The sequence below is a fragment of the Streptomyces lavendofoliae genome (genome assembly GCF_014649735.1).
Taxonomy (GTDB): Bacteria; Actinomycetota; Actinomycetes; order Streptomycetales; family Streptomycetaceae; genus Streptomyces; species Streptomyces lavendofoliae.
In genome coordinates this window covers 1-57,671 of record NZ_BMTP01000010.1, presented here as the reverse complement: position 1 = coordinate 57,671, position 57,671 = coordinate 1, and the positions used below count along the sequence as shown (strand labels likewise).

General features: G+C 74.2%; 46 protein-coding genes and 2 pseudogenes (1 of these 48 running past the window's edge). 30 read left to right on the top strand and 18 right to left on the bottom strand.

Translation table 11 applies throughout. The features are described from left to right. Together IE109_RS19555 and IE109_RS19550 are read left to right on the top strand one after the other, a co-directional pair. Window positions 1–1,191, top strand: the 3' portion of a protein-coding gene (locus tag IE109_RS19555) for a discoidin domain-containing protein (protein ID WP_189552387.1). It extends 867 nt beyond the left edge of the window; only the last 1,191 of its 2,058 coding nucleotides appear in the window; the start codon falls outside the window, past its left edge; its stop codon occupies window positions 1,189–1,191. 34 nt (window positions 1,192–1,225) lie between these two features. Further along, window positions 1,226–2,287, top strand: coding sequence for a lactonase family protein (locus tag IE109_RS19550; protein WP_229891262.1), 1,062 nt, complete (start codon window positions 1,226–1,228; stop codon window positions 2,285–2,287). Window position 2,288: 1 nt separating this feature from the next. On the opposite strand, the gene IE109_RS19545 is transcribed toward IE109_RS19550, so the two are convergent. Then, window positions 2,289–2,513 (bottom strand): hypothetical protein, encoded by a 225-nt coding sequence (locus IE109_RS19545; RefSeq protein WP_189552224.1) that lies wholly within the window; start codon window positions 2,511–2,513, stop codon window positions 2,289–2,291. A 107-nt stretch (window positions 2,514–2,620) separates the two neighbouring features. Further along, window positions 2,621–3,331, bottom strand: coding sequence for a hypothetical protein (locus IE109_RS19540; protein ID WP_189552223.1), 711 nt, complete (start codon window positions 3,329–3,331; stop codon window positions 2,621–2,623). A gap of 223 nt (window positions 3,332–3,554) precedes the next feature. Between IE109_RS19540 and IE109_RS19535 the strand changes: the two genes are divergently transcribed. Further along, a complete protein-coding gene (locus IE109_RS19535; RefSeq protein WP_189552222.1) occupies window positions 3,555–4,451 on the top strand; it encodes a GNAT family N-acetyltransferase in 897 nt (298 codons plus the stop codon). 126 nt (window positions 4,452–4,577) lie between these two features. Continuing rightward, a complete protein-coding gene (locus tag IE109_RS19530) occupies window positions 4,578–5,372 on the top strand; it encodes a hypothetical protein (RefSeq protein WP_189552221.1) in 795 nt (264 codons plus the stop codon). A 6-nt stretch (window positions 5,373–5,378) separates the two neighbouring features. Here the strand turns inward: IE109_RS19530 and IE109_RS19525 are convergent, their stop codons facing one another. Together IE109_RS19525 and IE109_RS19520 are read right to left on the bottom strand one after the other, a co-directional pair. Beyond that, window positions 5,379–6,260 carry a diacylglycerol/lipid kinase family protein gene (locus IE109_RS19525; protein WP_189552220.1) on the bottom strand — a complete coding sequence of 294 codons (882 nt, stop codon included), beginning with the start codon at window positions 6,258–6,260 and terminating at the stop codon, window positions 5,379–5,381. 36 nt (window positions 6,261–6,296) lie between these two features. Beyond that, on the bottom strand, window positions 6,297–7,892 hold the full coding sequence (locus tag IE109_RS19520; RefSeq protein ID WP_189552219.1) for an FAD-binding oxidoreductase: 1,596 nt from the start codon (window positions 7,890–7,892) through the stop codon (window positions 6,297–6,299). 74 nt (window positions 7,893–7,966) lie between these two features. Here IE109_RS19520 and IE109_RS19515 point away from each other — a divergent pair, with 74 nt between their 5' ends. Further along, entirely contained in the window at window positions 7,967–8,566 is a 600-nt protein-coding gene (locus tag IE109_RS19515; protein WP_189552218.1) for a TetR/AcrR family transcriptional regulator, read from the top strand. Next, entirely contained in the window at window positions 8,563–10,164 is a 1,602-nt protein-coding gene (locus IE109_RS19510; protein ID WP_189552217.1) for a glycerol-3-phosphate dehydrogenase/oxidase, read from the top strand. Before IE109_RS19515 ends, IE109_RS19510 begins: the two co-directional genes overlap by 4 nt. 684 nt (window positions 10,165–10,848) lie before the next feature. Here the strand turns inward: IE109_RS19510 and IE109_RS19505 are convergent. Continuing rightward, window positions 10,849–11,268 (bottom strand): arsenate reductase ArsC, encoded by a 420-nt coding sequence (locus IE109_RS19505; RefSeq protein ID WP_189552216.1) that lies wholly within the window; start codon window positions 11,266–11,268, stop codon window positions 10,849–10,851. 323 nt (window positions 11,269–11,591) lie between these two features. Here IE109_RS19505 and IE109_RS19500 point away from each other — a divergent pair, with 323 nt between their 5' ends. The 3 genes and pseudogenes from IE109_RS19500 to IE109_RS19490 form a co-directional block, all read left to right on the top strand. Then, complete coding sequence (locus tag IE109_RS19500; RefSeq protein ID WP_189552215.1) at window positions 11,592–11,900, top strand: ArsR/SmtB family transcription factor; 309 nt, start codon at window positions 11,592–11,594, stop codon at window positions 11,898–11,900. Next, a complete protein-coding gene (gene arsB, locus IE109_RS19495) occupies window positions 11,897–12,994 on the top strand; it encodes an ACR3 family arsenite efflux transporter (RefSeq protein ID WP_189552214.1) in 1,098 nt (365 codons plus the stop codon). Before IE109_RS19500 ends, arsB begins: the two co-directional genes overlap by 4 nt. After that, window positions 12,991–13,188: pseudogene (locus IE109_RS19490) on the top strand (NAD(P)-binding protein); the annotation flags it as partial. The gene arsB and the pseudogene IE109_RS19490, both read left to right, overlap by 4 nt. A gap of 136 nt (window positions 13,189–13,324) precedes the next feature. Here the strand turns inward: IE109_RS19490 and IE109_RS19485 are convergent. Continuing rightward, window positions 13,325–14,815, bottom strand: coding sequence for a SulP family inorganic anion transporter (locus IE109_RS19485; RefSeq protein ID WP_189552212.1), 1,491 nt, complete (start codon window positions 14,813–14,815; stop codon window positions 13,325–13,327). A gap of 404 nt (window positions 14,816–15,219) precedes the next feature. On the opposite strand from IE109_RS19485, the gene IE109_RS19480 reads away from it, so the two are divergent. Further along, on the top strand, window positions 15,220–15,630 hold the full coding sequence (locus IE109_RS19480; RefSeq protein ID WP_189552211.1) for a MerR family transcriptional regulator: 411 nt from the start codon (window positions 15,220–15,222) through the stop codon (window positions 15,628–15,630). Between the two features lie 244 nt (window positions 15,631–15,874). Here IE109_RS19480 and IE109_RS19475 read toward each other — a convergent pair whose 3' ends face one another. Together IE109_RS19475 and IE109_RS19470 are read right to left on the bottom strand one after the other, a co-directional pair. Then, a complete protein-coding gene (locus tag IE109_RS19475) occupies window positions 15,875–16,249 on the bottom strand; it encodes an ArsR/SmtB family transcription factor (protein ID WP_189552210.1) in 375 nt (124 codons plus the stop codon). A 36-nt stretch (window positions 16,250–16,285) separates the two neighbouring features. Continuing rightward, window positions 16,286–17,347: a flavin-containing monooxygenase gene (locus tag IE109_RS19470; RefSeq protein ID WP_189552209.1), complete on the bottom strand. Its 1,062-nt coding sequence runs from the start codon at window positions 17,345–17,347 to the stop codon at window positions 16,286–16,288. Between the two features lie 109 nt (window positions 17,348–17,456). On the opposite strand from IE109_RS19470, the gene IE109_RS19465 reads away from it, so the two are divergent. Together IE109_RS19465 and IE109_RS19460 are read left to right on the top strand one after the other, a co-directional pair. Continuing rightward, entirely contained in the window at window positions 17,457–18,860 is a 1,404-nt protein-coding gene (locus tag IE109_RS19465) for an NAD(P)-binding domain-containing protein (protein WP_189552208.1), read from the top strand. A gap of 140 nt (window positions 18,861–19,000) precedes the next feature. Then, window positions 19,001–20,083 (top strand): annotated as a pseudogene (locus tag IE109_RS19460) (MFS transporter); the annotation flags it as partial. A 143-nt stretch (window positions 20,084–20,226) separates the two neighbouring features. On the opposite strand, the gene IE109_RS19455 reads toward IE109_RS19460, so the two are convergent. The 3 genes from IE109_RS19455 to IE109_RS19445 all read right to left on the bottom strand — a co-directional run bounded on the left by IE109_RS19455 (window position 20,227) and on the right by IE109_RS19445 (window position 21,739). Beyond that, a complete protein-coding gene (locus IE109_RS19455; protein WP_189552206.1) occupies window positions 20,227–20,604 on the bottom strand; it encodes a phage holin family protein in 378 nt (125 codons plus the stop codon). 86 nt (window positions 20,605–20,690) lie between these two features. Continuing rightward, window positions 20,691–21,110: a VOC family protein gene (locus IE109_RS19450; RefSeq protein WP_189552205.1), complete on the bottom strand. Its 420-nt coding sequence runs from the start codon at window positions 21,108–21,110 to the stop codon at window positions 20,691–20,693. Between the two features lie 65 nt (window positions 21,111–21,175). After that, on the bottom strand, window positions 21,176–21,739 hold the full coding sequence (locus tag IE109_RS19445; protein ID WP_229891259.1) for an antibiotic biosynthesis monooxygenase: 564 nt from the start codon (window positions 21,737–21,739) through the stop codon (window positions 21,176–21,178). Between the two features lie 450 nt (window positions 21,740–22,189). On the opposite strand from IE109_RS19445, the gene IE109_RS19440 reads away from it, so the two are divergent. Next, a complete protein-coding gene (locus IE109_RS19440; protein ID WP_189552385.1) occupies window positions 22,190–23,965 on the top strand; it encodes a S8 family peptidase in 1,776 nt (591 codons plus the stop codon). Between the two features lie 81 nt (window positions 23,966–24,046). Here the strand turns inward: IE109_RS19440 and IE109_RS19435 are convergent, their stop codons facing one another. Continuing rightward, window positions 24,047–24,847 carry a DUF1206 domain-containing protein gene (locus IE109_RS19435; protein WP_189552203.1) on the bottom strand — a complete coding sequence of 267 codons (801 nt, stop codon included), beginning with the start codon at window positions 24,845–24,847 and terminating at the stop codon, window positions 24,047–24,049. A gap of 209 nt (window positions 24,848–25,056) precedes the next feature. Between IE109_RS19435 and IE109_RS19430 the strand changes: the two genes are divergently transcribed. From IE109_RS19430 to IE109_RS19375, 12 genes are all read left to right on the top strand, one after another. Next, window positions 25,057–26,790, top strand: a complete 1,734-nt coding sequence (locus IE109_RS19430; protein WP_189552202.1) for a sigma-70 family RNA polymerase sigma factor — start codon at window positions 25,057–25,059, stop codon at window positions 26,788–26,790. Between the two features lie 186 nt (window positions 26,791–26,976). Further along, a complete protein-coding gene (locus IE109_RS19425) occupies window positions 26,977–27,591 on the top strand; it encodes a methanogen output domain 1-containing protein (RefSeq protein WP_229891257.1) in 615 nt (204 codons plus the stop codon). A 1-nt stretch (window position 27,592) separates the two neighbouring features. After that, complete coding sequence (locus IE109_RS19420; protein WP_189552201.1) at window positions 27,593–29,173, top strand: PP2C family protein-serine/threonine phosphatase; 1,581 nt, start codon at window positions 27,593–27,595, stop codon at window positions 29,171–29,173. Between the two features lie 147 nt (window positions 29,174–29,320). After that, complete coding sequence (locus IE109_RS19415; RefSeq protein WP_189552200.1) at window positions 29,321–31,657, top strand: Orn/Lys/Arg family decarboxylase; 2,337 nt, start codon at window positions 29,321–29,323, stop codon at window positions 31,655–31,657. Window positions 31,658–31,827: 170 nt separating this feature from the next. Continuing rightward, window positions 31,828–33,024 carry a PP2C family protein-serine/threonine phosphatase gene (locus tag IE109_RS19410; RefSeq protein WP_189552199.1) on the top strand — a complete coding sequence of 399 codons (1,197 nt, stop codon included), beginning with the start codon at window positions 31,828–31,830 and terminating at the stop codon, window positions 33,022–33,024. Between the two features lie 559 nt (window positions 33,025–33,583). Next, on the top strand, window positions 33,584–35,725 hold the full coding sequence (locus IE109_RS19405; RefSeq protein WP_189552198.1) for a hypothetical protein: 2,142 nt from the start codon (window positions 33,584–33,586) through the stop codon (window positions 35,723–35,725). Between the two features lie 86 nt (window positions 35,726–35,811). Then, the gene (pelF, locus tag IE109_RS19400) at window positions 35,812–37,500 is read left to right on the top strand and encodes a GT4 family glycosyltransferase PelF (RefSeq protein WP_189552197.1); all 1,689 of its coding nucleotides are present in this window, start codon (window positions 35,812–35,814) and stop codon (window positions 37,498–37,500) included. Continuing rightward, window positions 37,497–38,816 carry a hypothetical protein gene (locus IE109_RS19395; protein ID WP_189552196.1) on the top strand — a complete coding sequence of 440 codons (1,320 nt, stop codon included), beginning with the start codon at window positions 37,497–37,499 and terminating at the stop codon, window positions 38,814–38,816. The genes pelF and IE109_RS19395 overlap by 4 nt, the downstream gene beginning before the upstream one ends. Window positions 38,817–38,879: 63 nt before the next feature. Next, a complete protein-coding gene (locus IE109_RS19390; RefSeq protein WP_189552195.1) occupies window positions 38,880–39,881 on the top strand; it encodes an SDR family NAD(P)-dependent oxidoreductase in 1,002 nt (333 codons plus the stop codon). A gap of 31 nt (window positions 39,882–39,912) precedes the next feature. After that, the gene (locus tag IE109_RS19385; RefSeq protein WP_189552194.1) at window positions 39,913–40,626 is read left to right on the top strand and encodes a nucleotidyltransferase family protein; all 714 of its coding nucleotides are present in this window, start codon (window positions 39,913–39,915) and stop codon (window positions 40,624–40,626) included. A gap of 7 nt (window positions 40,627–40,633) precedes the next feature. Further along, window positions 40,634–41,587 (top strand): NAD-dependent epimerase/dehydratase family protein, encoded by a 954-nt coding sequence (locus IE109_RS19380; RefSeq protein WP_189552193.1) that lies wholly within the window; start codon window positions 40,634–40,636, stop codon window positions 41,585–41,587. 26 nt (window positions 41,588–41,613) lie between these two features. Continuing rightward, window positions 41,614–42,405, top strand: coding sequence for an endo alpha-1,4 polygalactosaminidase (locus IE109_RS19375; RefSeq protein WP_189552192.1), 792 nt, complete (start codon window positions 41,614–41,616; stop codon window positions 42,403–42,405). A 102-nt stretch (window positions 42,406–42,507) separates the two neighbouring features. Here the strand turns inward: IE109_RS19375 and IE109_RS19370 are convergent, their stop codons facing one another. Continuing rightward, a complete protein-coding gene (locus IE109_RS19370; protein ID WP_373297734.1) occupies window positions 42,508–43,518 on the bottom strand; it encodes an isopenicillin N synthase family dioxygenase in 1,011 nt (336 codons plus the stop codon). Between the two features lie 600 nt (window positions 43,519–44,118). On the opposite strand from IE109_RS19370, the gene IE109_RS19365 reads away from it, so the two are divergent. Together IE109_RS19365 and IE109_RS19360 are read left to right on the top strand one after the other, a co-directional pair. Then, window positions 44,119–46,335 (top strand): acetoacetate decarboxylase family protein, encoded by a 2,217-nt coding sequence (locus tag IE109_RS19365; RefSeq protein WP_189552190.1) that lies wholly within the window; start codon window positions 44,119–44,121, stop codon window positions 46,333–46,335. Window positions 46,336–46,388: 53 nt separating this feature from the next. Beyond that, window positions 46,389–46,685, top strand: a complete 297-nt coding sequence (locus IE109_RS19360) for a hypothetical protein (protein WP_189552189.1) — start codon at window positions 46,389–46,391, stop codon at window positions 46,683–46,685. Between the two features lie 68 nt (window positions 46,686–46,753). On the opposite strand, the gene IE109_RS19355 is transcribed toward IE109_RS19360, so the two are convergent. Together IE109_RS19355 and IE109_RS19350 are read right to left on the bottom strand one after the other, a co-directional pair. Continuing rightward, on the bottom strand, window positions 46,754–47,983 hold the full coding sequence (locus IE109_RS19355; RefSeq protein WP_189552188.1) for a beta-ketoacyl-[acyl-carrier-protein] synthase family protein: 1,230 nt from the start codon (window positions 47,981–47,983) through the stop codon (window positions 46,754–46,756). Window positions 47,984–48,196: 213 nt separating this feature from the next. Beyond that, window positions 48,197–49,189, bottom strand: a complete 993-nt coding sequence (locus IE109_RS19350) for an acyl-CoA desaturase (protein WP_189552187.1) — start codon at window positions 49,187–49,189, stop codon at window positions 48,197–48,199. A gap of 216 nt (window positions 49,190–49,405) precedes the next feature. Between IE109_RS19350 and IE109_RS19345 the strand changes: the two genes are divergently transcribed. After that, window positions 49,406–50,776, top strand: coding sequence for a cytochrome P450 (locus tag IE109_RS19345; protein ID WP_189552186.1), 1,371 nt, complete (start codon window positions 49,406–49,408; stop codon window positions 50,774–50,776). Window positions 50,777–50,850: 74 nt separating this feature from the next. Next, complete coding sequence (locus IE109_RS19340; RefSeq protein WP_189552185.1) at window positions 50,851–52,443, top strand: peroxidase family protein; 1,593 nt, start codon at window positions 50,851–50,853, stop codon at window positions 52,441–52,443. 12 nt (window positions 52,444–52,455) lie between these two features. Here IE109_RS19340 and IE109_RS19335 read toward each other — a convergent pair whose 3' ends face one another. The 3 genes from IE109_RS19335 to IE109_RS19325 all read right to left on the bottom strand — a co-directional run bounded on the left by IE109_RS19335 (window position 52,456) and on the right by IE109_RS19325 (window position 56,878). Beyond that, on the bottom strand, window positions 52,456–54,105 hold the full coding sequence (locus IE109_RS19335) for an FAD-dependent oxidoreductase (protein WP_189552184.1): 1,650 nt from the start codon (window positions 54,103–54,105) through the stop codon (window positions 52,456–52,458). 28 nt (window positions 54,106–54,133) lie between these two features. Further along, the gene (locus tag IE109_RS19330) at window positions 54,134–55,048 is read right to left on the bottom strand and encodes an AurF N-oxygenase family protein (protein ID WP_189552183.1); all 915 of its coding nucleotides are present in this window, start codon (window positions 55,046–55,048) and stop codon (window positions 54,134–54,136) included. A gap of 246 nt (window positions 55,049–55,294) precedes the next feature. Next, the gene (locus IE109_RS19325; RefSeq protein WP_189552182.1) at window positions 55,295–56,878 is read right to left on the bottom strand and encodes a right-handed parallel beta-helix repeat-containing protein; all 1,584 of its coding nucleotides are present in this window, start codon (window positions 56,876–56,878) and stop codon (window positions 55,295–55,297) included. A 287-nt stretch (window positions 56,879–57,165) separates the two neighbouring features. Here IE109_RS19325 and IE109_RS19320 point away from each other — a divergent pair, with 287 nt between their 5' ends. Beyond that, window positions 57,166–57,321: a hypothetical protein gene (locus IE109_RS19320; protein ID WP_189552181.1), complete on the top strand. Its 156-nt coding sequence runs from the start codon at window positions 57,166–57,168 to the stop codon at window positions 57,319–57,321. Window positions 57,322–57,671 lie beyond the last annotated feature (350 nt).

Here is a 57,671-nt window from a genome sequence, read left to right as displayed (position 1 = left end):
GCCCTGTGCGGCGTCCGGTTCGACTCCGGCAGCCTGGGCACGGCCATCAACGTGGGCCAGTTCCTGTCGACGGGCACCTTCTGGAGGACCGAGAAGTGCGCCGGCCCGCAGGCCGACAACCCCATCGGTGGCGCGCCGGCCGCCGAGGCGGAGAAGAGGCTCCCGCCGGGTGTCTCGGTCCCGGCGTACGCCGCCGACGCGCGCTGCAACACCCGCGGTCTGACCGCGCTGGGCGAGTACGCCCTGCGCGGGATGATGCAGCGGAAGATGATGATCGAGATCGACCACATGAGCGTGAAGGCGACCAGCCGCGTGCTGGACGTGCTGGAGTCCGCGTCGTACCCCGGCGTCCTGTCCTCGCACAGCTGGATGGACATCGACTGGACGGAGCGGGTCTACCGCCTCGGCGGGTTCGTCGCCCAGTACATGCACGGTGCCGAGGCGTTCACCGCCGAGGCGCGGCGCACGGACGCTTTGCGCGAGAAGTACGGCGTGGGGTACGGCTACGGCACCGACATGAACGGTGTCGGCGGCTGGCCGGGACCGCGCGGCGCCGGCACGCCGAACCCCGTGCGGTACCCGTTCCGCAGCGCCGACGGCGGCTCGCTCGTCGAGCGGCAGACCACCGGTGAACGCACCTGGGACGTGAACACCGACGGCGCCGCCCACTACGGCCTGGTACCGGACTGGCTGGAGGACATCCGGGTCACCGGCGGCCAGGACGTCATCGACGACCTCTTCCGGGGCGCCGAGTCCTACCTCACCACCTGGGGCGGCTCCGAGCGGCACCGCGCCGAGAACCTCGCCGCCGGCTCGACGGCCTCGGCCAGTACGTCGGAGTGGCACCCGTTCACCAGCTACGCGCCCGGCCGCGCCGTGGACGGCGACCCCGGCACCCGCTGGGCGAGCGGCTGGAGCGACCCCCAGTGGCTCGGCGTCGACCTGGGCGCCACCCGCACCGTCGCGCGGGTCACGCTCGACTGGGAGCGGGCGTACGGCAAGGCGTACCGCGTCGAGGTGTCCACCGACGGAGAGGCGTGGCGGACCGTCTGGTCCACCACCGCCGGTGACGGCGGCCTCGACACCGCGCGGTTCACCGCCGTACCGGCGCGCTTCGTGCGCGTCACCGGGATCGAACGCGGGACCGAATGGGGTTACTCGCTGCGCGAGGTCGGCGTGTACGGCGCCTGACGGGACGGCCCGTGCCTACAGTGCCCAGCCAGTCGTGGAACGGCAGGAAGGGCATCGCGTGCACTGGGCGTACATCGGCTCGTTCACCTCGGGGGGTGGCCGCGGCATCACGGTCGCGGCCGTCGACCCGGACACCGGGGCGCTGACCCCCCGCACGAGTGTCGACACCGTCACCAACCCCTCCGGTCTGGCCCTCGACCCCGGCACCGGGGTCCTGTACGCGGCCGGCGACACCGATCCGGGTACGGTCGCGGCGTTCCGCACCGGGCCGGACGGCACCCTCGCCCCGCTCGGCCCGGCGGTCGGCGTGGCGGGCTCCGGCCCCGCGCACCTCTCCGTGGCCGGCGGACGGCTGTACACCGCCAACTACGGCTCGGGCAGCGTCAGCGCCTTCGCGGTACGGCCCGACGGAAGCCTGGCCGGGCCGCCCGCCGTGCTGGCCCACCACGGCTCGGGCCCCGACGCCGAGCGGCAGCGGGGGCCGCACGCCCACCAGGTGCTGACCGCCCCGGGCGGGCGGTGGGTGCTGAGTGTGGACCTGGGCACCGACTCGGTGCGGGTCTGCGCGGCCGACCCGGCCACCGGAGGGCTCCGGGTCCACGCGGAGACCGCGCTGCGGTCCGGCTCGGGGCCGCGTCACCTCGCCTTCCACCCCGCCGGCGAGGTGGTGTACGTCCTGCACGAGCTGGAGCCGCTGATGACGGTCTGCCGGTGGGACGCGGCGGCCGGGCGTCTGGAGCCGCTGACGGAGGTGGCCATCGATTCCGGGGGCGCCCCCGCCGGGGAGCGGGTGTACCCCTCGGTCGTCCACGTCGCGGCCGAGGGCCGGTTCGTCCGGGCCGCGGTGCGCGGCGCCGGCACCGTCCTGACGTTTTCGCTCGCGGACGGGGCGGAGAAGCCGCGGCTCACGAGCGCCGTGGACTGCGGCGGTGTGTGGCCGCGCGATCTGGTGGCGGGCCCGTCGGGACGAACGCTGTACGTCGCCAACGAGTGGTCCGGCGACGTGACCTGGTTCCACGCGGACCCGGAGAGCGGTGCGCTGCGGCGCGGCGGCCGGGTGGAGGTCCCGGCCGCCGCGTGCGTGGTCCTCTCCTGACTCAACGGCCGTCGCCGCCCGGCCGGATCGACGCCTTGGACTGCACGGTGTCGACCGTGCGTACGGCCTCGTCCACCACGTGGCCGCCGAGCCGGCCGTCGAGTCCGACGTGGACCTTGTCGATCAGTCCCCCGTTGAGGGACTCGGCGTGGGCGGTCGCGGGGACGGCCAGGGCGGCGCCGGTGAGGGCGAGCAGCGCGAGAGCGCGCGTGGCGGTACGTGGCATGCCCGGCCAACGACCGCCCGGCCGAGCCGGTCACGGACCCCGTCGCCCGTCCGGCGCAACCGGCGGGCCGGCCGGGGCGTCCCCGCCCGCAAACCACGCAGGAAAGATCAGCAGGAGTCCTCCATGTCCCCACGCCACACCCTGGCCGCGGCCCCCTCGGCAGGAATCACGCCGGCGCGGCGGGCCAGGTCCACCGCCGTCTCCAGCCGCTCGGCGGGCACGCCGTCCGGCCGGGCGGCGGCCAGGAGCGCCGCCACGGCGTCGAGGTCCGCGGTGCGGGCCTCCGCGCGTTCGCGGAACCGGGTGACGGCCTCGTCCAGGGCGCGCCGCCCGTCCCGCGTCAGCTCGTCGGCGCGGGCGAGCGCCGCCGTGAGCGCCTGGAACTCCGGTTCGGAGTCCACCCACGGCGCGGCGCCCTCGAGACCGTCCTCGGGGAGCTGCTCAGGGTAGGGGGCGCGGTGCCAGGCGCCGTCGTGCCACCAGTACACGAAGCCCAGCAGGTTGCCGTCGGCGTCGTCGCGCAACAGCTCCCACGGCAGCCAGTCGGGGCCGCCGGTGAGGAAGTCGACCTGCCGGCCGTCGATGTGGGTGTGGCTGCCGTCCGGGTCCTGGCCGGCGAGGACGGCACGCCCGTCGTCGACTCGGGTCAGCCGCCACCAGCCGCCCGCGCCGGTGCTGTGGCACCACAGTCCGTGCTCGTCCAGGTCGTGTTCGGGCCGGCCGTCGCGGCAGGCTCCCTCCACGAGCGCGAAGGTGACGGCCCGTGCCCAGAGGCGGGCCGGGTGGTCGAGGTCTTCGGGAAGGCTCGGCGCGTGCACGGTGGTGGTCCCCCTCTGAACGGTGTGCGGGGGCCAGCCTCACACAGAAACCGCTGGACACCGTCGCCGGGGGCCGCCTAGCGTGTGCACCGACGCCCACGACAGCGGAAGGGAGGCGAGCGCCGTGCACAACTCACGTTCCCCGCGCTCCCGTTGCCTTTCCCCGGCGTCTCTGGCCTGACCGGGAGCGCTTCACCGCACATTTTCCCGGAGGACGACTCCCATGGCCGACACGGTCATCCGCGCGCTCGACGCGAGCGACGCCCATCTCTTCGACACCCTGCCCGACCCCCTCGGCGCGCGTGCGGCGCACGCGCGCAACACGCACCGGCCCGAGTGGAAGCGGGTGGCGCTGCGCGACGGCGTCGTCGTCGCGCGCGGTGCCTGGTGGGGCGGTGCCGACGACGAGACCCCCGTCAACATCAATTGGTTCGACGTCGCCGAGGGCGAGGAGGAGGCGGGCGCCGAACTGCTGCGCACCGCCCCCTTCCAGGTCGAGCTGGAGATCAACCTGCCCGCCGGCTGGCGCGACGACCCCGTCGCGCGCGCCGCGTGGGAGACCCGGCTGCGGGCCGCGCGGGCGGCCGGCTACGAGGTGCTGGTCGAGCGGTACATGTACCGCTGGACAGCGGATCACGGTCTGCCCGAGCGGCCCGGGCGGCTGACGTTCGCGGCGGAGCCGGACGACGCCGTGTTCTTCGACACGCTGCGCCGTGTCCACTCGGCGACGCTGGACGCGCACGCGCTGCGCGCCATCGCCGAGGGCGGCCTCGACCAGGCGGCGCGGGAGGAGCTGGAGTTCTTCCACTGGTGCCCGTCGCCGCGTGAGTGGTGGCAGGTGGCGTACACGCCGGACGGCGACCTGGCCGGCCTCCACATCCCCGCGCACAACCCCTCGGGGCCGTGCGTCGGCTTCATCGGGGTGGTGCCCGAGCAGCGCGGGCGCGGGTACGCGTACGACCTGCTGGCGGAGTGCACGCACTTCCTGGTCGAACGGGGTGCCACGTTCGTCGCCGGTGCCACGGACCGGGGCAACGTGGCGATGGCCGCCGCCTTCGCGAAGGCGGGGTACCCGGTGGTCCGCGAGCGCGTCAACCTGGTCCCGGGCTCCGGGGGCTGACGGCCGGTCACCCGGGGGCGCGCGCCGGCGCGCGTCCCCGGGTGGTCACCCCGGGCCGTGTCCCCGTGGTGCCGTCACCCGCCCGATCGCCTGCGCCGTCGGGCCGGGAGCGGCTAGCGTCCCGCCATGTCAACCGAACGCACACGGCCCGCCGTGACGGGTCACTACGACGTCCGCCGGGGCGCCGCCGCGTACGCGCCGATCGTGGGCGCCTTCGGCGCCCTGTCCGTACCCGCGACCATCGTCCTGTTCACCACCGCCGGGACGGGCGACACCACACTCGTCAGCCTGGCGGCGGGGCTCCTGGTCGTCGCCATGATCGGGAGCCTGACCGGTTCGATCGCGCTGGCGGCGATAGGCGCCGAGGTGGACGAGACCGCGAACCTCCCCGCCGCCGTGATGTTCGTGGCGGTGCCGGTCGTGGTGTCCTTGGTGTCGGTGCTGTCGGCGTTCGCGGTGCTGGCCGCCATCCACCTGCCCACGCAGAAGACGCTGTTCGCCGTGATCGCCGGGGTCGGCGGGCTGGCCGGTACCTACTTCACGTCGTTCGCCGTCGGCGACAGCTGGCACCCCGGGCCCCAGGACCCCGGCGTCCGGGAGGAGTGGCGGAGGCGTCAGTGGATCGGTTCGCGGGACGACGCCTACCGGCAGTGCGCCATCCTCGCCGCCGTCAGCAGCGTCCCCCCGGTCACCGGGCTCGTGCTGCGCCTGCTGGGTCTCCATGCCCAGCCGACGGAGTCGAGTGTGTACGCCCTGGTCGGGGCGGGGCTGGCGCTCGCCATGGCCGGCACCTTCTGCGGTGTCCAGCGCACCATGCACCCGCTGAGCGGCGACCAGCGGGGAGTGCGCCGGTACGAGGCGTACGGCACGGCCTTCTCCGCCGGCCTCTACACCCTCGCCGTCCTGGTCCTGCTGCCCTGAGGTCCCTCAGGACAGCACGCGCAGCGCGCCCGGCAGCACCCGCACGGTGACCGGCAGGGCCGCGTCGACCTCGCCGTCCGCGCCGTAGGGCAGGTCGCGGTCGGCCTCGATGCGGATCTCCTCGCCGCGCAGGACCTCGACCTGCGGGCGCCGCAGGTGCGCGCCGGTCCGGAGCTCGTTCATCATCGTGAAGAACAGGCGTTTGGGGGCGTGCCGGATGACGACGACGTCGAGGAGGCCGTCGTCCACGCGCGCGTCCGGCGCGACGCGGCGGCCGAAGCCGTAGAAGCCGGAGTTCGCGGCGACGACCGTGTAGCCGCGCCGTTCGTAAGCCGTGCCGTCGACGGTGACGCGGTACGTCGCCGGCCGCCAGCCGGCCACCGCGCGGGCCCCGCCCATGTAGTAGGAGGCGGAACCGCGCAGCAGCCGGGACCGGTTGGCGTACCGGTTGGCGACCGCGTCGACGCCCGCGTACACGCTGCCGAGCACCGCCACGCCCGCGTGGACGGCGGAGTCGACGCGGAGGGTGTCGACGGCGCGCGGGGTGCCGCGCAGCAGGACGGCGGCCAGGGCCTGGGGGTCGGTGGGCAGGCCCAGGGCCCGGGCGAAGTCGTTGCCGCGTCCGGACGGTACGAGACCGAGGGCGGCGTCGGTGCCGCTGAGCGCCCCGCCGACGGCGCCGGCCATGCCGTCGCCGCCCACCGCGAGCACGGCGTGCCCCCGGGCCGCCGCCTGGCGGGCCAGTTCGCGGGCGTGGTCGAGGCTGCGGCTGTAGCGGGTCTCCAGCCCTGCCCCGGCCTCCCGCAGGAGCCGGGCGACGGGCAGCAGGGCCGCCGTGCCGGCGGCGCTGCCGGCGGCCGGGTTGACGACGGCGGTGAACTGTCGCATGTGCGCGCCTCCGTGGGCAGGGCGGTGGGTGGGGACTCAGGGGTGGTGGACGGGCACGAGAACGCCCGGATTGAGCACCGCGGCCGGATCGAGTGCGGCCTTGGCCGCCTGGAGGACGCGGATCCCGAGGGGTCCGGCCTCGCGTACGTACCAGTCCCGGTGGTCGGTGCCCACGCCGTGGTGGTGGCTGATGGTGCCGCCGGCGGCCAGGATCGCCTCGTTCGCGGCGTGTTTGGCTGGGGCCCAGTGGGCGACGGGGTCCTCGCCCTGGGCGGAGACCACCGTGAAGTAGAGCGAGGCGCCGTTCTCGTACACGTGCGAGATGTGGCACATGACGAGCGGGGGCGTGCCCGCGTCGGTGAGGGTGGTGGTGAGGGCCTGGCGGACGCTCCGGTACAACTCCGGGAGGGCGGACCAGAAGGCGGCGGTCTCCAGGGTCTCGGCGAAGGCGCCGGCGTCGAGGAGCGCGTCGCGCAGGTAGGGGGCGTCGTAGCGGCCGTGGGCCCAGCGGTCCCCCGGTTCGGTGCCGGCGCACTCGCCGCCCGCGGCCAGGAGCACCCGGTGGGCGCCCGCCCGGCAGCGTTCGGTGTCGGCCTCGGTGCCCTCGTACCCGACGATCGCCATGCAGCCGGCGGAGTCGGTGGCGGCGTCGCCGATGCGGTCGGGGTGGGCGAGGCCGACGAAGGTCTCGGTCTCGTCGGACAGGCGCAGCACCGTCGGGCGGGGGCCGTCCTGGGCCAGCGCGCGCAGCGCGGCGGCGCCCGCCTCGAAGGAGGCGAAGCGCCAGCCCTCGTAGAGCCGCCTCTGCGGCAGGGGACGGATCCGCACGGTGACCGAGGTGATCACGCCCAGTGCGCCCTCCGAACCGAGCACCAGCTGGCGCAGGTCGGGTCCGGCCGCGGAGCGGGGTGCCCGCCCGGCGTCCCAGGTGCCCTCCGGGGTGGCCACGGTGAGACCGAGGACCATCTCGTCGAACCGGCCGTAGCCCGCCGATGCCTGGCCGCTGGAGCGGGCCGCGGCGAAGCCGCCGATGGTGGCCCACTCGTACGACTGGGGGAAGTGGCCCAGGGTGAATCCGCGTTCGTTGAGCAGGGCCTCGGCGTGCGGCGCCCGCAGCCCGGGCTGGAGGGTCGCGGTGCGGGAGACCTCGTCCAGGCCGAACAGGGCGTCCATGCGGCGCAGGTCCAGGGCGACGAACGTGGTGCGTTCGGGGGCGAGGCCGCCGACGACCGAGGTGCCGCCGCCGAACGGCACGGCGGCCACCTGGTGTTCGGCGCACACCCGCAGGACGGCGAGGACCTCGTCGTGGGTACCGGGCAGCAGGACGGCGGCGGGTATGTCGTCGACCTCGCCGGCGCGGATGCGCAGCAGGTCGGGGGTGGACTTGCCGCGGGTGTGGCGGACGCGGGTCGCGGCGTCGGTGCGCAGGTGGGCGGGGTCGTCGAGGCAGGCGGCGAGGGCGCGGCGCGCCTCGTCGGTGAGCGGGGAGGCGGGTACGGCGATGTCCTCCAGGGCGGCGGGGCCGTGCTCGCGCGGGGTGACGCCGAGCAGGTCTCGCAGCAGGCCGGTCACGGTGCCGGGCAGGGGTGCCGCCTTGGCCGGGTCGCCCCAGCCGCTCCACAACATGTCCACGGGGTCGTGTTCCTCACCGTCGGTTCGGTCTCCGGGCGTGCTCTGCGGCCCGCACTGGCGGTACACTGTGACAGATGACGCCCATTCGTCACAACCATTCGGACGGGGAAGCCGTCCTGGACGCGGCCCGCGACTGCGTCCTCGCCGTCGGCGTACGCCGTACGACGCTGACCGACGTGGCCCGCCGCGCCGGGGTCTCCCGCATGACGCTCTACCGCCGGTGGCCGGACGTACGGACCCTGGTTGGGGACGTGATGACCCGTGAGTGGGTCGCCCTGGCCGTGTCGGCCATGCCGGAGCGCGAGCCCGGCGCCCCAGCCAGGAGTGCCCTCGTCGACGGGCTGGTGGCCGGCGTCGAGGCGTTCCGCGCGCACCCGCTCTTCCACAAGATCGTCGACGTGGACCCCGAACTGCTGCTGCCCTACGTGCTCGACCGGCGCGGCGCCAGCCAGGACGCGCTGCTCGGGCTCATCACCGGCGCACTGGAGGAGGGGCACGCCGACGGTTCCGTCCGGCGGGCGCACCCCGCCCTCCAGGCCCGGTCCGTGCTGCTGATCGTCCAGTCCTTCACGCTCTCGCTGCGCACCATGACCGACGACTCGGACACCGCGCTCGACGAGGCGGCCTTCCTCGGTGAGCTGCGGACCCTCCTGGAAAGGACCCTCGTCCCATGAGCCACCCGAGCCCCACGCCGCACGCCCGCCCTTCCCGTGACGCGTCGCTGGACGCGGCGCGCCGCCGCCGGGAACTGGCCGGACTCGCCGAGGGCGCCCAGGTGGACGTCCTGGTCGTCGGCCTCGGCGCGACCGGCGCCGGCATCGCCCTCGACGCCGCCTCCCGTGGCCTGGCGGTCGCGGCGGTCGACGCCCACGACCTGGCCTTCGGCACCTCGCGGTGGAGCTCCAAGCTCATCCACGGCGGCCTGCGCTACCTGGCCTCCGGGCAGCTGGACGTCGCCCACGAGAGCGCCGTGGAACGGGGCATCCTCATGGAGCGGACGGCGCCGCACCTCGTCGGCGCGCAGCCGTTCGTCCTGCCGCTGACGCCCCTGGTGTCCCGGTCGCAGGCGGCGCTGACGCGGGCCGGGCTACGCGCCGGCGACCTGCTGCGCGCCTCGGCCCGCACCTCGCGCTCCACCCTGCCCGCGCCCCGCGCCCTGTCCCCCGTGGAGACCCGGCACATGGCACCGGTGCTGCGGTCCGCCGGACTGCGCGGCGGGCTGCTCTCCTGGGACGGCCGGCTGAGCGACGACGCCCGCCTGGTCACGGCCGTGGCCCGCACCGCCGCGGCGCACGGCGCGCGGATCCTGACCCGCACGCGCGCGCTGGCGCTGGACGGCGGCGGGGCGCTGGTGCGGGACGAACTGACCGGCGAGGAGGCCCGGATCAGGGCCCGCGCGGTCGTCAACGCCACCGGCGTCTGGGCCGGGGGCCTGATCGACGACATCCGTCTGCGGCCCTCCCGCGGCACCCACCTGGTGCTGCGCTCCGAGGACCTCGGCTCGCTCACCGCGGGCCTGCACATCCCGATCCCCGGTGAGGCGAACCGCTTCGTCCTGGTGCTCCCGCAGGGCGACGGACGGGTGTACGTGGGGCTGACGGACGAGCCCGTGGAGGGCGCCGTCCCGGACGTGCCCGAGGTTCCGGAGACGGACATCGGCTTCCTGCTCGACGTGCTCGGCTCGGCCCTGGACGTGCCGCTGGGCCGTGAGGACGTGATCGGCGCCTTCGCCGGGCTGCGGCCGCTGCTCGACACGTCCACCGCCCCGGGCTCGTCCCGCACGGCCGACATCTCCCGCAAGCACGCGGTGCTGACGTCCCGGGAGGGCGTGGTGACCGTGGTGGGCGGCAAGCTCACGACGTACCGGCGCATGGCCCAGGACGCCCTGGACGCGGTCGTCTCCGCGCGCGGTCTCACGGCGGGGCCCTGCCGCACGGCCTGCCTGCCGCTGGTGGGGGCCGCCGCCCGGGGCAGGCTCGCCGCCCTGGACGCTCCCCTCCGGCTCGTCCGCCGCTACGGCACCGAGGCCCCGGCCGTGCACGCCCTGGCGCTCGCAAACCCGGACCTGGCGGCCCCCGTCGTACCGGGCCACCCGGTCACGATGGCCGAACTCGTGTGGGCGGTACGCCACGAGGGCGCCCTCGACGAGGGCGACCTGCTCGACCGGCGCACCCGGATCGGGGTGGTGCCGCGGGACCGGGAGGCGGCACTGGGCGCGGCCCGTGAGGCGCTGCGCCGGGAGGAGGGCCGGCTCGCTCCACACGCCCCGTGAGGGCGGCGGGGGTCAGTTGCTGTGCCTGGCCAGGCTGTAGATGAGGATCAGCACCGCCACGGCCATCACCGTCACATGCAGCCATGTGGGCGCGGCCGAGGCGTCCTGCGAAGCGGTCACGAGGGGGTTCACCGGTGCCTCCGTGTCAGGTCGCGGTCGGTGTCGTGGTGTTGTCGTGTCATGCCTCGCGCGTACCCGCCGCGCCGGGGCTGACGCGTCGGCGCGGACCGCTTCACGCTTCCCGGGGACCGTGTCGAGACGATTGTCAGTGGGAGCGCCCAGGCTTCCGGACGAATGGTCACACGACCGCTTCGGGGGACGTCGGCGCATGGGCTTCGAGCGGGTTTTCACCCACGCGTGGCAGGGGGACACGGCGGTGTCGGCTTCATCACCGGCGACCGAGACACCTACGGCGCGTCCACGTCGGCACCGACGGAAGCGGCCTCCGGTACCGCGACCCGTCCTGACCCCGGCGCCCGGGCGGACGCACATCCGACGTCCGGGCCGACGTGCCGTCCGCAAGGGAACGCCTCCCTCCCGACCGGTGCGACACCTGGTCGGAGGGCGGCCTTCCGTCGCAGCGGAACGACCCGTCGTCCACCGCGCACCCCCGGTGCGGGAACCGGAACCGGGGCGGGGACCATGTGATGACCTCGCGCGCCTGGTCGGGCTGCGTCACCGGTGTCACGCCTCCTGTTCGGCGTCGATCTCGGTGATGAGGGCCTCGATGCGGGTCTTGATCTCGTCGCGGATCGGGCGGACGGCGTCGACGCCCTTGCCGGCCGGGTCCTCCAGGGCCCAGTCGAGGTACTTCTTGCCGGGGAAGACCGGGCAGGCGTCGCCGCAGCCCATGGTGATGACGTAGTCGGACGCCTGGACGGCCTCGGTGGTGAGGATCTTCGGCCTGGCGGCGGAGATGTCGATGCCGACCTCGGCCATCGCCTCGACGGCCGCGGGGTTGACCCGGTCGCCGGGGATGGAGCCGGCGGAGCGGACCTCGAGGCGGTCGCCCGCGAGGTGCTGGAGGAATCCGGCGGCCATCTGCGAGCGGCCGGCGTTGTGGACGCACACGAACAGCACGGAGGCGAGCGGGGCGGAGGACATGTGTTCTTCCTTCACGAGGTGTGTGGCGAGCAGTGCGAGGGTTTCAGGTGCTCGGCGGGCCGGAGAGGAGGTCGGTGACGCGGCGGTCGATGCCGTCGCGGAGCCGGCGGACGACTGCGATCGGGGCGCCGTCGGGATCGGCTACGGGCCGGTCTCGGCCGAGAAGCGGCCGGCGTGCCGGGTGGTGAGCCGTGCGGCGCCGGGGGCCAGGCGCTCATCGGGCAGGACGGAGGTGGGAGCGGCGGACATGAAGAAACTTCTCCGACGGGCCATGGGTCAGCCCCGGCTGGCATCAGCACCGGGTGATGTGACAATATCAGCCCATGATGACGTCAGTCGACACTGATCTGATCCGGGTGCTGGCCGACCCGCTCAGGCTCCAGATCGTGACCCTGCTCGCCCGCGAGACGCTGTGCACCACCCACCTGGTGGAGGAGACCGGCGCCAAGCAGACCAACCTCTCCAACCACCTGAGAGTCCTGCGCGAGGCCGGGGTCGTCGAGACCGAGCCGTGCGGACGCTTCACCTACTACAAGCTGCGCCCCGACGTCATCGCCTCTCTCGCCGGGCAATTCGCCGACCTGGCCGAACAGGCCCGTACCGCCGCCGACAACAAGAGGGCCTGCCCGTGACCCGCACCGAAGTGCCCGCGACGAGTCGGGAAGCATCCGTCGTCGCCAAGCTCTCCACGCTGGACCGCTACCTCGCCGTGTGGATCCTCATCGCCATGGCCGTCGGCCTCGGGCTCGGACGGGTGATCCCGGGCCTGAATGACGCGCTGGCGAAGGTGGAGATCGGCGGGATCTCCCTGCCGATCGCGCTCGGCCTGCTGATCATGATGTACCCGGTCCTCGCGAAGGTCCGCTACGACAGGCTCGACGCTGTCACCGGCGACCGCAAGCTGATGATCTCCTCCTTGGTGATCAACTGGATCGTCGGCCCCGCGGTGATGTTCGCGCTGGCGTGGATCTTCCTGCCGGATCTGCCCGAGTACCGCACCGGCCTGATCATCGTCGGTCTGGCCCGCTGCATCGCCATGGTCATCATCTGGAACGACCTGGCCTGCGGCGACCGCGAGGCCGCAGCCGTCCTCGTGGCACTGAACTCCGTCTTCCAGGTCATCGCCTTCGGCCTGCTGGGCTGGTTCTACCTCGATCTGCTGCCCGGCTGGCTGGGCCTCGGTGACGGCGAGCACCTGGACATCCCGGTGTGGGAGATCGCCCTGAACGTGGTCGTCTTCCTCGGCGTCCCGCTACTGGCCGGCTTCCTCACCCGCCGCATCGGCGAGCGGAAGCTCGGCCGTACCGACTACGAGGCGAAGTTCCTGCCGAAGATCGGCCCGTGGGCGCTGTACGGGCTGCTGTTCACGATCGTCGTTCTCTTTGCCCTGCAGGGGAGGACGATCACCTCGCAGCCGCTGGACGTCGCCCGGATCGCGCTGCCGCTGCTGGTGTACTTCGCGGTCATGTTCTTCGGCACGTTCATGCTCGGCAAGGGCTTGGGCCTGGCCTACGACCGCACCACGACCCTCGCCTTCACCGCGGCGGGCAACAACTTCGAGCTGGCCATCGCGGTCGCCATCGCGACCTTCGGCGTCACGAGCGGCCAGGCTCTGTCCGGGGTCGTCGGCCCGCTCATCGAAGTGCCGGTCCTGATCGGCCTGGTCCACGTCGCGCTCGCCCGGCGCAGGAAGTTCGCCGCCGACGCGGTGACGACCGCTCCGTGACGCAGCAGACGGACGTGGTGGCCGGCGGCGGCCAAGCCGGGCTCGCCGCCGGCCACCGCCTGCGCCGGCGCGGCCTCGACTTCATCATCCTGGACGCCGCTCCGGCGCCGGGCGGGGCCTGGCAGCACCTGTGGGACCCGCTGCGCCTCCTCTCCCCTGCGGAACACTCCTCCCCGGCCCGGCGTCGGCCTTCTTGACCGGCGTCGGCCGCCCGGCCCGGGACGCTGCCGGCGAGATCGCACAGCCTCTGCGCAGCCAGCCGCCGCTCGAAACGACCGTCGGGTCGGTGCCCACCCTCGGGGCACCGACCCGACACGGTTCTCGGTCGCGTCAGTGGCCGGCCGCGAGCTCGCCGCTGAGCCTGCCGTGCAACTGGGCGCTGGGGTCGTTCAGGCCGGTGATCTCGACGCTCTTGCCCCGCTGGGCGTACTTCGTCTCGATCGCGTCCAGAGCCGCGACGGAGGAGGCGTCCCAGACGTGCGCTGCGGAGAGGTCGATCACGACCTTCCTAGGGTCGCCCGCGTAGTCGAACTGGCCGACGAGGTCGTTGGAGGAGGCGAAGAACAGCTCGCCGGTGACCCGGTAGACCACCGTGCTGCCGTCCGGGTCGCCCACGGGCGTGACCTGGGCGAGGTGCGCGACGCGCTTGGCGAAGATGACCATGGCGGTGATGGTGCCGACCACGACGCCGACGGCGAGGTTGTGGGTGGCCACCACACACGCGACGGTGATCACCATGACGGCGATCTCGCCTGCGGGCATCCGCTTCAGAGTCTTGGGGGCGACGGAGTGCCAGTCGAAGGTCGCGAAGGACACCATGATCATGACGGCGACCAGCGCGGCCATGGGGATCTCGGAGACGATGGGGCCGAAGGCGATGCAGAGCACCATCAGGAACGCGCCGGCCAGGAAGGTCGAGACGCGGGTACGGGCGCCGGAGACCCTCACGTTGATCATCGTCTGGCCGATCATGGCACAGCCGCCCATGCCGCCGAAGAAGCCGGTGACGACGTTGGCGATGCCCTGGCCGATGGACTCGCGGGTCTTGTCGGAGTGGGTGTCGGTGATGTCGTCGACCAGCTTCGCGGTCATCAGCGACTCCATGAGACCGACGAGCGCCATGGCGAACGCGTAGGGGGCGATCGTCGCCAGCGTGTCCATCGTGAACGGCACGTCGGGAAGGCCGGGCACCGGCAGCGAGGAGGGAAGCGCGCCCTTGTCCCCGACGGTCGGCACCGCGATGGCCGCGCCGACGGTGATGACGGTCAGGACGACGATGGAGACCAGCGGCGCCGGGATCACGGTGGTGACCTTCGGGAAGAACACCATCAGCGCCAGCCCGCCGATGATCAGCGGATACACCGCCCACGGCACGTCGGTCATCTCCGGCACCTGGGCCATGAAGATCAGGATGGCGAGGGCGTTGACGAAGCCGACCATCACCGAGCGGGGGATGAACCGCATCAGCTTCGCCACCCCGAGCGCGCCCAGGACGATCTGGAAGACGCCGGCGAGGATGACCGCGGCGACCAGGTGGCTCAGGCCGTGCTCGCGGTTGAGCGGGGCGATGACCAGAGCGACGGCGCCGGTCGCGGCGGAGATCATCGCCCTGCGGCCGCCGACGATCGAGATGACCACGGCCATGGTCACGGAGGCGAACAGGCCGACCGCCGGGTCCACCCCGGCGATGATCGAGAAGGAGATCGCCTCGGGGATCAGCGCCAGGGCGACGACCAGGCCCGCGAGGACCTCGGTGCGCCAGACCTTCGGGTTGTTCAGCCAGTCGGGCTTCAGGCCGCGCAGGCGCGAGGCTGGGGACACGGCGGTGGCGGAGGACAAGAGTTCAGGAACCTGTCGTGCTCGGGCGCACCCCCATGGCAGGCCGGGGATGTGCGGGAGGACGCGGAGGCGCCGGGCCGGCACCCCGCGGGACGGCCCCGTCAGCGCGGAGCCGGATGCGGACGGGACGGAGTGGCCGGGCGCGAGGGCGCCAGGGCTCACCAGGAGCGAAGCGTCACGGCGGGCAGGCGGCGGCGCCGGGCTTCTCGGGCTCGCGCACGCGTCTCTCCCGCAAGTATCGGATCTTCGCCGGGGGCGGCATCGGCCCCGGACGGCAGTAGCGGGAGTCGGGCCGCCCTGACCTTCTCAACTCTACCCTAACGTTACAGTAGACATCGGCGGGCCCGCTCAGGAGGCACCGCCGTGAGAAGGCCAGGAGCAGGGACGTGGACGGCAAGCACATGCAGATCGGCGAGGTCGCCGCGCGCACCGAGCTGTCCCTGCGCACCATCCGGCACTACGAGGAGACCGGCCTCGTCGTCCCCTCCGCCCGGTCCCAGGGCGGGTTCCGGCTCTACACCGACAACGACGTGGCCCGACTCATGGTCATCCGGCGGATGAAGCCGCTCGGCTTCACGCTGGATCAGATGCGCGACCTGCTGGACGCCACCGACCACCTCGACGCCGGGGACGACCTGGGCCCGGACGAGCGCGAGGTGCTCCTTCAGCGCGTGCGCGAGTACGAGCAGAGCGCGGCGGAGCAGGTGGAGAAGCTGCGTGTCCAGCTCGCCCGCGCCGAGGACTTCGCCGCCGCACTGCGGGCTCGGCTGCCCGAGCACGAGCCGGTGCGCCCCTGACCGCTCCCGGCTCCGGCATGCTCTGCCTCCCGTAGCGCATCAGGTGCCGGGCCGACTCCCGAGGCCGGCTCCGCGGCCTCGAACGCCTCCCACGACGGCGGGCCGGTCTCGAAGGTCGCGTTGCCTTGTCGACGCCCGCCGGGTGGATCGCCGGCACCTGCTCGGCACGCTCCACCGCCAGCGGCACCAACGTGGCGCCCAGCGCCCCGTTCACCGGCTCCCCCTCCGCCCGTCCGCTCGATCGTCAGGCCGCGGCCGGCAGGCTCAGCAGCTTGCCCATCGCGGCGAGCACCGACGGCTCGACCCGGTAGTAGACCCAGGTGCCGCGCCGCTCGGAGGTGAGGAGGCCCGCCTCCTTGAGCTTCTTCAGGTGGTGGGAGACGGTGGGCTGGGAGACGCCGACGTCGGAGATGTCGCAGACGCACGCCTCCCCGCCCTCGTGCGAGGCCACGGCGGAGAACAGCCGCAGCCGGACCGGGTCACCGAGGGCCTTGAACATGCGCGCGGCCGTCTCGGCCTCCTCGGCGGTCATCGGGCGCTCGGTCAGCGGCGGACAGCACGGCGCCACACCCTGGCCGTCGGCGGGTTCGAGCAGCGGCAGCACCTTCGCATTCGACATGCGTCTATGTTGACACACGTCGAACCAGCGTGTCCGTCACCGGCACGCGAGGCGGGCAGCCAGGCGCCGGGCGATCCGTTCCGCGTCCCGGCCGACGCCGCGCAGCGAGTTCGACGAGAGACCGCGCTGCCATTCCAGCCCGACGAACGCCAGGCCCGGTACACGGGTGGCGAGGCCCTCGCGGTGCCGGGAGTACCCGTCGTCGTCGAGAGCGCCGTCGAGGCCGGCGAGGTAGGGAAGGTCGGGGCGGTAGCCGGTGGCGAGAACGATCGCGTCGGCCTCCTCCCGCCGCCCGTCCGGCCAGACGAGCTCGGCCCCGTCGGCGGCGGTGAACAGCGGCCGCCGGTCGGGTCGGCCCGCGGCCAGGGCGGCCCGGTAGCGGCCGTCGTCGATGACCGGCTGCGCCGGCGGGCGCGACAGGAACCGGCCGAGGGGTGCGATGTCCAGGCCGGTACGGACCGTCCAGAAGTGCAGATCGCGGCCGAGGACGCGCCGGGCCGCGAACCTCACCGGCCCACGGGTGGCGAGCGTGACCCGTGCCGTCCCGGCGAGCTCGGCGGCGATCTGCACGGCGGAGTTCCCGGCCCCGACCACGACCACCCGGCGGCCGGCGAAGGGGGCCGGGCCGCGGTAGTCGGCGGCGTGCAGCACCTGCCCGGTGAACTCCCCCAGGCCCGGCAGCGCCGGCCGGTGCGGTCGGCCGAACGTCCCGGAGGCCGCCACGACGGCCCGCGCGGACAGCCGACCACCGCCCTCCAGCTCCACCGCGAAGACGTCGCCGGTGCGGCGGACCGCGCTGACGCGACAGCCCGTCCGGATCTCCGCGTCCAGGCGGTCGGCGTAGGCGGCGAGGTAGTCGACGACCTCGTCCCGGTGCGGGTAGCGGTCACGGTCGGCACCGGGAAACGGCATCCCGGGCAGGGAGCTGTACCGGACGGCCGAGAACAGCGTGAGGCTGTCGTAGTAGCGCGGCCACGACCCGACCGCACGATCGGACGCCTCCAGCACCACCGGCCGCAGCCCGCGCCTCAGCAGCGCGTGGGCGGTGGCGAGGCCGGACTGGCCGCCGCCGATCACGGCGACGTCGATGTGCTCCATGAGCGATCCCCCTGATTTCGATGACTGTCTATGTTGACGCTCATCAATACAGGTGTCATGCTGGGCCGCGCAAGCCATCGACAAATGTCGAAACACGCAAGGAGTCGCCGTGAACGCGCCCGCCACCACCGAGCTGCCCGTCGTCGTGATCGGGGCCGGCCCCGCCGGTCTGGCCGCCGCCGCCCACCTGCTCGACCAGGGCATCGAGCCCCTGGTCCTGGAGGCCGGGCCCACAGCCGGCGCCGCGGTGCGCGAGTGGTCGCACGTACGCCTGTTCTCCACCTGGGGCGAGGTCGTCGACCCCGCCGCCGAAAAGCTCCTCGCCCCCACCGGCTGGACACGCCCCGACCCGGCCACCTACCCCTCCGGCGGCGACTGGGCCGACCTCTACCTGCAACCGCTCGCCGACGTCCTCGGCGACCGCGTCCGCACCGGCGCCACCGTCACCGGTGTCTCCCGGGCGGGCCGGGACCGGATCGTGGACGCCGACCGCGAGCAGCAGCCGTTCGTCGTGCACGTCGCTTACGCCGATGGCCGTGAGAAGCGCCTCTTCGCCCGCGCGGTCGTCGACGCCTCCGGCACCTGGGGCACGCCCGGCCCGGCCGGCGGCAGCGGCCTCCCGGCCCTCGGCGAGAAGGCCGCCGCGGACCGGATCACCTACCGCGTCCCGGACCTGAAGGACCCCGCCGTCCGCGCCCGGTACGCGGGCAAGCGCACCGCCGTGATCGGCTCCGGCGCCTCCGCCTTCACCGCCCTCGCCCACCTCGCCGACCTCGCCGAGTCCGGCGGCGGCACCGGGACGAAGGGGGTGTGGATCTTGCGCCGCGGCCTCTCCGGCTCCACCTTCGGCGGCGGCGAAGCCGACCAGCTCCCGGCGCGCGGCGCCCTGGGTCTGGCGGCCAAAGCCGCCGTCGACGAGGGCCACGCAGACGCGGTCACCGGCTTCCGCACCGAGGCGATCGAGCGCGACGCCGACGGTCGCCCGGTCCTGCTCGGTGAGGACGGCCGCCGCCTGGACCCGGTCGACGAGGTGATCGTCCTGACCGGCTTCCGACCCGACCTGTCCTTCCTCGACGAACTGCGCCTAACCCTCGACGAGCGCCTCCAGGCCCCGGTCGGGCTCGCGCCGCTGATCGACCCCAACCAGCACTCCTGCGGCACCGTCTACCCGCACGGCCACCGCGAGCTCTCCCACCCCGAGCAGGGCGTGTACCTGGTCGGCATGAAGTCCTACGGCCGCGCCCCGACCTTCCTCGCGATGACCGGGTACGAGCAAGTGCGCTCCGTCGCCGCCGCGATCGCCGGCGACCTCGAGTCCGCCGACCGCGTGGAACTCACCCTCCCCGAGACCGGAGTCTGCGGCGGCGCGGGCCTGTTCGACGCGCCTGAGGCTCCGGAGGCTGACGGTGGCGGCTGCTGCGCGCCCGCACCGCGGCTCGTCCGGCCCGGCGCCCCCGCCGCGGTCGGGGCGGCTGCCGAGCAGGCCCCGGCGGGCGGCTGCTGCGCCCCGTGACCGACCTCGGCACCCGAGGCGGCGGGGCCGCGACCGGAACAGGGGACCGGTCGCGGCCCCGCGCCGCCCTGCCCGCCCTCTGCGCCACACAGATCGTGAGCTGGGGCATCGTCTACTACGCATTCCCCGTCCTCAACCCGGGGATCACCGCCGCGACCGGGTGGTCGGCCGGGGCGACCACCGCGGCGTTCTCCCTCGCTCTCGCCGTCTCCGCCCTCGCCGGGATCCGCGTCGGACGCGTCCTCGACCGAAGCGGCCCCCGCACCGTCATGACCGTCGGTTCCGTACTCGGCGTGGTCAGCATCCTGATCGTGGCCACAGCCCCGAACATCCCGGTGTTCTTCCTCGGTTGGGCGTCGGCCGGGCTCGCGATGGCCGCCACCTTCTACCAACCCGCGTTCGCCGCCCTCACTCGCTGGTGGGCCCCCGACCACGTGCGCGCCCTGACCATCGTCACCCTCGCCGGCGGGCTCGCCTCCACGGTCTTCGCGCCCCTGACCGCGGCCCTCGCCGACCACCTGTCCTGGCGCCACACCTACCTCGTGCTCGCCGCCGTCCTCGCCGCCGTCACCATCCCCGCCCACGCCCTGGCACTGCGCGCACCCTGGCCCGACGCCCCGACCAGCCCGGCCCGCACGCCCGAGGGCGCCGCCGAGGTGGGGCGCAGCCGACCCTTCCTCCTGCTCGCCGCCGCCTTCACCCTCTCGGGCTTCGCGATGTACGCCGTCGTCGTCGCCCTCGTCCCGCTCCTGCTGGAACGCGGGTACACCACCAGTCAGGCCGCCTGGGCCCTCGGCATCGGCGGCGCCGGACAGACCCTCGGCCGCACCCTGTACGCCGCCCTCGCCCGCCGCACCACCGCCACCGCCCGCACCACGATCCTCATCGCGCTCGGCGCACTGACCACCGCCGCCTTCGCCGCCGTCCCCGGGCCCTACGGCCTGCTCATCGCCGTGTCGGTCGCGGCCGGAATGGTACGTGGCAACCTCACCCTCCTCCAGGCCACCGCCGTCACCGACCGCTGGGGCACCACCCACTACGGCCGCCTCTCCGGCCTCCTGGCCGCGCCCGCCCACACAGCGGCGGCACTCGCGCCGTTCGCCGGGGCCGCCCTGGCCGTCCCCCTCGGCGGCTACGGACCGCTGTTCTTCCTCCTGGCCACCGTCTCCGTGGCCGCCGCGCTCATCACGCCGTGGACAGCGGCCGGCGCCGTACGCCGCTGATTCCTGTGGCTCCGACAGCTGCCGCGTCCTCTGCGGGCACAGACGAACCCGCGCGCTTCCGGGTGCGGGCCGGTCAAGCCGGAAGGGGGCGGTCACGGCGGCCCGGGCGGGGCCCCGGAGTGGTGGGGCGGGCGCTGGGGTGGTCAGGCGTCCTTCAGCTCGTCCACCACGTGGCGGACGACGTCCACGGAGGAGTGCAGCGCCTCACGGGACGCCGCGCGGGCCACCCGCATGCGCTTCGATCCGTAGTGGACGAGGACGGAGGCGCCCGACGCGTAGACGACGGTGAGCGCACCCGTGACCTTCTCGGGCGTCCACACCCGTTCCAGCCCCCGCACCAGCGTCGAGTGCGCCGACAGCAGGGCCAGCAGACCGCACGCCCCGCCGGCCGCCAGCGCCACGACGCCGTGGCGCGCCTCCGACAGACCGAGGGCCGCCTCGTCCCGCGCGGTGTCGATGTCCTCGCGGACCGTGGTGTCCTCCTGGACCATGGTGTGAACGTCCTCGACCGACTGCCTCATGCCGCGCTCGTACCCGGTGCGCGGCGGAGCACACCGCCGGGCCGTACCGCACCGGCCCGGTCGGTCGGCCCCGGCGGCCCGGCGGCTCAGCCCTGTGGCTGTCCGATGTTCACCATCCACGTGATGCCGAAGCGGTCCACGCACATCCCGAACTCGTCGCCCCACACCTGCGTCTCCAGGGGGACGGAGACGGCGCCGCTGTCGGAGAGCTTCTCCCAGTAGCCGCGCAGGACCGGCGCGTCCGCGCTGTCGCCGCTCAGGCTGACGGCCATGTTGTTGCCGGGCCGGTGCTCGGAGCCCGGCGGCTGGTCGGCCCCCATCAGGGTGAAGCCGCGGTCTGTCTCCAGCATGCCGTGCATGATCTTCCCGGCCCGGCCCTGGTCGTCGGTACCGAAGTCGCCATAGGTGTTGAGGCTGAGTTCGCCGCCGAAGACCTGCTGGTAGAACTCCAGGGCCTGGCGCGCGTCACCGTCGAAGCTGATGTACGGGTTGAGACGAGATGTCATGATTTACCCCTTTCTTCGCCCATCCTCGCGGATGACCGCCCCGCCGCAACGGCACGGGTGCCGCGCTACCGGCGGAGCCACCCGCGCAGCAGGCGGCTGACGGCCGGCATCGCCGCGTAGGTCATGAGGACGTTGAACACGCAGGCGATCACCGCGCTGCCGACGACCGGGTGCAGCCCCGCCAGGCGCGGGACCAGGAAGTAGCTGCCGAGCAGGGAGATCGGGTAGATCGCCAGGGTGGCGCTGATCGCCATCTTCCACCGCGGGGGCGCCGGCGTCACCGCGCCCGGCTTGGCGAACCAGGTCTCCATGCCCGTGAGCTCCCGCCGCGCCACCTCGGTGTGGTGGTGACCCTCGCAGTTGGCGAACCAGGCCGCCCGCTCCGGGGACTCCTGCCACTCGCGGCACGCCGCCGCGTCCTGGAAGCGGTGCACCAGGAACCAGGGGGCGCCCTCGGCGGACGGCCGGAACAGGCCGTGGCCCAGGTGCCCGGGGAACCGTGCCGCGTCGGCGAGAATGCCCCGCGCCCACCGCTCGAACGCCGCCTCGTGCCCCGGCTCGACCTGCCGGGCGATCAGCAGGGTCACTTCGCCGGTGTCGGCGGGCACGGTCCTGTGCTCAAGACTCACCGCGGTCACTCGCTCTCCCGATGCTCGTGCCGCGCCCACGGGGCACTGTACGGTGCGCGCCCCCGCCCGGCGGCGGCGCCCCGGCCGCCGGACCGGCGCGGACGACGGCCACCGCCCAACTCCCGTGCGCGGGGCCGGTCGTGGGGCGCCGGGCGTGGGGCGGCGGGGGGCGGGTCACCGGTGGGGCGCCGGCCGCCGATGGCCGAGGAAGCCTGGGGCCGGTGACGCAACAGGGTGAACCCGGGTGATCCGGGCGCCCCGCGGCCCCGTGGGCGAACCCTTGTGCCCGGTGGCGGGGGGCAGCAAGGGTTTCCCCTCCTTCTCAGCCATTCGGGCGTCTGACATCTTGCGTTCACCCCCTACTCATTCGGCCCGGCGGCCCGACCAGCGTGCCGGGACTCGGAGGACGCCTTGATACGTCACATATCCAGCCGGCTCGCGGCCAAGTCGATGACGGTCGCCGCGGCCGTCATCGGCACCACGCTCGCCGCCGCAGCCCCGGCCACGGCCGTCGGTCCCACGCCGCAGGCCACGGCCGCGGCTCCCGCCGCCGCCCCGGTCGCCGCTCCCGCGTCCGCCACCGCGTGGACCGCGGGCACCCGCGCCCACCTCGTGATCACCGCGCCCGGCGACACCTCCGCCGTGCGGACGGCCGTGGCGAACAACGGCGGGTCGGTGTTCGCGTCCTACGACGCCATCGGCGTGATCGTCGCCCACTCCGCCTCGGCCGGCTTCACCACCGCCATGCGCGGCGTGCCCGGCGTCCAGCAGGTGGGCGCGACGCGCACCTCGGACGTCCCGGCCGACGCGTACAACCCGGCGCTTCCGGCGAACCCGACCCAGTCGACGACCACGCTCGCCGAGAGCCTGACGCGCTGGGACATGACCCAGATCAAGGCCGACCAGGCCTGGGCCGTGAACACCGGCTCCGCCGCGGTCAAGGTCGGCGTGCTCGACACCGGCGTGGACGACAGGCACCAGGACATCGCCCCGAACTTCAACGCCGCGGACTCCGTCTCCTGCGCCTACGGCAAGGCCGACACCCGCGCCGGCGCGTGGCGCGACGTCGGTACGCACGGCACGCACGTCGCCGGCACGATCGCCGCCGCCAAGAACGGCAAGGGCGTCGTCGGGGTGGCCCCCGGGGTGAAGATCTCCTCGGTCCGTATCGCCGAACCGGGCACCAGCCTGTTCTTCGCGGAGAACACCGTCTGCGGGTTCATGTGGGCCGGTGACCACGGCTTCAAGGTCACCAACAACAGCTACTACACCGACCCCTGGCAGTTCAACTGCCCGGACAACGCCGACCAGGCCGCCATCATCGAGGGCGTCCGGCGGGCCCAGGAGTACGCCGAGCGGCGCGGCTCGCTCCAGATCGCCGCGGCGGGCAACTCCAACCTGGACCTGGCGAACAAGACGGTCGACACGGAGAGCCCCAACGACTCCACGCCCGTCCGGCGCACCATCACCAACGCCTGCCTGGACATCCCGACCGAGCTGCCCGGCGTGGTGACCGTCGCCGCGATGGGCAAGGGCAACGTCAAGGCGTCGTACTCCAACTTCGGCAACGGCGTCATCGACATCGCCGCACCGGGCGGCGACGGCACGTCCGGCGTCTACTCCACCCTGCCGGGCGGCAAGTACGGCAACATGAACGGCACGTCGATGGCGTCGCCGCACGTCGCCGGTGTCGCCGCGCTGCTGGCGAGCGCCGACCCGGCCGCCACCCCGGCCGACATCCGGTCCCGGCTCGGCGTCCAGGCCGTGGACGTGGCCTGCCCCTCGGACAGCCGCTGCACGGGCACCACCACCAAGAACGGCTTCTTCGGCGAGGGCCAGACCGACGCCCTCAAGGCCGTCGGCGCGACGACGCCTCCCACGGGCTCGTACTTCGAGAACACCACGGACGTCGCCATCGCGGACAACGCGACCGTCGAGAGCCCGCTCACCGTCTCGGGCGTCACCGGCAACGCGCCGGCCACTTTGAAGGTGGGCGTCGACATCGTGCACACCTACCGCGGTGACCTCGTCGTCTCCCTGGTCGCGCCCGACGGCACGGTGTACCCGCTGGAGGACTTCGCCGACAACGACGGTACGGACAACGTCGGCAAGACCTACACGGTCGACGCCTCCGCCGAGGTCGCCAACGGGACCTGGAAACTCCGGGTCCGTGACATCGCGACCCAGGACACCGGCCGGATCAACGCCTGGAACCTGACCTTCTAGGCACCGCCGGTCCACGGCCGGGCCGTCGCGCGTCCCTCCAGGGGTGGGACGCGCGACGGCCGGCGGCGTTCCGGCCCGGGATCACACCCGGCGCCACACCGCCATGGCGAAGGAGAAGAGTCCGTACAGCGCGAGACCCAGCGCCACCACGACGAGCAGCCACGGACCGGCCGGGGTGTCGGCGAAGGAGCGGATCGTGTCGTCGAGGCCCTTCGCCTCACTCGGCCGGTAGGTGATCGCCGCCCGGAGCGCGAACCCGCCCGCGACCATGAAGACCAGCCCGCGGGCCACTCCCCCGGCCACGCCCGCCACGTCCACGGCGGTGCGGACCTGCGGGCGCATCTCTCCCAGCCGCAGGTGCTTGCGGTAGCTGCGGCGGACCGCCTGCACGGCACCGACGACGCCGGTGATCGCGATGGCGGCACCGGCCGCCGCCACCAGCCACTGCCCGGCGGGCAGTTCCAGCGCCCGTGCCGTCATGTCGTGGGACTGACGGTCGCTCTCCCCGCCGCCGCGGCTGTGGTCACCCGAGGCGAAGACCAGGACCGACCAGGCCATGACGGCGTAGAAGACGGTCCGGCCGGCCGACAGCACCCGCTTCGTGGTCTTCTGCCCCCACAGGGCCTCGGTGAGCTGCCACAGCGCCATCCCCACGAGACCGACGCCCAGCAGCCACAGGAGCACGGAACCCATCGGTCGCGCGGCGACCTCCGTGAGGGCACCGCCCTTGTCCGCCTGCTCGCCGCGGTCACCGAAGGCGATCCGCAGGGCGAGGAACCCCACCAGCAGGAAGATCACACCCCGCGCGGCGAAGCCCCACCGCCCCGCGACCTCGACCACCGTTCTGCCGTTCTTGCCCCTTGCCTTGCCGCGTACGCTCACCTCGGCACCTCCCCTCCCCCCGTTGCCCCGGGAGGGGAACGGGAAACAGGGGGCGGCCCGGTGGCGGGGCCGGCGGGACCGGAGGGAACCGGCGGGACACCGGTTGCCGGGGTTCTCCTCGTTCCCCGCTGTTTTCGTTATCGCCGGCCCGCCGGCCGGTCTCCCAGGTGCCGGGCGGACCGCCGCCCGGGGGAGAAAGGAGCCGAAAGGTGAGCCAGACAGACGAGGTACGGCTGGTCGAGGCGGCGCGGGCCGGGGACCAGCGGGCGCAGGACCAGCTGGTCTCGGCGTACCTGCCGCTGGTCTACAACATCGTCGGGCGCGCCCTGAGCGGGCACGCGGACGTGGACGACGTCGTCCAGGAGACGATGATCCGGGCGCTCGCCGGCCTCGGCTCGCTGCGGGACCCGCACCGGTTCCGCTCCTGGCTGGTGGCGATCACCATGAACCGGATACGCGACCACCGGTTCGACCCGGCGCTCGCCGGCGCCCCGTCCGACGGGGCCGACCTGGCCGATCCGGGCGCCGACTTCGTGGACCTCACGATCCTGCGGCTGAGCCTCTCCGGCCAGCGGCGGGAGGTCGCCGAGGCCACCCGGTGGCTGGACGACGGCGACCGGGACCTGTTGTCGCTGTGGTGGCTGGAGGCCGCCGGCGAACTCAGCCGGGCCGAGGTGGCCGAGGCCCTCCAGCTCACGACCCAGCACACCGCCGTGCGGGTGCAGCGGGTGAAGGCGCAGTTGGAGACCGCGCGGATCGTCGTCCGGGCGCTCTCGGCGGTCCCCCGCTGCGTGTTGCTGGACGATGTGCTGGCCGGGTGGGACGGTCTGCCGTCGGCGCTGTGGCGCAAGCGGATCGCCCGGCACGCGCGCGAGTGCACGGTCTGCTCGGGCCACGGTGCCGGTCTGGTCCCGGCCGAGGGCCTGCTGGTGGGCCTGGGCCTCGTACCGGTGGGCGCCGCGCTCCTCGGAGCGGGGGCGGGATGGGCGCCCGCCGCCGGCGACGGGTTCGCCCTCGCCGGAGCCTCCGGCACGGACGGACCGGCGGTGGCCGGACCGGCGGTCGACGGGTACGGACCGGCGGTGGACGGGCACAGGGCGGGCGGTGCCGGAAGTGGCGGTTCCAGGGCCGGCCGCTCCCGGCCGGGCGCGCACACGGCCGGCGGGCCCGGAGCGGGTCGCCGGCGGGAGCGGCACGCCCGGCGCCGCAGGCAGCGCCGGGTGGCGGCCGCCGCGGCGGCGCTGTTGGTGGCCGGCGGCGGTGTGGCCACACTCCGGTTGCTGACGCCGGACGAGGGCGCCGGGAAGGTCCGTACCCGGACCGCCGCCGAGCCCTCCCGCGCGCCGCTCGCGTCCTCGCCCGTGCCCACCCGGCCGGCCACGACCCCGTCCGCCTCCGCGTCACCGTCCGCCTCCGCGAGCCCCACGCCCTCCGCCCCGGCGACGAGGAAGGCGTCGCCGACGCCGACGCCCACCCGTGCGAAGCCGAAGCCGCCGCCGGAGCCGGCCCCGACGCGGAAACGTTCCACCCCCCTTCCGGAGCGGCCCCAGGCGCCGGCCGGCTCGTTCGCCCAGCAGGTGACCGCGCTGGTCAACGAGGAGCGGGCGCGCAACGGGTGCGGTCCGGTGAGCCAGAACGGCACGCTGGACACGGCGGCGCTGCGCCACTCGGAGGACATGGCCGCCCGCGACTACTTCGACCACACCAGCCCCGACGGCAAGGGCCCGGGCGACAGGATCACCGCCGCGGGCTACCAGTGGTCGACGTACGGCGAGAACATAGCCCGGGGGCAGCAGAGCGCCGCAGCCGTCATGGACTCCTGGATGAACAGTCCGGGCCACCGCGCCAACATCCTCAACTGCTCGTTCAAGGAGATCGGCCTCGGGGCCCACGAGGGGCCCGGCGGACCGTGGTGGACCCAGGTGTTCGGGGCACGCGGCTGACGCGCGGCCGCCGGAAGGTGCCGTAACGCTGGTCCCTTCCCCGAAACGAGGGGTGCCGAACCAAGGGTTCAGCACCCGGGGCGCGGAGCCCTATGCTCGGAAGGGGACCGGTGGGGCGTCGCGCTCCGCCGTCGTCCCAGGCGCCGGCTGACCGCTCGGTGCTCCACCACGGGGAAGGGAGCGGCCGTGAAGCCGGCGAGGGAAGCCGACGTACCCCTGGACCGTGACGTGTTCATGCGCGGCCTCATCCGGGAACTGGCGACCTCGCTGGAGTCCGTGGTCGGGCTGGAGGAGGCGTCCGGCTACATCAGCCTGGTCGGCCAGTCGGTCGGCTCGCAGCTCAACGAGTCCTACACCGCGGCCCTCGGCCTGCCGCGCCTCGACCGGGAGCAGGTCGCGGACGTCCTGGTCGATCTGAAGCAGCGCATCAACGGCGACTTCTACCTGATCTCCCAGGACGACGAGCGGATCGTCCTGGGCAGCCGCAGCTGCCCGTTCGCCGAGAAGGTCCTGGGCCGCGACTCGATGTGCATGATGACGTCGAACGTCTTCGGCACCATCGCCGCCCAGAACCTCGGCTACGCCCGCGTCGAGCTGGAGGAGACCATCGCCCGCGGCAGCTCCGGCTGCCGGGTCGTCGTGCACCTCACCCCCGACCTCGACGTGGAGGACGAGCCGGGCCGCGAGTACTTCGGCGACGAACACGCGCCGGGCGGCGCCGTCACGGACGCCGACGCCGATGCGGACGCCGGCGACGGCACCCGGGCCGTCACCGCCCCATCCGCCCCATCAGGGGAGTGAGATGGAGCTGGCGGCGTTCCGCGCCATGGCGAAACTCCTGCCCTACGCCGTCGTGGTCTGCACCGCTTCCGGCAGGCTCCTGGCCGTCAACCCGGCGACGCGCCGGACGGTGGACACCCTCGTCCCCGGCGCGGACCTGCTCGACCTGGTGCTCGATGCCGACGAGGTGGCCGTGCGGCTGAAGCAGTGGCTGCGCAGCGGATCGCCCCTCCCCGGTGTGATGACCGTGCGCGACGGGGAGGGCCGGCCGGTGCGGCTGCGGTGCCACGGCGCCCGGGCCGCCTGGTGGCGGGGACCCGAGCCGGCCGTCCAGCTCCACCTGAACCGCCTGGACGTGAGCGACCGTTTCGTGGCGCTGAGCCAGCGGGTCAGCCTGATGAACCAGCAGATGGCCTACCGTCGGGCGATCGCCGAGCAGCGGGACAAACTGCTGCGCGCCGAGACCGAGGCCCGTGCCCGGATGCAGCGCCTGTACCGGCTCACGGCCGCGCTGGCGGCGAGCGCGGACCTCACCGACGTGTGCGAGGCGGTCCACAAGAGCGCGCCGCAGGCCCTGGACGCGATGGGCGTCACCCTGGAACTGCACCCCCGCCGGGTCGTGCCCTCGCTCTCCCCCACCGACACGCTCCCCGTCACGACCGCGTCCTGGACCGACCTGGACCTGCTGCACGGCGCCTCCCCGGCGGCCCCGCTGCCGGAGGCCGCCCGGCGTGTGCCGCTGGAGGCGGAGGGCGTGGTCCTGGGCAGCCTGGTGGTGCGCTACGCGCCCGGCACCGAACCGGACCCCGACCACACCACCGCCATCGCCCAGCAGATCGCCCAGGCCGTCCGCCGTGCCGGTCTGTTCGAGCACGAACACGGCCTGGCCGTACGGCTCCAGCGGAGTCTGCTGCCGCGCCTGCCCGAGGTACCGGGCCTGGACATCGCCAGCGGTTACGCCCCCGGCACGCACATGGTGGACGTGGGCGGCGACTGGTACGACGTCCACCTGCTGGACGAGGACACCGTCGGCTTCACCATCGGTGACGTCGCCGGCCACGGCATCGCGCAGGCCACGGCCATGGCCCAGATCAACACCGTGCTCCGCAGCATCTCCCGCCGGCACAGCGACCACCTGCCGACGGTGATGGCGGAGCTCAACGACTTCCTGGGGACGTACCACGAAGGGCTGATGGCCACCGCCTGCTACGCCACCTTCCACCGGAGCACCCGGACCCTGCGCTACACCCGCGCGGGACACCCGCCGCCCCTGCTGGTGCGCGGCGACGGCACCACCGAATACCTGGAGGCGGCGCTCGCTCCCCCGCTCGGGCCGGTGCCGTTCACCCGCTATCCGCAGGAGGAGCTGACCGTCCCGGCCGGTGCCACGCTCGTCCTTTACACCGACGGCCTCATCGAACGCCGGGGCGAGAGCCTCGACGTAGGGCTGGACCGCCTCGCCCGGACGGCGGCCGGGACCGCCGGCCTGGACGCCCGCGGCACGTGCGACCTGCTCCTGCACCAGCAGCCCGATTCGGACCTGCCCGACGACCGGGCCCTGCTGATCGTGCGCTTCCCGCCGGCGGCCGGCCCCGGGGACTGAGGGCCCGGCCGGGCCCCCGCGGGCCGGTCGGCGGTGCGATGCCCCCTGCGGGTGAAGCTCCCGGCGAAGATCCACGTTCCGCCGCCCGCGACCACGAGACTGTGCCGCGAGGCCGATGGGCCCCCTATCGCGGAAGGCGGACGGAGCATGGCGAACGGCACAGTGCTGCTGGCACTGCGGGAGAACCCCCTGGGCGGTGGTGTCGGCACGGAGCAGCTCCGCCGCATCGGCAAGGAGCTGGAGAACGAGGGGCTGGAGCCGCGGTGGGCCGCGAGCGTGCGGGAGGCGTGTGCGACCCTCCGCACCGAGTCGGGCCTCGCGGCGGCCGTCGTCGCCTGGGACCTGCCGGGCGGTGACGGTACCGCCCCCTCCGGGGAGGAGGGCGGTGGGGCCGAGGTCCTGCGCCGGATCGGACGGCGGTTCAAGAACCTGCCGGTCTTCCTGCTGATGGCGGAGGATGCCGACCAGGACCTGGAGCGGCTGCCACTGTGGGTGTCCGAGGCGGTGGTCGGGTACATCTGGCCCCTGGAGGACACCGCCGCCTTCATCGCCGGCCGGGTCGTCACCGCCGCCCGCGCGTACCACCAGGACATCCTGCCGCCGTTCTTCAAGGCGCTGCGCCGGTTCGACGACGCGCACCAGTACTCGTGGCACACGCCCGCGCACTCGGGTGGTGTCGCGTTCCTGAAGTCGGCCACGGGGCGGGCCTTCTTCGACTACTTCGGCGAGCGGCTGTTCCGCAGCGACCTGTCGATCTCGGTCGGGGAGCTGGGTTCGCTCTTCGAGCACAACGGCCCGATCGGCGAGGCGGAACGCAACGCGGCCCGTGTGTTCGGCGCGGACCGCACCTATTTCGTCCTGCACGGCGACTCCACCGCCGACCGGATGGTGGGGCACTACAGCGTCACCGCCGACGAGATCGCCCTGGTGGACCGCAATTGTCACAAGTCCGTCCTGCACGGCCTGGTGATCTCCGGGGCGCGCCCGGTGTACCTGGTGCCGACCCGCAACGGTTACGGCCTGGCCGGGCCGCTGCCGCCGACGGAGACCGACGCCGGGGCGGTCGCCGGCCGGATCGGCGCCAACCCGCTGACCGCCGGGGCGGTCTCGCGCGAGGCACAGTACGCGGTGCTGACCAACTCGACGTACGACGGGCTGTGCTACGACACCGTCGCCACCGCCCGCGCCCTCGCCCCGAGCACGCCCCGCCTGCACTTCGACGAGGCGTGGTTCGCCTACGCCCGCTTCCACCCCCTGTACGCGGGGCGCTACGGGATGGCCGTGGGCCCGGACACCTTCGCCGGGCCCGAGCGGCCCACCGTCTTCTCCACGCAGTCCACCCACAAACTGCTGGCCGCCCTGTCGCAGACGGCGATGGTCCACGTGAAGTCGGCACCCCGGGCCCCCGTCGCGCACGAGCGGTTCAACGAGACGTTCATGATGCACGGCACCACCTCCCCCCTGTACCCGGCGATCGCCTCGCTCGACGTGGCGACCGCCATGATGGACGGCCCGCAGGGTCAGTGGCTGATCGACGAGGCGGTGACCGAGGCCATCCGCTTCCGGCAGGCGGTCGTGCGCACGGCGCGGCGCATCGCCGGGGCCGGGGACCGGCCCGGGTGGTTCTTCGGGGTGTGGCAGCCCGAGACCGTGACCGATCCGGCCACCGGCGAGAGCGTCCCGTTCGCCGACGCCCCGGCGGCGCTGCTGCGCGACGAACCGCGCTGCTGGCACCTGGAGCCCGGTGCGCGCTGGCACGGCTTCCGGGACCTGAGCGAGGGTTACTGCATGCTCGACCCGATCAAGGTGACGCTGACCTGTCCGGGCGTGACCGCGACCGGGGAGACCTCGGCGTGGGGCATCCCGGCCCGCGTTCTGACGGCGTACCTGGCCACCCGGGGCATCGTGGTGGAGAAGACGGACAGCTACACCACGCTGGTGTTGTTCTCCATGGGCATCACCAAGGGCAAGTGGGGCACGCTCATGGACGCCCTGATGGACTTCAAGGCCCTCTACGACACGGACACCCCGCTCGACCGGGTGCTGCCCGACCTGGTCGAGCAGTATCCCCGCCGGTACGCCGGCACGACGCTGCGCCAGCTGTGCCAGGACATGCACGAGCACCTCACCGGCGCCCAGCTGATCACCGCGCTGGACACCGCCTTCCAGCAGCTGCCCGAGCCGGTCGCGCCGCCCCAGCGCTGCTACCAGCAGCTGATCCGGGGCGGTACGGAACGGCTGCGGCTGAGCGAGGCGTCCGGGCGGGTCGCCGCCGCGATGGTCACGGTCACCCCGCCGGGCATCCCGGTCCTGATGCCCGGGGAGTCCACCGGTGCGCCGGAGGGTCCGCTGCTGCGCTACCTGGGCGCGCTGGAGGCGTTCGACCGGGCCTTCCCCGGCTTCCACAGTGAGGCCCACGGGGTCACCGTCGACCCCGCCACGGGTGACTATCTGATCGAGTGCGTGCGTCTGCCGGAGGGCTGACGGGAAGCGCTCCGGCCGTGGGGCGGGCGCCGGCCGCGACGGGCCCGCCCACGGCATACGGAGCGGACGCACCCTCGGAGCCGTTGGCCGGGGGCCCTCGCGGCCCGTCGACCGGCGGGTGAGAACGGGACGCCGGAGGGAAGAAGTAGCGGCAGCGAAGGGAGGCTGCTGTGGACGGTGAAGCGTTGAGACTGGGGGACGTGCTGGCCGAGGCGGCGAGCGCGTCCCCGGTGGACTCCGTCGACGTGGTCGCCCGTCATCTGCAGAAGCGCTTCCACGCGGTGTGCGTCTCGTTCCTGTTCGCGGACCTGGTCGGGGAGACGCTGGTGCGGCTGGCCATCGCCGACGGCGTGGAGGCCGAGGCGGAGGGCATCACCCGCATCGGCCTGCGCGGCAGTGTGTACGAGAAGGTCCTGCTGACCCAGCGCCTGCACGTGGAGCCGGGGGACGACGGCGCCCGGCGGGTCGTCGCGCCCGTCACCAACAGGGGCGACTGCATCGGCGTACTGGAGATGACGCTGCCCGACACGGACGAGAGCGTGCTGCGGCAGGTGCGCGAGGCGGCGCGGGCGCTGGCGTACATCATCGTCACCGACCGGCGGTTCACCGACCTGTACCACTGCGGGCGCCGGACGACGCCCACCAGCCTGGCCGCGGAGATCCAGCACAACCTGCTCCCGTCGGCGTCCTGTTGCGAGGCGACGCAGTTCTCCGTGGCCGGCGGGCTGGTGCCGGCCGACGACATCGGCGGGGACACCTACGACTACGCGCTGGACCGGGACACGCTGCACCTGTCGATAACCGACGCGATGGGCCACGACACCAAGTCGGCCCTGCTGGCCACCCTGCTGGTCGGGGCGCTGAGGGGCGCCCGACGGGCGGGCTGCGACATCGTGGAGCAGGCCGACCGGGCGCACCGGGCGCTGGTGGAGCACGACTGCGGCATCGCCACCGGGCAGTTGCTCCGCATCGGCCTCGACAACGGCACGGTGCGGCTGGTGAACGCCGGCCACCCCCGGCCGTTCCGGCTGCGGGGCGGCCGGGTGGAGGAACTCACCCTGGTGGCCAACCTGCCCTTCGGGGTACCGTCCCCCAGACCGTACCGGGTGCAGGGGCTGGACCTGCGGCCCGGTGACCGGCTGATCATGCTGACCGACGGTATGCAGGACCGTGCGGCAGCCGGGGTGGACCTGCCGGCCCTCATCCACGACACCCGGCGTCTCCACCCACGCGAGACGGTCGCCGCCCTGGTCGGCTCGGTGCGCACGGCCTGCCGGGACCGCCTGCCGGACGACGCCACCGTGCTGTGCCTGGACTGGTACGGCTCCGACGCGACCGGCCCCCGCTTCCCGTCGACGCGCGGGTAGGCGCCTCTTCGGGCCCGCCGGGACGGAATGCGCCTCCCTTGGCCACGGCGTTCCATCGCCCGCGCGCACAGCATCACGACCGGTCGCTCCGGCGCCCCGCCACGGCTCCGGCACGCTCCTGAGTCCTCCCGCCCCGGTCCGCGACGGCGGCCGGCCGCACATCGGGTGCGCTCGGCCGCTGTCGCGGCGTGGCCGAAAACCGGCAACCCGCACGGCCTTCCGACCCGGGACCGGGGAGCGCCCGCGCGGGCGCCCCGCGCCCCGGTCGCGAGCGGGCGCACGCTGGTCCGCACCAGCGGCGCGCTCCGTCGGCGCCGCTCGGCGCGCGCCTGCCGAGGGGGTCCCGTCGGACTCCGGGGCCCGTCTCGCGGTCGGTCCGGCACCTGCGCTTTTCCGTCATGTTCCACATCGCGCGCACGGATCCTCCACACAGGCCGCACTATGTGACGCGTTGGAGCGGCACGGCGACCCCTCGGTGAGGGCGCGCCCGTGGCGCTGGGGGGTGGGGCGCGTCCGCCGGGGAGAGGCGGGCCGCCCTTCCGGGGAGGGACAACACCGCATGAAGCGGACTTCGCGTACGACCGCGCTCATCATGGGCGCGTTGTTGTCGGGGCTCGGTGCGCCGGTCGCGCCGGCGGCGGCCGCCGCCGCCCCGGTGCCCCGCGTCGACCTGCGGGTGCTGGTCGTCACCGACGGCGGGCCGGCCACCGCCGCCGTGACCGCCGAACTCGACGGCACCGGCACGCCGTACACGCTCGTCGACCTCACCCGCCCGGACCGGCCGGTGATCGACCCCGGGTTCCTGGCCGACACCGTCGACGGAAGGCCACGGGCCAGGTTCCAGGCGGTCGTCCTTCCCGACGACGCGCCCTTCGCGGCCGGTTCGGACGAGATGGCCGCACTCGTCGCGTACGAGAGGACCTTCGCCATTCCCCAGGTCGACGCGTACACGTACGCGCGGCCCCAGGCGGGGCTGGAGTACCCGGTCGACGGCGGCTACGCCGGTCCGGTGGACGGGCTGCGGGCGGAGGTGACCGCGGCCGGGAAGGCCGGGCCGTTCGGGTACCTCGAGGGGACGGTGCCCTTCGAGGACAACTCCCCGACCGTGGACGAGAGTTACGCGTTCCTGTCCCGCCCGGCCACCGGCGCCGACTTCACCCCCTACGTCGACGCGCCCGTCCCCGGCCGGCCGGGCCGCGGGGTGCTGGTCGGCGAGTACCGCCACGACGGCCGCCGCGAACTGGTCGTCACCTTCGCCTACAACCGGCACCAGCAGCAGTTCCGGCTGCTCGCCCGCGGCATCGTCGACTGGATGACCCGGGAGACCCGGCTCGGCACGTCGCGCCACTACTTCGCGGTGCACGTGGACGACGTCTTCGCTGCCGACGACCGCTGGGACACCGCGCTCGACTGCACCCCCGGGGACGTCGACTGCGCGCCCGGCACCGGGACCCCCGATCCGATCCGGATGAACGAGGCGGACGTCCGGCACGCGGTCGCGTGGTCGCGCGGACGCGGCTTCACCCTCGACATGGCGTTCAACGGCGGCGGCAGCGTGGAGTACCGCGAGGAGCACGGCGGCGGCGACCCCACCGCCGACCGGCTGATCGCCGAACGTGACGCGTTCCGCTGGATCAACCACACCTACGACCACCCCTACCTCGGGTGCGAACAGGACGTCAGCCGCGTCCCGTGGACGTGCGCGACCGGCCCGGACGGCACCACCCGCTACGTGGGGCGCGCCGAGATCGACCGCCAGATCGCCGGAAACCGGGCCTGGGCCGAGCGGGCCGGGCTGCCGCTGCGCACGGACGAGTTGGTCACCGGCGAGCACTCCGGGCTCCGGCTGCTGCCCCAGCAGCCCGAGGACAACCCCCACCTGGCGCCGTCGCTGACCGGCCAGGGCATCGCCTGGCTCGGGGCGGACCACTCCCGCGACCCCGGGCAGCGGCAGGTGGGGTCGGCCCTCACGGTCGCCCGGCACCCCGTCAACATCTTCTACAACGCGGGCCGGATCGCGGAGCAGGTCGACGAGTACAACTGGATCCACACCAGCCGCGCACGGGGCGGCAGCGGGCTGTGCGAGGAACTCGCCACCACGACCTGCCTCGACGAACCCCTCGACCCCGCCACCGGGTACACCGGGTACATCGTGCCCCTGGAGACACGGGTGGCTCTCGGCCACGTCCTCGCCGGCGACCCCCGCCCGCACTTCGTCCACCAGTCCAACCTCGCCGAGGATCGCATCGGCTACCCGGTCCTCGACGGGGTGCTCACACGGTACGACGAGCTGTTCGCCGCCGATACGCCGCTGGTGAACCTCCCGATGGGGGCCATCGGGGCCGAACTGCGCGACCGGGCGGCCTGGCGGACCGCGGTGCGGGCCGGCGATGTCACCGCGTACCGCGTCGGTGACACGGTGACCGTCGAGGCGCCACCGGACGTGCCCGTGGCCGCCACCGTGCCGGCCGGCACGACCGAGGGCGGCGCCGCCTTCGGGGAGCCGTACGCCGGGACCGCCTCCGGACGGGTCGCGAGCGGTCCGGACGGGACGCTGTCCCTCGGGCTGCCCGCCTCCCCCGCCGGCGCGGACACCGCACGGGCGGCTTCCCCCGCCCCGCACCGGCCGGCCCGGCCGGCCCCCGCGGCCCCGGTGCCCGCGGGTGTCGTCCGCCCGGTGCCGTACGGCGCCGAGCGCTGACCCCCCTCTCCCCGCCCGGCCCCCGGGCACCGGCCCGCCCGCCGGTGCCCCTCCCGGGCCGGTCCCTGCTGCCGCGGAGCACGTCCATGCACATATCGCCCCCCGCACCGCGCACCGGCGCGGCGCACGTCACCCTGCTCACCGAAGGCACCTACCCGCACAGTCACGGCGGGGTCAGCGTCTGGTGCGACCAGCTCGTCAACGGCATGCCCGACATCGACTTCGAGGTGATCGCGGTCACGGGCACCGGTCGTGAACCCCTCGTCTGGAAGGTCCCGCCCCATGTCGCCGAACCCCTCTCCGTCCCCATGTGGGGACCCACCCCGCCGGGCACCGCTCCGGGCGGGCGCCGGGGGCGGCGGCTGATGGCGGCGTACGAACGGTTCCTCACCGCCCTGCTGGACCCCGCGCAGGAGGACCTGTTCGGGCCGGCGCTGCACGAGCTGGCGCACGCCGCCCGCGACGGGCTCCTCAGCCCCGCGTTGCGCGCGGACCGCGCCGTCGCCGTCCTGACCGGGGTGTGGAACCGCCCCGGCCTCACGGTCCGGGAGGCCCGGCCCTCCCTGCACGACGCCGTCACGGCGACGAACCTGCTGGAGCACGCGCTGCGGCCACTGGCGGCCGACCCGCCCCGCCACGGCGTCGCGCACGCGGTGAGCGGGGGCATCGCCGCCCTGCCGGGGCTCGCCGCACACCACCTGCACGGCGTGCCGCTGCTGTTGACCGAACACGGCGTGTACCTGCGCGAGCGGTACCTGGGCTACCGGAGCGCCCCCTACCGCTGGCCGGTGAAGGCCGTGATGCTGGGCTTCTTCCGGCTGCTGGCCGGAGAGACGTACCGGCGGGCCGCCCTGATCACGCCGGGCAACCGCTACAACCGGCTGTGGGAGGAGCAGGGCGGCGCCGATCCCGCCCTGATCCGCACCGTCTACAACGGCGTCGACCCGGCGGCCTTCCCCGCCGCCGGCCCGCAGCCGGAGCGGCCCACCCTCAGCTGGGCCGGCCGCGTGGACCCCATCAAGGACCTGGAGACGCTGATACGCGCCTTCGGGCTGGTGCGCGAGCGAATACCGGGGGCCGCGCTGCGGCTCTTCGGCGGGACGCCCCGGGGCGGCGAGGCGTACCGGGATCGGTGCGAGGAGCTCGCCCGGTCGCTGGGGCTGGGCGACGCCGTGACCTTCGAGGGACGGGTCGACGACATCCGGGACGCCTACGCGGCGGGCAACGTGGTGATGCTGTCGAGCATCAGCGAGGGGTTCCCCTTCACGCTCATCGAGGCGATGTCGTGCGGGCGGGCCACCGTGTCGACCGACGTCGGCGGGGTGCGCGAGGCGGTCGGGACGGCGGGGCTGGTCGTGCCGCCGCGCGACCCGCGGGCGATGGCCGCCGCGGCGCTGGAGCTGCTGACCGACGCCCCGCGCCGGGCGGCGATGGGCGAGGCGGCCCGGCTGCGGGTGATCGAGCAGTTCACGCTGCGCCAGACGGTGGAGACCTTCCGGTCCATCTACGTGGAACTCTCGCAGGGGGGCCCGGCGTCGCGCGCGGGGCTCCGCCCGGACGCGGGCCCGGCCCCGCTCCTGGAGCCCTTCCCGTACGCCGATGCCGTCCCGGCCGGGGCTCCGCCCGTGCCGGTGGGCCACTTTCCGCCCGCGCACTCACCGTCGTCCCAGGGCGACCCGGCCGCGGCCGCGGGCCTCCGCGCGCCCGGGGAGCCGTCCTCGCCCCGCGCCCCCGGGGCGGTCCCTCTCGCGGGTCCCCGGAGCGTGGCCGGATGAGCGGGACGACCGCCCCGGAGCCCGACGGCGACACCGTGTCGCTGCGACTGGTGGGCCCCGTCGACGAGCTGGCCGCCGAACTGGCCGACCGGGCCGCCCCGGCGGTGCACCCCTACGAGGTCGCGGCGCTCCTGGAGTCCGAGGGGCTGACGGGGGAGCAGATCCGCGAACGCTACGGGCACCCCGACCTCTTCTCGCTCGCCGACGAGCTCTACCGGCGGGTACCGCGCGGATTCCCCGAGCCCGCCCCGGCGCCCGGCCCGTGGGCGCCCGACCATCTGCGGTGTGCCCTGCGCGGGCTGCTGTTCGCGCTGCCCGGGCTCGCCTATCCGCTCACCGCGCCGCTGTGGCGCGGCTCGGGGGCGGTGACCGCGCTGGTCGTGGCGGGGCTGGTGTCCTGGGCGTGGGGTCAGGCGCTGGGCCACCGGATGTACGTGCGGCTCGCCTCGGGCCGGCGCGAGGCGGGTCTCACCGCGCGGGCCGGCGCCCCGGTGGGCGCGGCCCTCGCGTCGCTCGCCGCCCTGCCGGTGGCGGGGCCGGGGCCGGCGGCGCTGTTCGCCGTGGGCCAGTCCGTGTACCTGGCCGCCGCGGGCGTCCTGCTGGTGATGGGGCGTGAGCGGCTGCTGGCGGTCGCGCTGCTGCCGCTCGTCGCGGGTGGTGTGCTGACGCTGTACGGGGACCCGGGGCCGGTGTGGCGGGTGGGGCTCCCGCTGCTGACCCTGGCGGCGACGACGGGGCTGGCCGGGCACACGGTGCGGGGCGCGCTCGCGGCGGCGCCGGTGCCGGGAGCGGCCCGGCCGGCGTACCTGCCGTCACTGCCGTACGGACTGTTCGGTCTGGCGGCCGGGACCCTGGTGCTGTCCACCGGGGGCCGCCACCCGTACGCCGTGGTGGCGCTGACGGTCAGCATGGGCCCCGCCGAGTGGCTGCTGTACCGCTTCCGGGGGCTGTCGGTGGCGGCCCTGCGGGCGTCCGCCACCGTCCGCGGGTTCCGGCTGCGGGCCGCTCGCACCCTGGCGCTCTGCCTGGCCGGCTACCTGGGGCTGCTGGTCCCGGCCGCGCTGCTGACGGACGCGCCTCCGGGTGAACTGGCCGCCCTCGGCGCCACGTTGTGGCTCGCCCTGCTCCTCCAGGCGTTCGGGGTGGGCCGCTCGCCGGCGGCGGTGTGCCTCGTGGCGGCCGGGGCCGTCGTGCCGGTGGCGGTCACCGGCGCGTCCCCCGGCCCGTGGTTCGTCCCGTTGTGTTGTTCCGTCGCCGCGCTGGTCCTGGCCGGTGTCGCCCTGTACGCCCTGGGCCGGCCGTCCGCCCACGCCTGACTCCTCCCGCCGCACGCACACCTCATCCCACGCACGGCATCCCTCCGGACGAAAGGAAACGACGTGACATCCGCACCGCTCGCCGCCGTCACCGGAGCCGACGGGTTCATCGGCTCCCACCTGACCGAGGCCCTGGTGGCCTCCGGGCACCGGGTCCGCGCCATGGCGCAGTACAACTCCTTCTCCTCGTACGGCTGGCTGGAGGTGCTGCCGCGCGACGTGCTCGCCGAGGTGGAGGTCGTCCTGGGCGACGTGCGCGACCCCGGATCGGTGCGCGCCCTGGCCGAGGGGGCGGACGCGGTCTACCACCTGGCCGCCCTCATCGCGATCCCGTACTCCTACCGGGCACCGCACAGCTACGTGGACACCAACGTCACCGGCACCCTCAACGTGCTGGAGGCGGTCCGGACCCTGGAGACGCCCCGGCTGGTGCACACCTCCACCAGCGAGACCTACGGCACCGCCCGTACCGTCCCGATCACCGAGGACCACCCGATCAACACCCAGTCCCCGTACGCGGCGTCGAAGGCGGGCGGCGACCGGCTGGCCGACAGCTACCACGCCAGCTTCGGCACCCAGGTGGTCACCCTCCGCCCGTTCAACACCTACGGCCCGCGGCAGTCGATGCGCGCCGTCATCCCCACCGTCATCGGCCAGGTCGCCGCCGGCTCGCGGACCATCACCCTGGGAGACCTGCGGCCGACCCGCGACTTCACCTACGTCGCGGACACGGCCCGCGCCTTCCTGGCCGTCGGCACCGCCCCGGCGGACCGGGTGGTGGGGCGGACGTTCAACGCCGGGACGGGACAGGAGATATCGGTCGGCGACCTCGTCCGGCTCATCGGCAAGGTGATGGATTCCGACCTGGACGTGCGGGAGGACCCGCAGCGCATCCGGCCCGCCGCCTCGGAGGTCATGCGCCTGGTCGCGGACGCCGCCCGGTTGCGCGACGCCACCGGCTGGGCCCCCGGCCACGACCTGGAGCAGGGCCTCGCCCGCACCGTCGAGTTCTTCCGCGACCCGGCGCACCTCGCCCGCTACAAGACGGACATCTACAACATCTGACGCACCGAGTCCACGTAGAGGGAGGCTTCCCATGCACGCAGTGATACTCGCCGGGGGCAAAGGCGTCCGGCTGCGTCCGTACACCACGGCGCTGCCCAAACCGCTGGTGCCCATCGGGGACCGGCACGCGATCCTGGAGATCGTGCTGCGGCAGCTGGCGTCGGCCGGATTCACCAGCTGCACCCTGGCCATCGGCCACCTGGGCCAGATCATCCGGGCGTACGTCGGCAACGGTTCGCGCTGGGGTATGGAGGTCGACTACTCCACCGAGGAGAGTCCGCTGGGCACCATCGGGCCGCTGCTGACCATGCGGGACCGGCTGCCCGAGTCGTTCCTGGTGATGAACGGCGACGTCCTGACCGACCTCGACTACGCCGACCTGCTGCGGTGCCACACCGGCGGGGACGCGCCCCTGACGATCGCGACCTACTGCCGCCAGGTGCACATCGACTTCGGCGTGCTGACCACCGAGTCGGGCAAGGTGGTGGGGTTCAGCGAGAAGCCCAGCCTGGACTGCCGGGTGTCGATGGGGGTGTACGGGCTGTCGCGCACCACGCTGGAGAACTACACCCCGGGGCTGCCGCTCGGCTTCGACGAACTGATCCTGGACCTGCTGCGGACGCCCTCCCCGCCGGCGGCGTACGAGTTCGACGGCTACTGGCTCGACATCGGGCGACCCGACGACTACGACCGGGCCAACGCGGAGTTCACCACCCACCAGTCGCTGCTGCTGAAGGGAGCCTGAGTCCCCCATGCGCATTCTCGTCCTCGGCTCCACCGGGTTCCTCGGTGGGCATGTCGCCGCACAGCTCCGCGCCGCCGAGGGGGTGCGGCTGCTGCTCGGCGGCCGGTCCCCCGGCGCGGACCTGCCGGTGGACCTCGCGACGGCCCGTCCCGGTCCGCTGGCCGGGGCGCTGGCCGCGCTCGCGCCCGACGCGGTGGTCAACTGCGCCGGGGCGGTCGGCGGTGACGCCGTGACGCTCGCGGAGGTCAACGCCCGTGGCCCGGCCGTGCTGTGCGCCGCGCTGCGGGAGGCGGCGCCCGGGGCCCGGCTGGTCCACCTCGGTTCGGCCGCCGAGTACGGGCCGGGGCGGCCCGGTGAACCGGTCACGGAGGACGCGCCGACCCGGCCGGTCGCGCCGTACGGCGCGACCAAGCTCGCCGGGACGGTCGCCGTCACCGCCTCGGGCCTCGACGCGGTCGTCCTGCGCGTGGGCAACCCCGTGGGGCCGGGGGCCCCGGCGGCGGGTCTGCCCGGCGGGCTGGCCCGGCGCCTGGCGCGGGCGGGCGGCGACCCCGGCGAGGTGATCCGGCTCGGTGACCTCTCCGCGTACCGCGACTTCGTCGACGTGCGGGACGTCGCCCGGGCGGTGGTGCTGGCGGTGACCCGGCCGGGGCCGGTGCCGCCGGTGCTGAACGCCGGCGGCGGGCGGGCCGTGCGGGTGCGCGACCTGGTGGACGCGCTGGTGCGGGCGGCCGGGTTCGCGGGCCGGGTGGAGGAGGCGGGCGGTGGATCCGACCGCTCGGCGGCCGTCTCGTGGCAGTGCTCCGACATCTCCGCGGCACGGCGGGCCCTGGACTGGGCGCCCCGCTACGGGCCGGCGGACTCGGTCGCCGCGCTGTGGGCCTCGGTGACGGCTGCGGCGCGGGTGCCGGGCGCGGGGGACACGCGGGGGGCGGCGAACGTGCCTGGCGCCACGCGGTGAGGGGGCGCCTGCCGAGGGGGCGCGCCGTGCCGGGCGGGCGGCGGGCGCTGTCGGTCCTCACCCTGCTCGTGGTGGTCGCGGGGTGCTCGGGGGACGCCGCCCCCCGGCCCCCGGCGGCGGAGCGGTGGGTGCCGCGCCCGGGCACCGCCTGGCAGTGGCAGCTCGACGGGCGGGTCGATCCGGGTGCCGACGTGCCGGTGTACGACATCGACGGGTTCGAGAACACCGCCGGGGACGTGGCACGGCTGCACCGCGCCGGACGGCGGGTGATCTGCTACGTCAACGCCGGCGCCTGGGAGGACTTCCGCCCGGACCGGGACGCCTTCCCGGCGTCCGTCCGGGGCGGGCCCAACGGCTGGAACGGGGAGCGCTGGCTGGACATCCGGCGGCTGGACGTGCTGCGCCCGCTGATGGAGCGACGGTTCGACATGTGCCGGCGCAAGGGCTTCGACGCGGTGGAGCCGGACCTGATGGACGGGTATCTGCACGACACCGGGTTCCCGCTGAAGGCGGCGCACCAGCTCGCGTACAACCGGATGATCGCCCGGGCGGCGCACGAGCGGGGGCTGTCGGTCGGGCTGAAGAACGACCTGCCGCAGATCCCCGCCCTCGTGGGCGTGTTCGACTTCGCGGTCAACGAGCAGTGCGCCGAGTTCGGCGAGTGCGAGCGGCTCGCCCCCTTCGTCCGGGCGGGCAAGGCGGTCTTCCACGTCGAGTACGCGCTGCCCACGGCCGAGTTCTGCGGGCAGGCCCGCCGGCTGGGCCTGTCGTCCATGCGGAAGAGGCCGGCGCTGGACCCCTGGCGCCAGGCCTGCTGACCCGGGGGCGGTGCGGGGGCTCGTGGCCCGTCGTACCGCCCCTCCCCGTACCGCCCTTCCTCCGTGCCGCCTCCGGCCGTCCGGCTCCCGGGTCTTCGCGCCTCAGGGCGCGGCGACCAGCTCGGGGTGGTGGCGACGGGCGACCTCCGGGTGGGCCCGCGTCCAGCCCTTCAGCTCGTTGCGGCCGTACTCCGCGTGCAGGGGGTTGGCGTGGTCGTGCGCGATGCCCGGCGCGTGGGCCAGGTAGGTGCCCGGCACGGTGTCGACGACCGCGTCCAGGCGGGGGTTGTAGAAGAAGGGCACCGAATAGCGCTCCACCGCCCCCGGCGGGCTGACGACGCGATGGTCGGTCGCCGCCAGGTAGCCGTTGGTGGCTATCTCCAGCAGCTCGCCGAGGTTGACCACGAAAGCGCCCGGAAGCGGCGGCACGTCGAGGAACGTGTCGCCGGAGCGGACCTGCAACCCGCCCACGCCGTCCTGGAGCAGCAGCGTCAGGAAGCCGTAGTCCTTGTGGGCGCCCACGCCCTGGCCGCTCCCGGTGGGGGCCGATCCGGGGTACCGGATCAGCTTGGTGTGCAGGTGGGGCCGCTCGGCGAACGCCGCGTCGAAGAAGTCGGCGGGCGCACCGATCGAGACGAGGAGTTCCCGCAGCAGCCGGTGGGCGACCCCGGCCAGCCGCTCCTGCCAGGCGAGCACCACGGTGCGCAGCTCCGGCAGGGCGGCCGGCCACTGGTTGGGGCCCTCCAGCCACAGGTACGCGGGGTCGTCCGGACCCACCCGCGGCGCGGGCCGTTCGGCACCCACGTCGAGCTGGTCGCGCCAGTCGGAGCGGCCTCCGGTGAGTTCGTGCCCGACGCGGGTGTAGCCGCGGAAGTGGGGCGAGCGCAGGTTGCTGACGGCCAGCCGGTCGGCCTCCGGCAGGGCGAAGAACTCCCGGGTGACGCGGAGGACGCGGTCGGTCTCCGCACGGCTGACGCCGTGTCCGGTCAGGTGGAGGAAGCCCACGCGGTGCGCGGCGTCGTGCAGGTCCTCCAGGAACGACGCCCGGGTCGCGGGGTCGTCGGCCAGGGACAGATCGATGACGGGCAAGGAGCCCGGGAATGCTCGTGGCATGGACGGCATGATGGCCTTCCGTTTCTGGTGTGACGAGGCCCTGCTCCCGGAGATGGCGGGATGACGGGGGTGCGGCGGAGCCGCCGGCAGGGGTGTGCCGGGGCCGCGTGTCCGACCGCGACAGGACCGAGGGGACGTGGAGGTGAAGGTCAGTCCTGCGCCGGACAGCTCATGGTCGTGACGCGCACGTAGTCCACGTGCCGGCGCATCACGAGAAGAGTCACCCGGTGAGCTTAACCCGAACCCCGGGCGTCCCGGCCGGAGACGTCGGCCACACCGGCCGGCGGGCCGTCGGGGGCGTGCCTCACGCGGGCGTGCGCGGGCAGCGGCGGGTACGGGGCCCCGCCGGCGGCCGCGCGGGGCTTCCCGGGCCGGTGGGGACCGGGAGGCTGCGGTGGTGACCGGGGGCTCCCCTGGTCAGCGGCGGTGCTCCCGGTGAGCGGGAGGGCTGCCGTGGCGACCGGAAGAGCCGCCCTGGAGACCGCGAGCGCTCCGGTGGCGGCCGGGAACGCTCCGACGTGCGGCGCCGGGCGGAAGAGCCGATGATCGGCCGGGAAGGGCCGAACCGGTCGGCCCTGTTCACGTCTTTGCGAGGCCGCCATGGCGTCCCATCACCACGCCGGTGCGGCGCACTCCGGCGGACCCGGAGCGGCCGAGACCGCGCGACTGCTGCGCGAGGCGGCCCTGGAGGTGTCGCGCTGCGCCGTGGAGATCCGGGGCGCCGCCGCGCGGGCCGGCGCGGTGCTCGGCTCCTCGCCGCTCGCCCGGTCGAGCCTGCGGCACCCGCGGACCGGACTGGCCGCGCAGTGGTCGCTCGTGCGGGCGCTGACCAGCGCCTCGGGCCTCGGCTTCGCGCTGAGCGGCGGGGACGGGGTGCTGCGGCGGGTCGGGCAGGCCGGGGAGTTGTGCGGCCGGGAGAGCCTGGCGAACCGCGTCGCGGTGACGTCGCTGCGGATGCGCGCCGCCGCCGTGCTGGCCGAGCACCCGGAGCTGGGGCGGGATCCGGGGATGCGGCGCCTGATGGACGCGGTGACCGGCGACCGGGACGTGGAGGCGCTGCGTGCCCTGCGGGCGCTGCTGAGGGACAAGGGGGCCGAGCGGGCGATGTCCACGGTGGCGCCGCTGTTCGCGGAGCTGTCGGCCATCCGGGCGCTGCTCGACGAGAACCCGCTCAACGACGAGGTGGGGTGGCAGATCGCGACCGGCGAGGCGTTGCACGCCGACCCGTGGCTCGGGATCTCCGCGCGCCACCTCGCGGCGTTCGACGCGGGTGAGGGGGCCGCCGTCGCGGTACCGCTGGACGACGAGGAGCGGCGGTCGCTCGCCACCGAGGGCTCCCTCATGGGCTTCCTCGGCAACATCGACCTCCTCCGCACCGACGGACGCATCCTGATCCAGGACGTGCGCGGCCCCGACGGAGTGGTGCGGCACGTGCTGCAGGCGCCGGGCATGGCGCCCGGCAAGCCGCGCAACGACTCGCCCCAGGACTTCGTGGGCGCGTGGAGTAACCTGTTCGACCCGGAGTCCCCGTACACCCGCGGCATCCTGCTCGCCATCGACGAGTACGGTCTGCCGGCCGGTGCGGAGATCGCCCTGGTCGGCCACAGCGAGGGCGGCATCGCCCTGATGAACCTGGCGCAGAACAGTGCCTTCTGCCGCCGCTTCCGGGTGACGCACATGGTGGCCGTGGGCTCTCCCATCGACAACAAGAAGCCCGCCGACCCTCGTACGTGGGTGGCGAGCGTCACCAACCAGCACGACCTGGTGCCGACCCTGGACGGCAGGGGCGCGGGGTCGGGGTCGGTGTTCACCCCGCATCCGGACTGGTACGAGGTGGACTACATCGACTCCAGCCACGAGTTCCCGCTGTGCCACTCGCTCGGCAAGTACATGGGGAACCTGGAGGCGGAGCTGGCCGGCGCCCGCCGTGACATCGACAAGGCGCTGACGCCCTACCGGGGGCCGGTGCTGCGCTCGCAGGTGTACCAGCTCAAGGACCGGGCCAACCCCCCGCAGGGGTACCCGCTGATGGCGGTGCCGGTCGCTCCGGTGGCCACCTCCGCGGGACCTGTCGAGGTCCCGGTGCGGTACTACGACTCGACGGCGGCGGTCGCGTTCTTCGCCGTGGACCCCGACCGGGTGGCCGGTCTGCTGTCGGACGCGTCCTGGATGAGTCCCAGCCGGGTCGGGCGGCGCGTGCTGGTGGCGCTGTCCGCGTACGAGCACCGCTGCGTGAGCCTCGGCCCGTACAACGAGCTGAGCCTCGCCGTCCTGGTGAACGACCTGTGGCGGCCCCGCGCCCACGACGTGCTGCGCGAACTGCTGCGCCGGGCGGACACCCGCCGTACCGGACGCCAGGTGACGGCTCTGGCCGTCACCACGCCGGAGGCCGAGGCGGCGGGCCGTGAGCTGTGGGGGCAGCCGGCCACGACGGCCCTGGTCGATGTGCGGCTCACGGGCAACCGGCTGCACGCCGTGCTGTCCGCGCCCGCTCCGGGGCCGGGCGGGGAGGCGGGGGGCCCGCTGTTGTCGTTGACCGGTGACCTCGGTCCGTACGTACCGGCTCCGCACGTGGACTCCGTCCTGTACGGGCGGACCGCCGACGCGACCCTGCGGTCCATGGTGCACTGCGCGGGGCGGCAGCGCTTCCACGCGGCCCCCCGGCTGCGCCTTCGCTGCCCGACCGGGCCGGGGGAGGAGGAGCCGTTGGTACGGCAGGCCCGGGCGCTCGGGCTGGACGGGGCGAGGCCGTTGTGCGTGCTCAGCGCACCGGTGTACCAGGCCCGTCGCGGCGCGGGGGCGCCTCTGCCGCGCTGAGGGACATGGCCGCGACACGACGGGGGACGACGCCGGGAGAGCGAGGGAGCCGTATGACCGTGGACGCGGTGCGTGACGAAGAGGACCTGTCCGCCCACGAGGACCGGCTGCGGGCCGGCGCGGAGGCGCTCGCCGCCGCGGAGCGGCGGTTGCTGGCCCAGGCCGCCGCGCTGGAGGGGCGGCCGGGGGTGCCCGACTGGTGCGTGCCGACGCTGCGCCGGCAGGCGGAGTCCTGCCGGGTGGCGGCCGAGGACATGGGGGACGCGGCGGCCGTGGTCGGCCGGCACGCGGCCCGGTCCGGCGCCGGCCGCGCCGGGGTGCGGGCGGCGGCGCCTCCCGGCGCGGCCTGACGGGCCGGCCGGGCGGCCCGCCGGTGTGTCCCGCCGACGGCCCCGGCCCAGCGGCCCGTCGGCGGGTTTCAGGGGGCCCGCAGGACGAGCGCGGTGTTCTGGCCGCCGAAACCGAACGACGTGCTGAGGGCCGTCCGCATCGCCACGGCGCGGGGCGCGCCGACGACGACGTCCAGCTCCGCGCCCGGGTCCTGGCGTGTCAGGTTGGCCGTCGGCGGGATCGTGCGGTGCTGGAGGCTGAGCACGGTGAGCACCGCCTCGATGGCGCCGGCCGCGCCCAGGGCGTGCCCGATGACGCTCTTGTTCGCCGTGACCGGCGGGTCGTGCCGGAACAGCCGGCGCAGCATCCGCGCCTCGGTGACGTCGTTGAGCGGGGTGGACGTGGCGTGGGCGTTGACGTGGTCGATGTCCCCGGCCGCGCAGCCCGCGTCCTCCAGGGCGGCCAGCACCGCCGCCTCGGCGCCGCGTGCCTCGGGGTGCGGGGCGGCGGGGTGGTGGGCGTCCGCGCTGGCTCCGTAGCCCGCGAGGTAGCCCCGCACCGCGGCGCCCCGCCGGTGGGCGTCGTCGGACCGTTCCAGGACCATCACGGCGGCCCCCTCCCCCGGGACGAAGCCGTCCCGTTCGACGTCGAAGGGGCGGGACGCGGTGGCGGGGTCGGACCGGCGCGCGGACATGGCGCGCATCTGGCCGAAGCAGGTGGTGGTCATCCGGCTGCGGGCGGATTCGCTGCCGCCGGCCAGGGCGATGTCGCAGCGCCCCGCGCGCAGCAGGTCCAGGGCCGTGCCGAGGGCGGTGGCCCCGGAGGCGCAGGCGCTGCTGGTGGTGAAGTTGACGCCGTGCGCGCCGAGGTCGAGCGCCACCTCGGCGGCGGCCATGTTCGGCACGCTGCGCGTGACCTGGTACGGCGAGACACGGTCGCCGCGGTTCTCGCTCAGGAGCCGGAAGGGCTCCTCGTAGGAGTGCAGGCTGTTGCTGCCGACACCGAGGACGACGGCGACGCGGTCGCCGCGCCACCCGGCGGGGTCCAGGCCGGCGTCGTCCACGGCCTGCCGGGCGGCGACCACCGCCATCTGGGCGTACGGGTCCATGCGCCGCGCGGCGGCGTGACCGAGCAGCGCGCGGGCCGCGAAGTCGGGGACCGCGCAGGAGAAGTCGGTCCTCAGGCCCGCGAGCACGGGGTCGGGGCGCGCCGTCGACGCGCCGCGGAGAAGGGTGGCCCAGGTCGCGTCGGGGCACGTGCCCGCCGGTGACAGGAGCCCGACGCCGGTGACGGCGACGTCGCGCGTGCGCGGGTCCATCGGATGAGCCTCCGGGAGTGGCGGGCACGGCCCGGCCCGGCCGCCCGGACGGCCGGGCCGCCGCGGGTCCCGTGGAGGGGCGCGGGCGGGCCCGGCCTGCCCGAACGGGAGGTGGGGCTGTGCGGGTGGTGAAGGGACGGTCCCCTGCCTACCACCCCGCCCGGCCGCCCCGGTGCCGGCCGGCGACCGCGACACGCGCGGCGAGCTCGGCGTTCACTCCATCGTGGGGTTCGCCGGGGTCAGCATCCGGGTGGCGAGCCGGTCGCGGTCCGGCCAGCGGACGTCGTGGGCCCAGCCCGCGCGTTCGAAGAGCCGGATGAGCGCGGCGGTCGGGTCGGCCTGTCCGCGCAGCGCGCCGTGGCGGGCGCTGGTGGGATCGGCGTGGTGCAGGTTGTGCCAGCCCTCGCCGAAGGTGAGCAGGGCGACCCAGCGCACGTCGCGCGACTGGTCCCGGCTGCGGTAGTGCTGGGGGCCGAACGCGTGGGCGATGGAGTTCACCGACCAGGTGACGTGGTGGACGACGGCGTACCGCACGAGGCTGCCCCAGAAGAACGCGGTCGCGGCGCCGTGCCAGGACATGGTCCACAGGCCGCCGATCAGCGGGGGCAGCGCGAACGACACGGACACGGTCAGCCAGTACCAGCGGTCCAGCCGGCTGATGTCGGGATCGGCGAGGACGTCGGGGGCGTAGTGGGCCAGGTCGGCGCGGCGCCGCCGCACGAACCAGCCGATCTGGGCGTGCCACAGGCCCCTCAGGAGGGCGCGGCGCCCGGTGCCGAAGGCCCAGGGCGAGTGGGGGTCGCCGTCGCGGTCGGAGAACTGGTGGTGACGGCGGTGCTCGGCGACCCAGAGGGAGACGGGGCCCTCCATCGCCATGCCGCCGGCCAGGGCGAGCGCGATGCGCAGCGGTCGGACGGCCTTGAAGGACTGGTGGGTGAAGTGGCGGTGGTAGCCGGTGGAGATGCCGGCGATGGAGATGACGTACATGACCGCGCCGAGGGCCAGGTCGAGACCGCTCACGCCCCATCGCCAGGCGAAGGGCACGGCGGCGGCGAGGACGACGAAGGGCAGGACGACGATGCCGACCAGGTAGCCGGTGTACTCGGCGCCCGTGACCGGTACCGTGCCGGCCGGTGTGCCCGGGGACGGACCGTCCTTCCCGGTGCCGCCGGCGGCCGTCGCGGGGGGTTCGCCTCGTCGGAGCATGTCGTACGGCCTCCAGATCATTGCCGGGTGGGTTGCGGTCCATGCTGGGGCGTCGCCGGTGCGAGGGGGTGGCGGCGCGCGGCCGGACCGGAGCGCCACGCGCATATTCACACCGCCGACGCGGTCCGGGTGCGCGTGCGGGGGCGGCGTGCCGTAATGGGAGGGAATCCCGCCGGCGACCGCTGTCGTGTCGCCCTGCCACGTCTGGGTGGTCCCATGGAGTTCCTCGCGGCATACGACGAGATCCCGCAGGCCGACGCCGCACGGCGGGTGGGTCTGCTGCGGCAGCGAATGAAGGCCGACGGCCCGGCCGTGCTGCGCGAACTGCGGGAGCTAAGGCCGGTGTTCGCCACACCGGTCGGCGTCTTCGTCACCCGTATGCCCGACGTGGTGGAGGTGCTGTCCACCCCCGACGTGTTCACCGTCGGCGTGTACGGGCCGGTGCTGGAGGAGGCGCTGCACGGGCCGTTCATGCTCGCCAGGGACGGTGCCGACGTGCACTGGCACGACCGGGCGCACGCGCAGCTGATGCTGCCGCCGGAGGACTTCGCGCCGGTGCGCCGGCTCACCGCCCGGATCGGCGACGACGCGCTGGACCGGGCGATCGCGGTGGCGCGCATCGAGGGCCGCACGACCTTCGACTACGTGCAGCAGTACGCGGCTCCGGTCGCGGCCCGGGTCGCCCGGGAGTACCTGGGCTTCACCGACGTGCCCGAGGAGACGCTGCACGGCCTCTCGCAGCGGGTGCAGCGCGCGGTGTTCGTGAACCAGGACCGTGATCCCGAGGTGCACGCCTCCGGTGTGGCGGCCGGCAAGGAACTGCACGACATCGTGGCGGGCGTCATCGGGCGCCGCCGGGCGGCCGGTGTCCGTCCGGGCGGCCCCGGCGGGCCGGCGGACGAGGGCGCCGCCGGCGCGGGCGCCGCGGGTGACGGAGCGGCGGGCGACGGGACTCCGGACGACGTGCTCGGCCGGATGCTGCGCACCGCCCTGCCGCCGGGGACGGGACGGGAGCTGGACGACGAGCGCGTCAACCACCAGCTCGTCGGGTTTCTCATCGGCTACCAGCAGAACGCCGCCCAGTGCGCGACGACCGCGCTGAAGGAGCTCGTCTCGCGCCCCGACGAGCTGGCGCGGGCCGAACGCGCCGCCGCCGAGGAGGACACCGCGGTCTTCGACGGCTACGTCTGGGAGGCACTGCGCTTCCACCCCTTCGTGCCGTCGACGCCGAGGCTCTGCGTGCGCGACCACGTGCTGGCCGCGGGCACGCCCCGCGAGACCCGCCTCCCGGCGGGCACCGTGGTGCACGCCCACCTGGCGTCGGCGATGTTCGACGAGACGGTGGTCGCCGACCCGTACGACTTCCGGCCCGGCCGGACGCCGGTGCACAACATGGTGCTGGGCCACGGGGCGCACGAGTGCGTGGGCAAGTACCCGGCGCGGGCGATCGTGCCCGAGATGGTCCGCCGGGTGCTCCTGCGGCCCGGGGTCCGGCCGCTGCCGGGCGGTGAACGCGCCCTGGACTACGCGGGCACGCCGTACCCGCAGCACTACACCGTGACGGCGGGCGCGACGGCGTCGCCGTGACGTACCGGAGCTCCGGCGCTCCGGCGCACCCCGCGGGCCCACGGGCCGGCGTACCGACGAGAGGGCAGGGACCGATGACCACGACCTCGCGCCGCGCGCGCACCGGGGCGGACGACGGCCGCGACACCTCCAGGGACGGACTGCGCAACCGTGCCGAGGCGCACGTCCTCACCCACTACGCGCCCCTGTGGCGGGCGGTGCAGGGCAACCGGTGGCTGTACCGCAAGACCAACGCGGTGCTGACCGACCGCGCCATCCTCAAGGCGCCGCCCCGTCCCAACCCGCTGAGCACGATGGCGCCCTACACCTCCTGGGCCTCCCTCACGGACCGGTCGTACGTGGGAAGGCACCTCCCTCCGGACCCCGCGCCGCACCCCGGGCGGCCCGCCCCCGACCGGGCGGCGGAGCTCTTCCGCCGGGACGGCGACGGCGCCCGCTGCGCCCGGTCGACCGCCCTGCTGCCCGCCTTCGCCCAGTGGTTCACCGACGGGTTCCTGCGCGGGCACGGGCGGGGCGGCGACCCCCGGCGCACCGACTCGCCGCACACCATCGACATGGTGCAGTTGTACGGGGCGACCGCGGGGATGACGGCGTGTCTGCGGGAGTTCGAGGGCGGGCGGCTGAAGAGCCGGACGGCCGGAGGCGGGGAGTTCCCGCCCCTGCTGTGCGAGGGCGGCCGTATCAAGGCGGAGTTCGCCGCGCTGAAGCCGGCCCGCTGGGAGGACGTCCCGGAGCCGCTGCGCGACACCGTGTTCGCGTCGGGCGGCGACAGGGCGCACGCCCACCTCGGTCCCATGCTCGTCAACGTGCTCTTCCTGCGCGAGCACAACCGGATCGCGGGGCTGCTGGCGCGCGCGTACCCGTCGTGGGACGACGAGCGGATCTTCCAGACCACCCGCAACATCCTGGTGGTGATGACGATCCGGCTGGTGCTGGAGGAGTACATCAACCACCTGACGCCGTTCCACTTCCGGTTCCGTCTCGACCCGCTGCGCACGGTGCGCGCCAGCTGGCACCGGGAGAACTGGTCGACCATCGAGTTCAGCCTGGTCTACCGCTGGCACAGCCTCATCCCGTCCGTGTACCGGGTCGCGGGCCGGGAGGTGCCGCTGGCGCACACCCTCGCCAACGGCCGGCTCATCGAGGAGCGGGGTATGGGCCCGCTCTTCGACGACCTGTCCCGCCAGCCCGCCGGGCGCATGGGGCTGTTCAACACCGACCCGCTGCTGCTGCCCATCGAGGCGCGCACCGTCGAGGTGAGCCGCGAGCTGGAGGTGGCCTCGTACAACGACTACCGGGAGCACTTCGGCTTCCCCCGGGCGACCGACCTGCGTCAGGTGACCGGGGACCCGGTGGTGCGGGACGCGCTGCACGGGATGTACGGCGGGGTCGACGAACTGGACCTCTACGTCGGCATCTTCGCCGAGGACGCCCGGCACGGCAGCCTCTTCGGCAATCTGCTCGGGCGGATCATCGGCATCGACTCGTTCTCCGAGGCGCTGACCAACCCGCTGCTGTCGCCCCGGTTGTTCACCCCCGCCACGTTCTCGCCGGAGGGGATGGACATCCTGCGCCGGACGCGTTCCCTGTCCGACGTCGTCCATCGCAACCTGCCGGAGGACGACGGGCGCTACCGGGTGTCGCTCGGGGTGAAGCGCGCCCCGTGACGGCGTGGCCCGTCAGGGGCGCGGTGCCCACCGGGCACGCCCCGCCGTCGCCCTCAGCTCCTCGACGGTGGCCAGTTTGACCCGGGGCCGGCCCGCGTCGCGGCCCCGGGTCAGCTCGGCGCGGTCGATCGCGGCGAGCCCCCGGGCGTCCACGACCGCCCCGACCCGGCGCCGCAGAAGCCGCCGGAGGGCCTTCGCCGGGTGTGCCGGCTCGGGGAGGGCGCCGGCGACGGCGTCGGCGATCAGCGTCCCCACCGTCTCGGCCGCGCAGGTGCGGTTGGTCCCGATGCCGCCCGAGGGACCGCGCTTGATCCACCCCACGACGTACGTGCCCGGCCGGCCCGGCACCCGGCCCGCCTCGTGCGGGACGGTTCCCGTCGCCTCGTCGAAGGGCAGTCCGGCGACCGGTACGCCGCGGTGGCCGACCGCCCGCAGCACCATGCCGGTCGGCAGGGACCGCTCGCCGGACGGTCCGGTGACCCGTACGGCGCGGACCGCGTCTTCGCCGAGGACCTCCACCGGGGCGGAGTGGAAGCGGAACACGATGCGGCGGCCCGGCGCGGGTGGGCGGGACCAGTCGACCGGTGCGCGGGTGATGCCCCGCAGGAGCGCCGCCCTGTCCGCCGCGCCGGCCGCGTCGACGGCCGCGCCGACGCGCGGGTCATGGTCGTCGACGAGCAGCTCCACCCCGTCCAGGTGCCGCAGGGCGCGCAGTTCGGACGGTGTGTACGCCGCGTCCTCGGGGCCCCGTCGCCCGAGCAGCACCACCTCGCGCACCGGCGCAGCGCGCAGGGCGGTCAGCGCGTGGTCGGCGATGTCGGTGCGGGCAAGGTCGTCGGCGTCCGATACGAGGACGCGCGCGATGTCCAGGGCGACGTTGCCGTTCCCGACGACGACCGCCCTTTCACCGGACGGCCGGACCGCGTCCGCGGGGACGTCCGGGTGGGCGTTGTACCAGGAGACGAACGTGGTGGCGGAGAGGCTGCCGGGCAGGTCCTCCCCCGGGACGCCGAGGCGGCGGTCGGCACCGGCGCCCACCGCGTACACCACCGCGTGGTGGTGGGCGGCGAGTTCCTCGGCGGTGATGTCCCGGCCCACCTCGACGCCGAGGTGCATCCGCACGCGGGGGTGGGAGTGGAACCGGGCGAAGGCGTCCCCGATGCCCCTGGTGCCGGGGTGGTCCGGAGCGACGCCGTACCTGACGAGGCCGCCGGCCACCGGGAGCCGGTCGATCAGCGTGACCTCGGCGTTGGTGTGCAGCAGCAGGTCCTCGGCGGCGTACATGCCGGCCGGGCCGGTCCCGACGACCGCGACCCGGACGGGCGCGAAGTCGGAGGGCAGGCTGCGCGCGAAGCTCGGCTCGCCCCAGACGTGGAAGTTGGGTCCGCCGTCGGCGGCCGGGGACGGCTCGTCGCCGTAGTACGCCGCGTTGATCCCGGCGAACTCCTTCCGCGGACCGGTCAGGCGGTCGGCCGGGAAGATCGCGTCCACCGGGCAGGCGTCGGCGCAGGCGCCGCAGTCGATGCAGGCCCGCGGGTCGATGTACAGCATGTCGGTGGTGCCGAACGCCGGTTCGTCGGGGGTGGGGTGGATGCAGTTGACGGGGCACACGGCGACACAGGTGGCGTCGCTGCAACAGGTCTGGGTGATGGCGTAGGTCATGTCGTCGCTCGGTCCGGTTCGGATCGGATCAGATCAGGTGGGCGCGCTTGTAGAACACCAGGGCGGGCCGGGTGAGCAGGCGGGCGGACGCCAGGAACTCCATCAGCCCCGCGCAGCTCGACCGCATCAGGGCCTTGTGGTGCTCGTTGGCCCTGGCCTCCCGGACGGCCCGCTCCCGGTCGAGGCCGGCGTTCTCGTACACGTCCTTGTTCACCATGCTGGTGACGATGACGTAGGACGCGATCGCGATGACGACGGCGTGCACCTGACGGCGCAGCCGTCCGGCGCGCGCGAGGCGCCTGCGCGTCTCGTCGCGGGCGAACTTCATGTGCCGCGACTCCTCGACGACGTGGATGTTGTTGATGGTGCGGACGAAGGGGGCGACCCGCTCGTCCCTCATCCAGTCCCGCTGCATGACGTCGAGGACTTCCTCGGCCACCAGGATGGCGGCGTACGCGGCCTCCCCGAACGCGATGGTCTTGAACGCCCTGCCCAGTTCGACGGCTATCCGGTGCGGTCGGTAGGCCGGCGCCCCGAGCTTCTCGGCACCCCGGGCGAACATGATCGAGTGCCGGCATTCGTCGGCTATCTCCGTCAGCGCCCACTGGACGGCGGGCCGGGTCGGGTCCTTGGCGTATATGTCGCGCAGCACCATCTGCTGGAGGATCATCTCGAACCAGATGCCCGTGCTGGCCACCGACGCGGCCTCCTGCCGCGTCAGCTCCTTGCGCTGGGCGTCGGTCATCTCCCGCCAGTAGGCCGTGCCGTAGAGGGTGCTCCACTCGGGGCTGGCGCCGTGGAAGTCCTTGTCGAGCGGTGTCTCCCAGTCGACCTCGACGGCCGGGTCGTACGAGAGCGTCGCGGACGAGCCGAGCAGGCGGCGGGCGACGTCCTGGGCGTGCGCTCCGTCGTGGGTCTCCGGACGAGCGGTGCTGCTTGCCATGCTGGGGCTCCTCGGATCGAGCGGCGTTCCTTGTTAGACAGGGTGTAAGCAAGCTGTTCGGACGGACCGTACAACAGGAGCGCCGCGCGGGCCTACCCCCCGGTAGAAATCTCCACAGGACCGCCGTCGCCGCCGCGTTCGGCCCCGCCGCCCGTGGGGGCCGCCGGCCGGCGGGACGACAGCACGAGCCCGGCCCGCCCGGTCGGAACCGGGCGGGCCGGACAGGACGCGCGGGCGGCGCCGGGGCTAGGACGTCACCGGGGTGCCGCCGAAGGTGACGACGAGCCGCCCGTCGGCGGCGAAGGACCACCCGAGGGCACCGGTGTACGCGGAGCACCGGGAGCCGTTCGAGCCGGACCAGAACTGGTTCGAGCCGTCGGCGTCGCCGACCGCCTTGTCGTTCGTCCCGCTGCCAGCGCGGCACGAGACGTTGTCGCGGAACACGGAGGTGCCGGCGTCGAACGAGTAATTGCGCTGGGCGTTGTCGACAGCGACGTTGCCCGACACCGTCATCCTGCCGGGGTTCCTGTTGTAGGTGAACCCGTGCTTGCCGTTCCGCACCGCGAAGCTGCGCCGTACGACGTGGTCGACCGCGATGTCCTCGCCGCCGAGCTTGTAGCCGTTGCGGTCGCCGTTGGAGTTCACGGTGCCGTCGCTCAGGGTGCCGTTGGTGTGCGCGAGGGAGTCCTCGATGGTCACCGCCCCGATGGGGCCGGTGTCGGTCTTGGTGTAGAGGTCCCAGCCGTCGTCGATGTTGTGATGTGCCACGGCGTACCGGAAGACGTTCCCGGGACCGACGGTGAGCTTCGCGGCGAAGCCGTCGGCGTCCTCCCCGTCGGAGTCGGCGTTGTCGTGCGACTCCGCGCTCACCACCAGGTTGTGCGACGGCCACTGGTCGCGCGGGGTGGTGGAGGCCATCCGGGACAGCTGCAGCCCGGTGTCGCGGTTGAACCGGGTCACCGTGCGCTCGAAGACGTTGTTGCTGCCGCCGACGAAGATGCCGTTGTCCCCGGCGCGTTCGACGACGATCCCGGAGACGTGCCAGTACGAGCCGTTGACGGCGAGCCCGCGGTTCGCCGGGTCCTCCGCCATGGCCGAGAAGTCGAGCACCGGGGTCTCCCCCGGGTAGGCGGACAGCTTGGTGCGGGCGGCGGAGGTGCCGTTGTTGCCCTGCGGGATGGTGACGGTCCGCGCGTGGCGGTAGGTGCCGCCGCGCAGCAGGATCGTCCCGCCGGGAGTGATCCGGGCGATCGCCGAGGTGAGCGTCGTCGGGTTCGCCTGCGTCCCGGCCGCGCCGTCGCTGCCGTTCGGCGCGACGTACAGCACGGAGCCGGACGGGGGCGGCACCGTGCCGCTCACCTCGGCGTCGAGGTGGTCGAGGTTCGGCAGGCCGCCGGAGGTGGTCGGAGTGAACCGGACGGTGTTGCCGCCCGCCCGCAGCGGGACCGTGAGCGTCCTGATGGTCCAGCCCGCCCACGTACCGGTGCTCTCGAACGGCGCCGAGGCGGCCGGCGAGCCGTTGACCGTGATGTCGGCGGGGCGTGCGGTGGTGGTGCCGTTCGCGAAGCGCACGGCCAGCGTCGCGGTACCGGCCTGTGGCGCGTCCACCGTGAACTGGACCGCCGCGCCCACGGCGTTCCTGCCGTTGCAGAAGCCGGTTCCGGAGTAGCCGGCGTAGTTGGAGTCGATGGTGCCGTCACAGGTGGCGGGCGCGCGTTCGGCCTCGTAACGGGTCGTCGCGGCATTGGCCGTGGTGGCCGGCAGCGCCACGACGGCACCGGCCGCCAGGGCGGCGCACGCCAGTAAGGACAGCGGTGTCGCGGGTTTCATGGGGGCTCTTGGGGATGCGGCTCCGGGTACGTCATGGGGAAAGCGCTTGCTACGCTAGGGAAGGAGTCATGGGCACGTCAATATGCGCGTCGGGACGGGTCACGGGGCGCCGTGCGGGCGAGAACACGCGGAAAAGGGCAAGCGCGCTCTGTCCCGGGGACGCGGGCGGGCACGGGGTGTTCGGGGACGTGCGGGCGGGCACGGGGTGTTCCGGGACGCGGCGGGCACAGGGTGTTCGGGGACGCGGGCGGGCACGGGGTGTTCGGGGACGTGCGGGCGACTTCTGCATGGGCGCCGCACTCGCCCGTACGCAGCTGCGCCTGGTGTCCGGGGCCTTGCTGGCACGGGTGGACGGCATCCGCCTGCCGCGCTCCCCCGCCCGCCGGGCGTCCGACTTCGTAGCCGCCTGTGACACGCTGCCGGTCGCCCTCAGCGCCGCCTGACCGCGACCAGCGGGCGTCGCGTGGTGCGACAGCCCTCCCGGTACGGGCGCCGGGCGGCGGCACCGCGCCAGGGCGTGTCCTTCGGATCTCGCCGGGCTCGCGCGCCCTGGCACGCGCACCGCGGCGGTGTCGTCGGTCGCCGATGCTCCGCAGCGGCTCCCTCCTCCACCTCGCATCTCCTGAGCAAAAAGACACGCCCTAGGGCCTGTCTGACAATTCCCGTCGGATCAGCGAGCGTCCGCCGAGCTGGCAGTCCGGAGGTGCGCCGACCGTCCGGCAGGTATTACCTGGCAGGACCTACGAACGGCGGGCCAGCAGATGGGCGTCGAGGAAGCCCCGTTCGGAGGCCG

Excerpts from the sequence above, each read along its gene's own strand:
- IE109_RS19420 (WP_189552201.1), top strand. The coding sequence starts at position 27,593 with ATGGAGCTGGCGGCGTTCCGCGCCATGGCGAAACTCCTGCCCTACGCC.
- IE109_RS19450 (WP_189552205.1), bottom strand. The coding sequence starts at position 21,110 with ATGACATCTCGTCTCAACCCGTACATCAGCTTCGACGGTGACGCGCGC.
- IE109_RS19320 (WP_189552181.1), top strand. The coding sequence starts at position 57,166 with ATGGGCGCCGCACTCGCCCGTACGCAGCTGCGCCTGGTGTCCGGGGCC.
- IE109_RS19355 (WP_189552188.1), bottom strand. The coding sequence starts at position 47,983 with ATGGACCCGCGCACGCGCGACGTCGCCGTCACCGGCGTCGGGCTCCTG.
- IE109_RS19345 (WP_189552186.1), top strand. The coding sequence starts at position 49,406 with ATGGAGTTCCTCGCGGCATACGACGAGATCCCGCAGGCCGACGCCGCA.
- IE109_RS19360 (WP_189552189.1), top strand. The coding sequence starts at position 46,389 with ATGACCGTGGACGCGGTGCGTGACGAAGAGGACCTGTCCGCCCACGAG.
- pelF (WP_189552197.1), top strand. The coding sequence starts at position 35,812 with ATGCACATATCGCCCCCCGCACCGCGCACCGGCGCGGCGCACGTCACC.
- IE109_RS19525 (WP_189552220.1), bottom strand. The coding sequence starts at position 6,260 with ATGCGACAGTTCACCGCCGTCGTCAACCCGGCCGCCGGCAGCGCCGCC.
- IE109_RS19535 (WP_189552222.1), top strand. The coding sequence starts at position 3,555 with ATGGCCGACACGGTCATCCGCGCGCTCGACGCGAGCGACGCCCATCTC.
- IE109_RS19515 (WP_189552218.1), top strand. The coding sequence starts at position 7,967 with ATGACGCCCATTCGTCACAACCATTCGGACGGGGAAGCCGTCCTGGAC.
- IE109_RS19380 (WP_189552193.1), top strand. The coding sequence starts at position 40,634 with ATGCGCATTCTCGTCCTCGGCTCCACCGGGTTCCTCGGTGGGCATGTC.
- IE109_RS19325 (WP_189552182.1), bottom strand. The coding sequence starts at position 56,878 with ATGAAACCCGCGACACCGCTGTCCTTACTGGCGTGCGCCGCCCTGGCG.
- IE109_RS19505 (WP_189552216.1), bottom strand. The coding sequence starts at position 11,268 with ATGTCCTCCGCCCCGCTCGCCTCCGTGCTGTTCGTGTGCGTCCACAAC.
- IE109_RS19335 (WP_189552184.1), bottom strand. The coding sequence starts at position 54,105 with ATGACCTACGCCATCACCCAGACCTGTTGCAGCGACGCCACCTGTGTC.
- IE109_RS19370 (WP_373297734.1), bottom strand. The coding sequence starts at position 43,518 with ATGCCACGAGCATTCCCGGGCTCCTTGCCCGTCATCGATCTGTCCCTG.
- IE109_RS19545 (WP_189552224.1), bottom strand. The coding sequence starts at position 2,513 with ATGCCACGTACCGCCACGCGCGCTCTCGCGCTGCTCGCCCTCACCGGC.
- IE109_RS19470 (WP_189552209.1), bottom strand. The coding sequence starts at position 17,347 with ATGGAGCACATCGACGTCGCCGTGATCGGCGGCGGCCAGTCCGGCCTC.
- IE109_RS19385 (WP_189552194.1), top strand. The coding sequence starts at position 39,913 with ATGCACGCAGTGATACTCGCCGGGGGCAAAGGCGTCCGGCTGCGTCCG.
- IE109_RS19415 (WP_189552200.1), top strand. The coding sequence starts at position 29,321 with ATGGCGAACGGCACAGTGCTGCTGGCACTGCGGGAGAACCCCCTGGGC.
- IE109_RS19395 (WP_189552196.1), top strand. The coding sequence starts at position 37,497 with ATGAGCGGGACGACCGCCCCGGAGCCCGACGGCGACACCGTGTCGCTG.
- IE109_RS19340 (WP_189552185.1), top strand. The coding sequence starts at position 50,851 with ATGACCACGACCTCGCGCCGCGCGCGCACCGGGGCGGACGACGGCCGC.
- IE109_RS19440 (WP_189552385.1), top strand. The coding sequence starts at position 22,190 with ATGACGGTCGCCGCGGCCGTCATCGGCACCACGCTCGCCGCCGCAGCC.
- IE109_RS19530 (WP_189552221.1), top strand. The coding sequence starts at position 4,578 with ATGTCAACCGAACGCACACGGCCCGCCGTGACGGGTCACTACGACGTC.
- IE109_RS19405 (WP_189552198.1), top strand. The coding sequence starts at position 33,584 with ATGAAGCGGACTTCGCGTACGACCGCGCTCATCATGGGCGCGTTGTTG.
- IE109_RS19365 (WP_189552190.1), top strand. The coding sequence starts at position 44,119 with ATGGCGTCCCATCACCACGCCGGTGCGGCGCACTCCGGCGGACCCGGA.
- IE109_RS19475 (WP_189552210.1), bottom strand. The coding sequence starts at position 16,249 with ATGTCGAATGCGAAGGTGCTGCCGCTGCTCGAACCCGCCGACGGCCAG.
- IE109_RS19455 (WP_189552206.1), bottom strand. The coding sequence starts at position 20,604 with ATGAGGCAGTCGGTCGAGGACGTTCACACCATGGTCCAGGAGGACACC.
- IE109_RS19510 (WP_189552217.1), top strand. The coding sequence starts at position 8,563 with ATGAGCCACCCGAGCCCCACGCCGCACGCCCGCCCTTCCCGTGACGCG.
- IE109_RS19350 (WP_189552187.1), bottom strand. The coding sequence starts at position 49,189 with ATGCTCCGACGAGGCGAACCCCCCGCGACGGCCGCCGGCGGCACCGGG.
- IE109_RS19500 (WP_189552215.1), top strand. The coding sequence starts at position 11,592 with ATGATGACGTCAGTCGACACTGATCTGATCCGGGTGCTGGCCGACCCG.
- IE109_RS19330 (WP_189552183.1), bottom strand. The coding sequence starts at position 55,048 with ATGGCAAGCAGCACCGCTCGTCCGGAGACCCACGACGGAGCGCACGCC.